The organism is Streptomyces sp. NRRL S-31, assembly GCF_000718775.1.
Classification (GTDB): Bacteria; Actinomycetota; Actinomycetes; order Streptomycetales; family Streptomycetaceae; genus Streptomyces.
The window spans coordinates 1-47,335 of record NZ_JOCB01000066.1 but is presented as its reverse complement, the minus strand read 5'-3'; the positions used below and the strand labels follow the sequence as shown (position 1 = coordinate 47,335).

The window sequence follows — 47,335 nt, the reverse complement described above, 5'->3', positions numbered from 1 at the left end:
GGCCCGGCCGGCCCCACCGGCGGCCCGGTCACCGGCGACGGCACTCTCGTCCCGCCCGCCGCGGGCGGTCCCGGCAGCGGAGCGGGCGAGCCCTTCGACGGCCCCGCGGGCACCGGCTTCGCCGCCCAGGGCACCCCGCCGCGCAGCGCCCTGACCGACCTCGCCGGCCTCGACGCGCCCGGCGGCCCCGCCGGACGCGGCCCCGGCGGCGGGCTCAGCGACGACACCGCGATCCTCACCCCGCAGAAGCCCGCCCCCGAGGGCACGCCCGGCTACCGCCCGCCGGCCGCAGGCAACGTCTCCGGGCAGACCGTCACCAGCGGCATGCCGGTCGTCCCCGGCGCGGGCAAGTCCCCGTTCGACGCCCCCGGCTCCGGACCGGCGGCGCCCGCGGCGGCCAAGCCCGCGGCCCCCGCGCCCAAGGCGGCGGCCAAGCCGAAGAAGAAGGGCCGCAGCAAACTGGTGTTGCTCGTCGCCGGTGTGATCGTCATCGCGGGCGGTGCCTACGGCGCCGGACTGCTGATGAACCACACCGACGTGCCCAAGGGCACCACCGTGCTCGGTCTCGACATCGGCGGCGGCACCCGCGACGACGCCGTCAAGAAGCTGGACGACGCCTTCGGCAGCCGGGCGAACAAGCCGCTGAAGCTGTCCGTGGGCGGCAAGACCGTCACCCTCACCCCGGAGAACGCGGGCCTGAAGTTCGACTACCAGGCCACGGCGAGCGCAGCCGCCAAGAGCGACTACAACCCGGTCCACGTCGTCGGCTCCCTCTTCGGGCAGAAGCGCGTGGTCGAACCGGTCATGCCGGTGGACGAGGAGAAGCTCCAGGCCGCCCTCCGGCAGGCCGGGGGCGGCTCGGGCGCGGGCGCGGCCACCGACGGCACCATCGAGTTCAAGTCCGGCCGGGCCGTGGCCGTCTACGGCAAGGCGGGCAAGGCCGTCGACGCCGCCCGGTCGACGCAGGCGGTCGAACAGGCCTACCGCACGCTGGTGGAGACGGACAACGCGGCCCCGGTCGCCGTGCCGAGCACCACCAGGCAGCCGACGGTCTCCGACGCCGAGGTCGACCGGATGATGAAGGAGTTCGCGAAGCCCGCGATGTCGGGCCGGGTCACCGTGCAGACGGACCCGGCGCACTCCGTGCCGCTGAGCCCGCAGAACTCGCTGTGGAAGTTCCTCAAGGTCACCGCCGTCGACGGCAAGCTGGTCGACAAGCCCGACCTGAACGCCCTCCAGCAGCTCTACGGCCAGGCGTTCGACGGGGTCCTCATCACCCGCGGCAACGGCAAGAAGACGGCCGTCACCCCGCAGGACGTCTACGCCGCCCTGCGCCCGGCGCTGATGAGCGAGACCAACCGGGTCGGGATCATCGACACCGACCCGAGCTAGACACCGCGCACCGGGGGCGCCTCCACGACGAGGACGCCCGGGCCACGGGGGCGTCCTCGCCAGGGGGCGCCCCCGTCGCCGTACCGTCACCCGGTCCGTATGACATCTGTCATCCGGCACTCGGGACCCCCGACACTGCCCGGCACCCGGCCCGCGCCGCGACCATGGGTGCCATGACGACGACAGCGGCACCGGCCACCACCACCCCGGTGGTCGGGTTCGACCAGGTGACCAAGACATACGGGAGCGTGCGGGCCGTCGACGGCCTCTCGCTCCGGCTGGACCCGGGCGAGACCGTCGCCCTCCTCGGCCCGAACGGAGCCGGCAAGTCCACCACCCTGGACCTGCTCCTCGGGCTGAAGCACCCCGACAGCGGCTCGGTGAGCCTGTTCGGCACCGGCCCGCGCGAGGCGATCACGGCCGGCCGAGTCGGCGCCATGCTCCAGAGCGGCGGGCTGATGGACGGGGTCACCGTCGCCGAACTCGTCCGGCTCGCCTGCTCGCTGCACCCGCGGCCGTACCCGGTGCCCGACGTGCTGGCACGCGCGGGCATCGCGCAGATCGCCGACCGCAAGGTCGACAAGCTCTCCGGCGGCCAGGCCCAGCGGGTCCGGTTCGCGCTCGCCACCGCCGGCGACAGCGACCTGATCATCCTGGACGAGCCGACCACCGGCATGGACGTCTCCGCCCGCCAGGCGTTCTGGGCCACCATGCGCGAACAGGCCGACCAGGGCCGCACGGTGCTGTTCGCCACCCACTACCTGGAAGAGGCCGACGCCATCGCCGACCGGGTCCTGGTGCTGCACCGGGGCCGGCTGCTCGCCGACGGCACCGCCGCCGAGATCAAGGCCCGGGCGGGCGCCCGCCGCGTCTCCTTCGACCTGGCGGGCGAGATCGACGAGGCCGCCCTGCGCGGCCTGCCGTTCCTCACCGGGATCGACGTCTCGGGCCAGACCGTCCGCATCCAGTCCGCCGACGCCGACGCGACCGTCCACGCCCTGTACGGCCTCGGCGTCTACCCCCGCAACCTCGAAGTCTCCGGTCTCGGCCTGGAGCAGGCGTTCGTCGCCATCACCGCCGCCGAGGAGGCGAAGCAGCCGTGAACAGCCTGATCAAGCTGGAACTCGTCCGCGCCCTGCGCAACCGCAAGTTCCTGTTCTTCTCGGTGGTCTACCCCTCGGCGCTGTTCCTGCTGATCGCGGGCAACGCCGACACCCACACCGAGGTCGACGGCACGGGCCTGACCCTGCCGACGTACATGATGGTCTCGATGGCGTCCTTCGGCGCCCTGACCGCCGTCCTGATGGGCAACAGCGAGCGCATCGCCAAGGAGCGCGAGAGCGGATGGGTACGGCAGCTGAGGCTGACCACGCTGCCCGGGCGCGGCTACGTCCTCGCCAAGACGGCCGGCGCGGCCGTGGTCAGCCTGCCGTCCATCGTGATCGTGTTCGTGGTCGCCGCCGTGGTGAAGGACGTACGCCTCGACGCCTGGCAGTGGCTCGCGCTGAGCGGCGCGATCTGGGCCGGCAGCCTGGTCTTCGCCGCGCTCGGCGTCGCCATCGGCTACCTCGCCACCGGGGACGCGGTCCGCCCGATCACCATGATCGTCTACTTCGGCCTGTCCCTGCTGGGCGGCCTGTGGATGCCGACCACCACCTTCCCGGGGTGGCTCCAGGACATCGCCGAGTGGCTGCCCACGCACGCGTACGCTTCCCTGGGGCGGGCGATCGAACAGAGCCGGGCACCGCACGCCCGGGACCTCGCCGTCCTCGCCGTCTCCTTCGTCCTCTTCGCGGGTGGCGCGGCCTGGCTGTACCGGAAGGACACGCTGAAGGCGTGAGCACGACGACGGAGGACCGGGAGACCGGCACGCCGCGGCACACCACCGTCGGGTGGCCGCCCCGCAACCGGCGCGAGCTGCTGGTCAAGTCGCTGTGGATCGGGGTCTGGCTGGTCTTCCTCAGCTCCCCGGTCGAGGACCTGGTGAGCGGACGGCACTCCACCGGCGCCACCGTGGCCGGCTCCGCCGGGCTCGCCGTCTTCGTCGGGGTCTACCTGACGCTGGTCTTCCGCAACATCGGCCGGCCGTTCTCCCCGCGCGTCGTGCTCGTCCTCGGCGGCGTCCTCGGGGTGCTCGCGCCGGTCCTGGCCGTCACCCTCGGCAGCGCCTGGCTGGGCCTGTTCGTCTACCTGTCGGTCGCCTGGGGAGCCACCCTGCCGCTGCGCGCGGCCTACTGGGCCATCCCCGCGTCCGCCCTGGTGATGTACCTGATCGGGCTGCGCTCCGACGAGGCGGAGGCGCGCGGCCTGGTCGTGCTCGTCCTGCTCATCGGGTTCGCGATGAGCGGCGTCGGCCAGCTCGTCCGCACCACCATCGAGCTGCGCAAGGCACGGGCCACCGTCGCCCAGCTCGCCGCCAACGAGGAACGCCTGCGCCTCGCCCGCGACCTGCACGACCTGCTCGGCCACTCGCTCTCCCTGATCACGCTGAAGAGCGAGCTGGCCGGCCGGATGCTGCCCGGCCACCCGGACCAGGCGGCCCGGCAGGTCGCCGACATCGAACAGGTCAGCCGGCAGGCCCTGGTCGACGTCCGGGAGGCGGTCACCGGCTACCGGCGGCCCCGGCTCGCCGCCGAACTCGCCGGCGCCCAGGTCGCGCTGACCGCCGCCGGGGTCAGGGCCGAGGTCCCCGCCGAGCCCGACCTGGCCGGCGTCCCCGAGGAGGCCGAGTCCGCCCTCGCCTGGGCGCTGCGCGAGGCGGTCACCAACGTGGTCCGGCACAGCGGCGCCGACCGCTGCGCGGTCGAGCTGTCGCGCCGCCAGACCCTGGACGGACCGATGCTCGAACTCCGCGTGGAGGACGACGGGGCGGGCGGCTCGGGAAAGGGCCCCGGCAACGGTCTGACCGGTCTGACCGAACGGCTCCAGAAGGCCGGCGGCGTGCTGGAGGCGGGCCGGGTCAGGCACGGGTTCCGGCTCGTCGCGCGCGTGCCCACGGCCGACCGGCGGACGTAGGATCCCGGGCATGACGAGCATGATCAAGGTCCTGCTGGCCGAGGACCAGTCGATGGTCCGCGAGGCGCTGGCCGCGCTGCTCGGCCTGGAGGACGACATCGAGGTCGTCGCCCAGGTCGCGCGCGGCGACGAGGTGCTCGCGGCCGTCGGCGCGCACGGTGTGGACGTGGCGCTGCTCGACATCGAGATGCCCGGCTGCACCGGCATCGAGGCCGCCGCGCGGGTGCACCGCGCGTTCCCGCGGGTCAAGCTGGTGGTCCTGACCACCTTCGGCCGGCCCGGCTATCTGCGCAGCGCCATGGAGGCGGGCGCCGACGCCTTCCTCGTCAAGGACGCCCCGGCCGCCCAGCTCGCGGAGGCGATCCGCAAGGTGCTGGCCGGCGAGCGGGTGATCGACCCCACCCTGGCCGCCGCCGCGCTCGCCGAGGGCGCGAACCCGCTCACCGAACGCGAACGCGAGGTGCTGCGCGCGGCGGCCGACGGCTCCACCAACGCCGAGCTGGCCCGCGCCCTGCACCTCTCCCAGGGCACGGTCCGCAACTACCTGTCGACGGCGATCCAGAAGCTGGCCGTGCGCAACCGGGCGGAGGCGGTGCGGACCGCCCGGGACAAGGGCTGGCTGTGACGCACCGGCTCAGTTGAGCTTGGCGCGGGCCGTCCCGGCCTCCTGCCGCACCTGGCGCGCGGCCGGCTCGTCCACCACCTCGATCAGATCCGCGTAGTGCTCCAGCTCCTCGGCGCCCGCGGTGAACTGCCCGCGCTGCACCAGCAGTTGCCCGCGCTCGTAGCGCAGCCGCGCCGGGTGCGAGGGGATGAGCAGCGCCAGCTCCACGGCCCTGAGCGCCACGTCCGACCGCTCCGGCCGCGCCGCCGCCCACGCCCGTATGTTGTTCAGGACGCGCTGCACGACCTCCAGCGGGGGTGCCGGCTCCAGCATCGAGGGGCGCAGCGGCGCGCCCGTGGCCCCCGCCACCAGCAGCTCGGCGTCCGTCCCGGTCAGCACCCGGCCGCCCTCGAAGGGGTCGGCCAGCACCTGCTCGGCCGCCGTCCCGAACCCGACCGTGAAGTGTCCCGGCAGCGCGATCCCGTACACCGGGGCGCCGGCCCGGCGGGCCACCTCCAGCCACACCACCGACAGCAGGATCGGCAGCCCGCGCCGCCGCCGGAGCACCTCGTGCAGCAGGGAGGACTCCAGCCGCTGGTAGTCGCCCGGCGTGCCGTGGAACCCGTGGCGGTCGCCGAGCAGCCGCCGTATCGCCTCCGCCCACGCGCGCGGGCCGCCCGGCCGGTACGGCAGCTCGCCCGCCAGCCGGTCCAGCTCCGCCTGCGCGGCGTCGATGCCGGCCTCGTCCAGCGAGCCGTCCGTCTCCGCGCCGATCAGCAGGCACAGCGCGGACAGGTCCGGCCGGTCGTTCCGGCACTCCTCGGCGAACCGCCGTCGCAGCTCGGCGGAGCGCTCGGGGCCGGGCGGGTACGGGGGCGGCAGATACGGGTGACGCATGGCAGGCTCATGCCCTTCCACGGGAGTTCCACGGGCGTCCGGGCCGGGCGGAACCGGAGGGCGTCCCCGGCTCCCCGGGCGCCCGGTAGTGGTGGTAGGCGTGGTGCGGCAGGAAACCGAGCGCGCGGTACAGGGCCCGGCCGCCCTCGTTGTCCGCCTCCACCTGGAGCCAGGCCGCCGAGGCGCCCTCGTCCAGTGCGCGCCGGGCCAGCGCGGCCATCACCTCGGTGGCCAGCCCCTGCCGGCGCCTGTCGGGGTCCACCTCGACGGCGGCGAACCCGGCCCAGCGGCCGTCCACGGCGCACCGCCCGATCGCCGCCGGGGGCTCGCCCGGCCCGGCACCGGGCACGGCGGCGAACCACACCGACGGCTCCGCCCCGCCGCCCGAGCCTCCCTGGAGGACCCGCAGGGCCACCTCGCTCACCCCCTTGCGCTGGTACCGGGCGAGCCACGCCTCGTCCGCCGTCCGGGACAGCACGACGCCCGCGCCCGGGGCCCGGTCCGCGACCGGAGCCAGGGCACCGGTCCACAGCTCGGCGCTCACCTCCCGCACCCAGCCGCGCCGCTCCAGCTCCGCGCAGAGCAGCTCCTGGGTGCCCTCGGCGCCGGTCGCGGTCTGCACGTAGGCGGGCAGGCCGCGCTCGCCGTACCAGCGCCGCACGGCGTCCAGGGCCGCGTCGAGCCCGGTTCCGGGATCGCCCAGCGGCAGCACGCTGTTGGCCCGCCGGGTGAATCCGCCGGCCGCCCGCAGCTCCCACTCGCCGAGCCGCTCGCTCTCCACCGGCCGCCAGGCGCGCGCGGCGGCCCGGGCGAGTTCCGGGTAGGTGGCGGCGGGACCGCGGCGACGCGCCGGGGCGGGCGGCACCACTTTCCCCGCCACCAGCACGGATTCGGGGATTCCGACACTTTCCCCGTCGCGCCGTGTGATCATGAGCACGCCACCGTCCCATGATGTGAGAACACCCACCGTGTCAGTGAACTTCTCCGGCCCGGAACCGGGTTCGCCCAACCGCCGTACAGAGACCCTTTTCCCCACGTCAGCCGGGGTGATTCGGACTTCCGGACGTCCTGTCGCCGAGATTTCCACCGGTGAGTTCACCCCTCCTGTTCGGATCATGCTCCGGAACGGAGATACTAGGGGCGGGCATCGACGACGCCGCGCTCCCGCGCGCCAGGCGGCGGAGCCTGAGGAGGCCCGCCAGCGCCCTATCGAGGAGGAACGACAGCGTGACCTACGTCATCGCGCAGCCTTGTGTCGACGTCAAGGACAAGGCGTGCATCGAGGAGTGCCCGGTCGACTGCATCTACGAGGGCCAGCGGTCCTTGTACATCCACCCGGACGAATGCGTCGACTGTGGTGCCTGTGAGCCGGTCTGCCCGGTCGAGGCGATCTTCTACGAGGACGACACTCCCGAGGAGTGGAAGGACTACTACAAGGCGAACGTCGAGTTCTTCGACGAGCTGGGCTCGCCCGGCGGCGCCAGCAAGCTGGGGCTGATCGAGCGTGACCACCCCTTCGTCGCCGCGCTGCCGCCGCAGGGCGAGTGACGGTCTGAGCGCCAAGCGGCCGCGACCGCGCCGCCTCGGTCCCGTACGGCCCGATCACCCGATCACGGCCGGACGGGACCGAGGCGTTCGCCGCACCGTACGAAAGTGAGCCTGATACCCGTGTCCGCAGTCTCCGACCGGCTCCCCACCTTCCCCTGGGACAAGCTGGAGCCGTACAAGAAGACGGCCGCGGCCCACCCGGACGGCATCGTCGACCTCTCCGTCGGCACCCCCGTCGACCCGGTCCCCGAGCTGGTCCAGAAGGCCCTGATCGACGCCGCCGACTCGCCGGGCTACCCGACCGTCTGGGGCACCCCCGCCCTGCGCGACGCGATCACGGGCTGGCTGGAGCGCCGCCTGGGCGCCCGCGGGATCACCCACCGGCACGTCCTGCCGGTCGTCGGCTCCAAGGAGCTGGTGGCCTGGCTGCCGACCCAGCTCGGGCTCGGCCCCGGCGACAAGGTCGCCTACCCGCGCCTGGCCTACCCGACCTACGAGGTCGGCGCCCGCCTCGCCCGCGCCGAGTACGAGGTCTACGACGACCCGCGCGACCTGGACCCGGCGAACCTGAGGCTGCTCTGGCTGAACTCCCCGTCCAACCCGACGGGCAAGGTCCTGTCCCGGCGGGAGCTGACGGACATCGTCGCCTGGGCCCGCGCCCACGACGTCCTGGTCTTCTCCGACGAGTGCTACCTGGAGCTGGGCTGGGAGGCCGACCCCGTCTCGGTCCTGCACCCCGACGTCAACGGCGGCTCCCACGACGGCATCGTCGCCGTCCACTCCCTCTCCAAGCGCTCCAACCTGGCGGGCTACCGCGCGGCCTTCGTCGCCGGCGACCCGGAGGTCCTGCACCCGCTGCTCCAGATCCGCAAGCACGGCGGCATGATGACCTCCGCGCCGACCCAGGCCGCGGTCGTGGCCGCCCTCGGCGACGACGCCCACGTCCAGGAACAGCGCGCCCGCTACGCGGCCCGGCGCGAGGCCCTGCGGTCGGCACTGCTCGCCCGGGGCTTCCGCATCGAGCACAGCGAGGCGAGCCTCTACCTCTGGGCGACCCGCGAGGAGTCCTGCTGGACCACGGTCGCCGACCTGGCCGAGCTGGGCATCCTGGTGGCTCCGGGGGACTTCTACGGCGAGGCGGGCGACCGGCACGTACGCGTGGCGTTCACAGCGACCGACGAGCGCGTACGGGCGGCGGTGTCCCGCCTGACGGCGTAGCCGCGACGGAGCGGACCCGGGCGCTTCGGCGCGGCCAGGGGCGCACGGACGAAGGCCGACGGGGTTCAGGGACGTCCCTGAACCCCGTCGGCCTTCGCGAGCCGGGTCTCAGCCGCCGAGCGGCAGGCCCTTGGTGGGCAGCGAGGACGTCGGCAGGCCGCCCTTGGTGAGCGAGTCGGTCGGCAGTCCGCCCTTGGTGGCGCCCGAGGCGGCGTCCCCGAGGAGACCGCCCGCGGTCCCGGCCGCCTCCCCGGCGGCCTTCTGCGCCACGGGCGCCGCCTTCTTCACGGCGGCGCCGCCGGTCCGGCCCGCGGCCGGCACCGCCTGCCGGACCGCCTTGCCGCCCGCGGTGCCCGCGAGCGAGGTGACGTTCCGCGCGGCACCGTCGGCGGTGTTGCCGACGTGCGCCCCGTCCAGCGCGGTCAGACCGCCCAGGTCCGGGGTGGACGCCGGCAGGTTCGTGGCCGCACCGGCGGAGCCGGCCGCACCGACCCCGGCAGCCGCTCCCGCTGCGACGAGCAGCGCGGCACGGGCGATCCGGCGGGTCAGGGGGAGGGACATGATGCTCCATTCGACGGGAGAGAACGGTGTGTGCCCGAGTCCGTGTCCGGCTCGGACGCCGTGACTACCGCTCGAAGCCCGCGAAGGTTGCGGACGCCCCAGGTAAAGAATGGATAACGCATCGCATTATCAGGTGTGGATAAAAACGGGCAAAGAACATCTGTCCGGCGGCGCGCAGAATCCTTACGGCCCTTGACGCACAAGGGATTCCCCGCCCGGTCCGCCGCTCACCCGCCCGGCCCGGCCGCCGGGCGGCGGACAACCCGCCGGAGTGATCCGCCGTACTACTGTCCGGCCACGATCCGCACCGCGCCCACGGACGACTCCGCCCCGCCGGCCCCCGCCGGGCCGGCCGGCCGCCACTCGTCGCTGTCGCTGCCCACGGTCCACTCCCGCCCCGCGTACGACACCCGCTCGATGTGCAGGGCCGAGGAGTTGGCGACCGCCCACTGGGCCAGCTGCCAGCCCCGCGTCCGCTCGTCGCGCCCGGTCGCGTCCGACCCCGCGCCCCCGGTCACCGGCACGGTCACCGTCCGCCCGCGCGCGGTCGCGGTCACGCTCGGAGAGGGGGACGGCGACGGCACGGGCGTACCGCCCACCACGGCGCCGGTCTCCTGGAGCGCGTCCCGCCCGAAGTCCCGCACCAGCGCGGCCCGCACCGCGGCCGGGCCGGTCGCCGACGCCGTGCGCTGCGGACGCCCGTCGCAGGTCAGCGTGGCCGCCGCCCGGCCGGTCAGGGCCGCCGCCAGCAGCGTGGCGTCCGGCTCGTGCTTGGCGTACGCCTCCGGGTAGCCGCTGCGCTGCACCCGCTGCGCGGCCACCGTCAGCGGCAGGCCCGAGTAGTCCGGCACCTTCGCCAGGTGCGCGTAGAAGATGCCCGCCGCGTACGCCGGGTCCATGATCTGCCGCGCGGTGCCCCAGCCCTGCGAGGGCCGCTGCTGGAACAGGCCCAGCGAGTCCCGGTCGCCGTGCTCGATGTTGCGCAGCTCCGACTCCTGGAGGGCGGTGGCGAGCGCGATCGTCACGGCCCGCTCGGGCATCCCGCGCCCGGTGCCGACGGCGGCGATGGTGGCCGCGTTCGCCGCCTGCTCGGGCGTGAAATCGTACGAGGCCCCGTCGCCGGAGGCCGACACCACCTGGCAGCCGTGCGCTCCGCCGCCTCCGGTGACGTACTGCACCACGAGGTAGGCGGCGACACCGCACAGCACCAACAGGGCCGCGGCGTAACGGAAGAGGCGACCGCGTCGCCGGGTACGGGAAGGGGACGGCTCTGGCACGCGTACAAGGTACTGGAGCCCCGCCGGACCCCCGGCGGCGGACCGCGCCGCAGGTCCGGGCCGCCCCCCGCGCGCGGCGCGCTAGGGTCGGTGGCATGGCCGACACCTCGCTTGACCTCACGCTGGACGCCGCCACGCTCACCGCGCGGCTCGTGGACTTCCCGTCCGTGAGCGGCACCGAGAAGCCGCTCGCGGACGCGATCGAGACCGCCCTGCGCGCCCTGCCGCACCTGACCGTGGAGCGGTACGGCAACAACGTGATCGCCCGTACGGACCTGGGCCGCGCCGAGCGGGTCATCCTGGCCGGCCACATCGACACCGTCCCGATCGCGGACAACGTCCCCTCCCGGCTCGACGAGGACGGCGTGCTGTGGGGCTGCGGCACCTGTGACATGAAGTCGGGCGTGGCGGTGCAGCTGCGCATCGCCGCCACGGTCCCCGCCCCCAACCGCGACCTGACCTTCGTCTTCTACGACAACGAGGAGGTCGAGGCGGAGCGCAACGGGCTGCGGCACATCGCCGAGGCCCACCCGGAGTGGCTGGAGGGCGACTTCGCCATCCTGCTGGAGCCCTCCGACGGCGAGGTCGAGGGCGGCTGCCAGGGCACGCTGCGGATGCTGCTGAGGACGGAGGGCGAGCGGGCCCACTCGGCGCGCGGCTGGATGGGCTCCAACGCCATCCACGCGGCGGCGCCGATACTGGCCCGGCTGGCCTCCTACGAGGCGCGCCGGCCGGTCATCGACGGCCTGGAGTACCGCGAGGGCCTGAACGCGGTGGCCGTCGGCGGCGGCGTGGCCGGCAACGTCATCCCCGACGAGTGCGTGGTGACGGTCAACTTCCGGTACGCCCCCGACCGCACCGAGGAGGAGGCGGTCGCGCACGTCCGCGAGGTGTTCGCGGACTGCGGCGTGGCGGAGTTCGTGATCGACGACCACAGCGGCGGCGCGCTGCCCGGCCTCTCCCACCCGGCCGCCGCGGCCTTCATCGAGGCGGTGGGCGGCACCCCGCGGCCGAAGTACGGCTGGACCGACGTGTCCCGCTTCTCCGCGCTCGGTGTCCCCGCGGTCAACTACGGCCCCGGCAACCCGCACTTGGCCCACAAGCGCGACGAGCGCGTGGAGACCGCGAAGATCCTGGCGGGCGAGGAGCGCCTGCGGAACTGGCTCACCGCGTAAGCGGCCGGCCGGGCCCGCGGGACGCACGCGCGGCGGACACGCGCGGGTCCCCGCTCCGCGACCCGGCCGGCCCTAGGCTGAGACCGAACTACCGGCGAGCGGAGGGAGCGCACATGGCTACCGGGAACCCCGAGGGGAAGAAGCAGCCGCCGGACGAGCAGCGGCTCGGACCGGTCCTCCGGCGGCGCGGCCAGGTCACCGCCAGCACCACCGACCAGCGGCTGCTGGACGAGCGCGCCCCCACCGACTGGGTGCACACCGACCCCTGGCGGGTGCTGCGCATCCAGTCCGAGTTCATCGAGGGTTTCGGCACGCTCGCCGAACTCCCGCCCGCCATCAGCGTGTTCGGCTCGGCGCGGACGCCGGTGGACTCGCCCGAGTACGACGCGGGCGTGCGGCTCGGCCGGGGACTGGTGGAGGCCGGCTGGGCGGTCATCACGGGCGGCGGCCCGGGTGCCATGGAGGCGGCCAACAAGGGGGCGTGCGAGGCGGGCGGCGTCTCGGTCGGCCTCGGCATCGAGCTCCCCTTCGAGCAGGGGCTCAACCCCTACGTCGACATCGGCCTGAACTTCCGGTACTTCTTCGTCCGCAAGATGATGTTCGTGAAGTACGCGCAGGGTTTCGTGGTCCTCCCCGGCGGCCTCGGCACCCTCGACGAACTCTTCGAGGCCCTGACCCTGGTCCAGACCCAGAAGGTCACTCGCTTCCCGATCGTGCTGTTCGGCAGCGAGTACTGGGGCGGCCTGGTGGACTGGCTCCGCAGCACGGTGGTCGCCCAGGGCAAGGCGGCGGAGAAGGACCTGCTCCTGTTCCACGTCACGGACGACGTGCAGGAGGCGGTGGCCCTGGTCTCCAAGGAGGCGGGCCGCTAGGTTCCGTCGGGCTACCGGTCCGCGCAGGTGCCTGGCCGGTCCTCGCCGGTTCCCGCCGGTCCCGGCCCGGGGCGGGCAGGGGCCGGCGAGGGCGGCGGGGGCGGATGGTGCCCCGGTGGGTCAGGCCAGGCCCCGGCGGGCCACCGCGGGTGCCCGGTGCCCCGCGATGGACGCCACCATCTCCAGCACCTGACGGGTCTCCGCCACCTCGTGCACCCGGTACACCTGCGCCCCGAGCCACGCGGAGACCGCGGTCGTCGCCAGCGTGCCGATCAGCCGCTCCTTCACCGGCCGGTCCAGCGTCTCGCCCACGAAGTCCTTGTTGGACAGCGACACCAGCACCGGCCACCCCGTGGCGACCATCTCGTCCAGCCGCCGCGTCGCCTCCAGGCTGTGCCGCGTGTTCTTCCCGAAGTCGTGCCCCGGGTCGATCAGCACCGACTCCCGCGGCACACCGAGCGCGACCGCCCGCTCGGCCAGCCCCACGGTCACGTCCAGGATGTCGGCCATCACGTCGTCGTACGTCACCCGGTGCGGACGGGTCCGCGGCTGCGCCCCGCCCGCGTGCGTGCACACCAGACCGACCCCATGGCGTGCCGCGACCTCAGCGAGCCCCGGGTCGACCCCGCCCCACGCGTCGTTCAGCAGGTCCGCGCCCGCCTCGCAGACGGCCTCGCCGACCTCGGCCCGCCAGGTGTCCACGCTGATGATCACATCGGGGAAGCGGCGCCGTACCTCCGCGACGAAGCCGACCGTCCGGCGTGCCTCCTCCCGCGCCGTGACCTCCTCGCCGGGACCCGCCTTGACCCCGCCGATGTCGATGATCGCGGCGCCCTCGGCCACCGCCCGCGCCACCCGGTCCAGGGCCGGCTCGTCGCGGAAGGTGGCTCCTTGGTCGTAGAAGGAGTCCGGCGTCCGGTTGACGATCGCCATGATCACCGGTTCCCGCGGCCCGAATTCCCGCCTGCCCAGCCTGAGCATCCGCTGTGACCTCTCGTAGTGCGTCCCGCTGTGCGGCCGCCTGTGACCCTAACCGCCCCACTCGCATGGCACGATCGGAGCCTGACAGTTTCCGCTGCCGGCCCGGCGGCCGGTACGAGCGTGGGGACCCTGAGGCGATGATGATGTTCCTGTTCCTGGTCGTCGCGCTGGCCGTCGTGGTCGCCGCGGTGACGCTGGGCGTGATCGGCGGCGGGGAGAGCGGCCCGCTGCCCGAGGCGGCGCCCGAGCGGCTCCAGGACCCGCTGCCCGCGGACCGCCCGGTGGACAGCGCGGACGTGGAGAGCCTGCGCTTCCCGGTCGCGCCCCGCGGCTACCGGATGGCCGACGTCGACGACGCGCTCGGCCGGCTCGCCGCCGAACTGGCCGAGCGGGACGCCCGCATCACCGGCCTGGAGTCCGCGCTGGCCGGCGCCCGGGCCGCCGCGGCGCACGACCGGCACATCCGGCCGGACCAGGGCGAGGGCCGGGAGGACGGGCGATGACGAGCACGGCCGCCGTCCCCGGGCCGGACGGCGCCCTGCGCTGCCCGTGGGCCCTGTCCACCGACGACTACGTGGCGTACCACGACGAGGAGTGGGGCCGCCCGGTCCACGGCGACGACGCCCTGTTCGAACGGCTCAGCCTGGAGGCGTTCCAGTCGGGCCTGTCCTGGATCACGATCCTGCGCCGCCGCCCGGGGTTCCGCGCGGCCTTCGCCGGCTTCCGCGTCGAGAAGGTCGCCGCGTTCACCGAAGCCGACCGCGACCGCCTGCTGGCCGACCCCGGCATCATCCGCAACCGGGCCAAGATCGACGCCACGCTCGCCAACGCGCGGCTGCTGGCCGACTGGCCCGAGGGCGCTCTGGACGAGCTGATCTGGTCCCACGCCCCCGACCCGGCCACCCGTCCGGTCCCGCGGACCCTGACCGACGTCCCCGCCGTGACCCCGGAGTCGACGGCCCTGTCGAAGGCGCTGAAGAAGCGGGGGCTGAGGTTCGTCGGCCCGACGACCGCCTATGCGCTCATGCAGGCGTGCGGCCTGGTCGACGACCACCTGGAGACCTGCGTGGCGAGGGGCGCCGCCTGAGAGCACCGCCCGGGGGAGCCGTGTGAGGGGCTTGGGGCCGCGGCGGGGTGCGGGGCCGCACGGGGGCGCGGCCCCGGCGGGGCGTCACCGCCCCAGGTACTCCGGCTTCCGCTTCTCCACGAACGCCCGCACGGCGATGGCGTGGTCCTCCGAGCGCCCCGCCCGGGTCTGGAGCTCGTCCTCCTTCTCCAGCGTCTCGTCGAGCGAGTGCGTCAGCCCGTACGCCATCGACTCCTTCAGCGCCGCGTACGCCACCGTCGGCCCCTCGGCCAGCTTCCGCGCCACCTTCGCGGCCTCGGCGCGCAGCTCGGCGGCGGGCACGAGCCGGTTGGCGATGCCCAGCTCCAGCGCGTCCGGGGCGCTGATGCTGCGCGGGAACAGCAGCAGGTCGGCGGCGCGGCTCGGGCCGATCACCCGGGGCAGGGTCCAGGAGATGCCGGAGTCGGCGGTCAGGGCCACGCCCGCGAACGAGGTGTTGAAGGAGGCGGTGTCGGCGACCAGCCGGTAGTCCGCGGCGAGCGCGAAGCCGAACCCGGCCCCGGCCGCGACGCCGTTGACCGCGGCGACCACGGGCTTGGGCGCCCCGGCGAGCGCCCGCACGATCGGGTTGTAGTGCTCCCTGACCGTGCTCATCGTCTGCCCGGCCCCGGTCTCCCGGTCACGGGCCAGCAGCCCGATGTGCTCCTTGAGGTCCTGGCCCACGCAGAACGCCCGGTCCCCGGCGGCGGTCAGCAGGATCGCCCGTACGGCCGTGTCGCCGGCCGCCGATTCCGCCGCCTCCCGGAGGGCGACCTTGGTCGCGATGTCCAGCGCGTTCATCGCCTCGGGGCGGTTCAGCGTGATCGTCGCGAGTCCGTCGCCCACCTCGTAGAGCACGGTGTCGGCCATGGCGTATCCCCTCCGGTGTCGCGGCTGGTGACGTACCGCTCGGTACGTCCACGTCTGAGGACAGCATGACGGAGATCACCGCCCGCCGACCGGACCGGACGTGTGACCTGCGTCAAAGAAAAGCAGGTGGCGGCGGGGCGGCGAATCCTCGCGGGGCGGCGAAGTATCGCAGGCAGATCCCCGAATTGGGTGGTTTTGCTCGCGCGCGTTGCCCAAGCGATGCCGACTGATGTTGGTCTTCGGGTCCTGCGATGCGGGATAATGGCTGGGAAGCAATGTGTTCGATGCCGTGTCGCGTGTCCGTTCCGGATGGCGGGGTGCCCTCGTGGGCTGTCGGCAGACGATGAGCTGGTTTCAGGAAGGGGAACGAGCATGGCGGCCATGAAGCCGCGGACGGGCGACGGCCCGCTCGAGGTGACCAAGGAGGGGCGGGGCATCGTCATGCGCGTTCCGCTCGAAGGCGGCGGTCGACTCGTCGTCGAGCTGACCCCTGATGAGGCCGAGGCGCTCGGCGACGCCCTCAAGAAGGTCGTCGTCTGAGGTCCCAGAGATCCTGTCCTTGCGACTGTCCCGGCATCGTACGCGGTGCCGGGACAGCCGCGTTCCGGGGGTCGCCGGGGCCCCCGGTCACCGTCTGACGGCGCACAGCAGCCCGTCGCCCACCGGCAGCAGCGACGGCACCATCTCCTGGCTCTCCCGCACGGTGCGCAGCAGCTCCCGCAGCCGCAGCACCTCGGTCGGCTGCGGCCCGGAGTCGACCGTGCGGCCGCTCGCGAAGACCCCCTCGAAGACCACCAGGCCGCCGGGCCGCAGCAGACGCAACGATTCAGCGAGGTAGTCCGGGTACTCCAGCCGGTCACCGTCGCAGAAGACCAGGTCGTAGCCGGCGTCGGCGAGGCGCGGGAGCACGTCCAGGGCGCGGCCGGGGATGAAGCGGGCCCGGTTGCTGGCGAAGCCGCAGCCGCGGAAGGCCTGCCGGGCGAACTGCTGGTGCTCCGGCTCCGGATCGACCGTGGTGAGCACTCCGTCCGGCCGCATCCCGTGCAGCAGGTGGATGCCGGACACCCCGCAGCCGGTGCCGATCTCCGCGACCGCCTTCGCGTCCACGGAGGCGGCGAGCAGTCGCAGCGCGGCGCCCGTGCTGGGCGACACCGAGCGCAGCCCCGCCTCCCGGGCGCGGTCGCGGGCCCAGTGCAGCGCGTCGTCCTCGGCGACAAAGGCGTCGGCGAACGCCCAGCTCGTCTGCCGGTTGCCGGTAATGACCCTCTCCTGTCCCCGCGGTTGCCTCGGCGTGACTGTATCCGTTGGCGCCGGGAACCCGCAGATGAGCCCGGGCGTTTAGAGGGATGAGCCGGTGACCGCGGATGCGACGGGGGGCGAGAGGTGGAGCAGCGCGCCGAGCAACTGCTGACGCAGCCGCATGAGCCGTATCAGCATGTATCAAATTCTCGTAAAACCGCTTATCCGGAGCTAACGGGCGAGGTGGCTATGGTAGGGGCTCCACTGGACACCACCAGAGCCGACAGGGGAGGTGCGGCTGCGCCCGGGGACCGGGGCGGAGTGCTGCGGCGCTTCCTCGGGTCGGCGGGCAGGCCGAAATCCGTGACCGACACCGCAGCTGACAGCCACGCCTCCGGGTTCGCCGCGGGCGAGACCCAGACCGCGACCTTCGCCACCGACGCGGACGGGCAGGCGTGGACTCCGCCCACGTGGGACGAGATCGTCAGCACGCACAGCGGCCGGGTCTACCGCCTCGCCTACCGCCTGACGGGCAATCAGCATGACGCCGAGGACCTCACCCAGGAGGTCTTCGTCCGCGTCTTCCGCTCCCTGTCGACGTACTCGCCGGGCACCTTCGAGGGCTGGCTGCACCGCATCACCACCAACCTCTTCCTGGACATGGTCCGGCGCAAGCAGCGCATCCGCTTCGACGCCCTCGGCGAGGACGCGGCCGAGCGCCTGGCCAGCCGTGAGCCCACCCCGCAGCAGCTCTTCAACGACGCGCACTTCGACGCCGACGTCCAGCAGGCCCTCGACACCCTGGCGCCCGAGTTCCGCGCCGCCGTCGTCCTGTGCGACATCGAGGGACTGTCGTACGAGGAGATCGCCGCCACCCTCGGCGTGAAGCTCGGCACGGTCCGCTCCCGCATCCACCGCGGCCGGTCCCAGCTCCGCAAGGCGCTCGCGCACCGTTCCCCGGAGGCACGCGCGGCCGAGCGGCGCTCCTTCCTGTCCCGGGTCCCCGCTCTGGGGGGAGGGGGCGCGACCGCGTGAGTGGATCACGACCGAAATCCGCCGGGGAGGCGCACCTCGCGGAGCAGCACCTGGGAGACCGGCTCTCCGCCCTGGTGGACGGGGAGCTCGGTCATGAGACGCGTGAGCGGGTCCTCGCGCACCTGGCCACCTGCGCCCGGTGCAAGGCCGAGGCGGACGCCCAGCGCGCACTGAAGAACGTCTTCGCGGAGGCGGCCCCGCCCCCGCCCTCGGCGAGCTTCCTGGCCCGCCTCCAGGGCCTCTCCGAGGGAGGTGACCCGGACGGCGGCGGCACGCCACCGCTAGGGGGCGACGGCCCGGGACCCTTCGGAGTGAGACGCGACGAGCGCCTCCCGTTCGGGTACGTCCCCGCCCGCACGCCCGGCGGCCCGGAGGACGGCGGCTTCCGCATCCATCCCGTCGCCCGCCCGGACGACGGCCGCTCCGCCTCGCGCGGACGGCGGTTCGCGTTCGCCGCCGCCGGCGCGGTGTCGCTGGCCGCGGTCGCCCTCGGCGGCGTCACCACCGTCCTCCCCGGCGACCTGGCCGCGGACGCCCGCGGTGGCTCCGGGGCCGGCAGCAACGTCATCCCGGCACGCTCGGCGGGCGGGGGAGCGGCCACGCCGGACAGCCAGCGCCGCCGCCCGGTGGGGCCGCTGCTCGCCCAGGGCGGCGCGCTGCTCGGCCCCGCCCCCGTGGTCCCGACCACGCTGTCCGCGCCGCTGCTGCCCGGGGTGCCCGCCCCGGCCGACGGACAGTCCCGCACCGAGGCGGTGCGCGGGCTGACCACGCCGGTGTTCGCCGGTGCGGCCGCCCTCTCGCCGCTGATACGCCCGGTCGACGAGGCCATGGCCCTCCCCCTCGCCGACTGGTCCGCCTCCCTGCCCGACGGCACCGTCTCCCCCTCGTCGCCCTGACCGGTCGCCGCGCCGCCCCTCGCGAACCTGGTTAGATCCTGTGAGACCGTGCCCGCGGCGCCGACCCGGGGCGGCAGACGATGTCCCGTGACCGTGGCAGCACCCGGTCACGGCCCGGCCCTGGGGAGAGCATGAACGAGGGGAACCGCGTCCCGCCGGCACGCGAACCGGAGGGAGCGGCGGGGACGACACCGGCCGACCGCACCGAGAGCGCCGCACGGGAGGCCACCGGGACGGCCGGCGACTTCGAACTCGCCGCACCGACCCCACCACGGCCCCGCGCCCACTCCGTGACGCCGCAGGGGAACGGGAACCCGAGCACGGGGGGCAGCGACGCCGGACCCCATACGACGGCAGCCGCGGGTGCGGGTGTTGACGGGGAGAGGCTCACCGCGACGGCGGAGACCCCCACAGGGGTCCGGGACGCGGTCGTGACGCCCGGGGAGAACGTCGTTGCGGGCAGCGGTGTGGCTCAGGGGGCTGGAGAGGCCGCCGCCGGGGTCCCGGGCGCGGCCAGGCCCTCCGGGGAGAGCGTGGTCGAGGGCCGGGAGGTGGCTCAGGGGGCCGGAGAGGTTGTCGCCGGGGTCCGGGACGCGGTCGTGACGTCCGGGGCGAGTGCCGACGGGGGTCGGGACGTGGCTCCGGCGGCCGGCGCAGCCGTCGTGGTGGCCAGGGACCCCGTCGCCGTCGACGGCGTGGCGCACACGGCCTCCGGGACCGCCGGGGCGGAGCGCGGCGAGCGGCCCAGGCCGCTGCACGACCCCGATCCGTACAGCACCCCGCCCTACGGCCGGCCCGGCCCCTGGGCGCCCGCGCCGCCGGTGCAGCACCCGGCGGTCGCCTCCGCCGCCGCCCCCGCGCACGGCACGGCCGTACCCGCGCCCGTCACCCTGCCGCCGCCCTCCGCCGTACCCCCTGCCGTCGCCCCGCCGGTGCCCCTGTCCGCGCCCCAGACCCCGGCCGACACGTCCGCGTCCCACGCGCAGGCGCCCGCGCCGGTGGCCGCCGGGCCCCTGCCTCCCGGTGCCGTGTCCGCCCCGGTGGTTCCCGGGCCCGCGCCCCACGCGCCCGCGCCGGTGGCCGCCGGGTCCGCGGCGGTGCCGCCCGGCGGTTCCGGGGCGCAGGGGGGTGATCCCTGGGGCCGGTACGACCCCTGGGCCGCCGGGACCGCCGAGGAGCAGGCGTCGGCCCGGGGGCCGTTGCAGCAGACCGGGGCCAAGGTGCCGACGCGCGCGCAGCGCAGGCGCCGGGCCTGGCGGCACCTGGCCGGCTGGACCCTCGCCGTCGCCGTCGTCTCCGCGGGCGTCGGCGGCATCGCCGGCGCCTACGTCGCACGCGACGGCCTCGGCGACGGCGTACGGCTGCCGCGGGCCGCCGGCGTGCCCGCCGGCCGGGCGCCGGACAGCGTGGCCGGGATCGCCGCCCGCGCCCTGCCCAGCGTGGTCACGCTGCACGTCCGGGGGGCCGACCAGGCGGGCACCGGCACCGGCTTCGTCCTCGACGACCGGGGCCACATCCTCACCAACAACCACGTCGTCCAGCCCGCCGGGCCGGACGGCGAGATATCCGTGACGTTCAGCAGCGGCGACACCGTGAAGGCCGAGGTCGTCGGCCGGGACAGCGGCTACGACCTCGCCGTCGTCCGGGTGCGCGGCGTCCACGGACTCACCCCGCTGCCCCTCGGTGACTCCGACACCGTCCAGGTCGGCGACCCCGTCGTCGCCATCGGCGCCCCCTTCGACCTCGCCAACACGGTCACCGCCGGCATCATCAGCGCCAAGGAGCGGCCGATCACGGCCGGCGGGGAGAAGAGCGACGGCAGCGACGTCGCCTACGTCGACGCGCTCCAGACCGACGCCCCCATCAACCCGGGCAACTCAGGCGGTCCGCTGCTCGACTCCCGCGCCCAGGTCATCGGCATCAACTCCGCCATCCGCTCCGCGGGCAGCGGCTCCGACGCCGGTGGCGGTGAGGCCGGCTCCATCGGTCTCGGCTTCGCCATACCGGTCAACCAGGCCTGGCGGGTCGCCCGGGAGCTGATCAGCGACGGCCGTGCCACGCACCCGGTGATCGGCGTCACCCTCGACATGGGCTACGGCGGCGACGGCGCCCGGATCGACGACGAAAGCGCGCGCGGCGGCCCCGCCGTGGCCGTCGGCGGCGCCGGCGAGCGGGCCGGACTGAAGGCGGGTGACGTCGTCACCGACGTCGACGGGGAACGCGTGCACACCGGCGAGGAGCTGATCGTCAAGATCCGCGCCCACCGCCCCGGCGACCGGCTGCGGCTGACGGTGGCACGCGGCGGTACGGAGCGGGAGGTGTCGCTCGTGCTGGGCGAGTCGGAGCAGAACTGACAGAAGTCTCACCTCGGGGCGGTACCGGTCGGACGGGAACGCCGGGTACGGTTGAGCGACCGAGGACATCGCACTGGGAGCATCAGGTGTTCAATGACATAGGGCCACTGGAGCTGGTGACCATCATCGTGCTCGCCGTGCTCGTCTTCGGCCCGGACAAGCTCCCCAAGGTCATCCAGGACGTCATGCGCACGATCCGGAAGATCCGCGAGTTCTCGGAGAGCGCCAAGCAGGACATCCGCACCGAGCTGGGTCCGGAGTTCAAGGACTTCGAGTTCGAGGACCTCAACCCCAAGACGTTCCTCCGCAAGCAGCTGGACAACGAGGACCTGGGGCTGAAGGAGATCCGCAACGGGTTCGACCTGAAGAAGGAGATGGCCGAGGTCACGGACGCGGTCAACAGCCGCGACGGCGACGCGTCCCCCTCGGCCTCCGCCTCGGGGTCCTCTTCCCCCGCCTCCTCCGGCGGGCGCGTCGACATGACCAAGAAGCCCCAGGCGCCCGACGACACCGACCGCCCGCCCTTCGACGCGGACGCCACGTAAGCACCGCTCCTCCCCGGCGACACGCGCACACGGGCGTACTCCGCGCACGTGACGCGCGTCATAGCGCACCCCCTCCGCACCCGGCCTGAACAGGCCGTTCACGCGACCCACGCATGCAGTGCCTGCCCTGCCGCCGTCAGCGGTGTGGATATGCTGCCGAGTTGTTGTGCGGTCCGGACGCGTACGCCCGAAGGGGGGCGGGCCACCCGGTCCGACGAGAGCGAGGAGGCGTCCGGGCAGATGGAGACGACGAGTCGGGTGGGCGCGCAGGCGCCGGCCGCGGAGGGTGGACAACAGCTCCCCTCTGCCCGGCGCACGATCGACGGTTATCTGAGGGCGCCCTTCCCGTGGTACGGGCTGGACGAGGCGTTCACGGGACCCCGCTGGCTGATGCAGGTGGGCACGGCCGCCGACGGAGCCGTCGAGCACGGCTCGATCGGGCACGGCGACGAGCCCTCGGTGCGCGGTGAGACCGGCTCCGCCGGGGAGCAGCGGGACAGGTTCGCGGTCGTGGTGACCGTCGCCGCGCAGCCGTCCCGGCGCAGCGCCGACGGAACGGGGCTGCTGGAGGCCACGTCGGTGTCCTCGGCGGCCTGGCTGGCCGGGGTGGGGCTGCTGTCGTTCACCTGGCCCGGGCAGATGGACCACAGCCTGCGCGACGACTGGCTGGACCAGCAGACCGAGACGGCGTGGGCCCTCGCCGACGACCTCGACGGACCGGAGTGGTCCCGGCTCTCGCTGCCGGTGGACGGGGCCGCGGCCTCGTTCCACTACCGGGAGTCGGAGTACGGCTGGGTGCTCGCCGGTACGACGGAGTCCGGGGTGCACCTGGGGGCGTACGGGCGCGGGATGAGCGCGTACGGCCTCGGCTTCGCCGTGGTCAAGGACATCACCGCCTACGCCTAGCGCAGTGACCGGGGGGCCACCGCGACCACGCGGCGGCCCCTTTCCGCTTCCGTTCCCCCCGTCCGTCGGCCGTCAGCTGCCGGCCAGCGTGTGGAAGATGGCCACCGCCGCCGCGACCTGGGCGACGATCCAGGCGACGTGGGTCGACACGCCCCGCAGTTGGTAGACGGAGAGCAGCAGCGCGAACCGGCTCGGCCAGTACTGCCGGTCCTCCCTGAGCGTGAACGTGTCCATCCAGATGCTGGTGAGCGTCAGGATGGTGAGCATGATCAGCGAGTAGAGGAGCAGGTTGCGGAAGTTCACGTCGGTGAACAGGCTGAGCAGCACGGTCAGCCCGGCGGGAACCGCGTAGGAGAAGGTCAGGCTCCACGCGCGGGCGGGGCTGTGGTGGCCGGGGAGCAGCCGCCACAGCGCGCCCAGGGTGAAACCGGCGCCCGCCCACGCCAACTGGTAGGTGATGACCGTGGCGACGAGTTGCGGGATCGCGGTCGGCTCGAAGGTGAGCTGTATCAGGTTCCAGGACTCCTTCACGTCCAGGTAGGGCAGCGCGATGCTGGCCGGAATCCCGAAGCAGAAGGCCCATCGCGCGGCGCGCACGGCATTGGCCCACCAGTGGCCTTCCGGCCCGAAGGCCAGCGCGGTGTCCAGCACGGAGATGTGGGCGGGCGGCATCTGGCCGGAGCACCCGCTCACCAGCCAGGTCCGCAGCGCGGCCAGTTGGCTCTCCACCTCCTCGCGCGTCGGGGTCGTGGCGCGTCCCTGGTCCAGCAGGTGGAGTTGCTGGTTGAGGTGGCGGTACTCGCGGGACTTGAGCAGCAGTTCGGCGTGGCGCTTCTTGTTCTTCAGCCGCTTGGCGCAGAGGTCGTCGCCCAGCCGGCTCAGCACCGACCATCGCCGCCCCACGGCGAGGACCGCGAACAGCGAGCAGATGTTGAGGACGAGCCAGAAGCTGAACTGGGCCTGGCTGCCCGCGAATCCGGCCCCCTCCAGACCCGCCGTGAGGGCGAACACCGTGGCGGTGAGCAGCAGATCGGGTCCCTCCGGGCCCAGTGACGCGTGTCTGCGCTTGGTCCGTTGCGTCATGACGCGGAAGTGCAGCAGGGCGCACAGCGCGACGACCGTCAGGATCCAGCTGTAGGAGAAGATCCAGGTGAGGTCGGTGAAGGCGAAGTTGGCCATGACTCCGCTGGTGTGCGCACGGTGTTTCACCGGGTCCGGGTCGGTGAGCCAGGTGACCCTCTTCCACTGGTTCTCGCTCGTCCACCGGGCGCACCAGAGCAGGCTCCCGGCGACCACGCCGAGCAGCACGGAAACGGCGGTGACGCACCGCGCCGGGGACGTGTCCCACGCCCGGGTCCAGGAGTCGGGCAGCAAGGCTCCCTCGCGGGCGAAGCGCCACGCCCACGCAACCATGGCGGCCAGCCACAGCCAGACGGTCGCCAGGCCCATGAGGGCGTAGCCCACCTGGCCGGGGAAACCCACGCCCCGCTCGGAGACCAGGCTCTCCGGCAGGCCGAACAACCGGTGTGCCGGCACCACGAACAGACCGAGCACCGCCACCGCCGCCGCCGTGCCGACGACGGCACGGGCCTGACGGCGCCGCCGGTCCGCGAAGTCGGCGGGCGGTTCGGAGGTGTGGCCCCGCGCCGTGCGGTGCGGGCCGCCGTACCAGGGCCGGGCGACCAACAGCAGCGTGAGGCCGGCGGCGATGCTCAGGGGGATGCCCCACTGCGGGTGCGGTGGCTTCTGGGCGAAGAGCAGGATGACCATCAGGGCGACCGCGGCGCTGACCAGCGCCCACTGCACGACGGCCGTCGCCGGGTTGTCGTCGTCCCCCGGACCGGAAGCGCGGCCGGGACCGAAGGCGGCGTTCGGAGTGGAGGCGGTGTCCGGTGCCGAGGCGGTGTCCGGACCGGGATTGCCGTCCGGACCGGAGGCCGTGTGCGGACCAGGATTGCCGCCCCGACCGGAGACGGCCGCCGCACCGGAAGCGCGGCCCGGACCGGACGCGGCCTTCGGACCGGACGCGGCCTTCGGACCGGGCGTGGCCTTCGGACCGGAGGCGCCGCCCGGTCTCGGCGGGTCCGGTGCCGTGGCCGGGGTGGTGGAGGACGCCCGTTGCGCGCGCCGCGCGGCCAGGACGATCAGGGCCGAGGCGCACACCCACCAGGCGGCGATCCCGAGTTGGCCCCAGAAGGAGTTGCCGTAGGACAGGAGCCAGTAACGGCGCCATGGGAGATCGATCTCGAAGGCGATACGGCCGGGCGGCCAGTCCGTCCACATCAGGGTGTCCGCGTCCGAGGACGACGCCCGTTGGGAGAGGTCGCTGAACCGGAGTCCGCCGGTGTCCACCTCGACCTGCCGCCAGTGGGCCTTCCGGAGGGTGGGCGACCGGAGGCGGACCGTCCAGGTGTCGTCCCGCAGCCTCTCGATGAGCCAGGGACCGAGCTGGATCGGCTGGTAGTTCTTGATCCAGGCGAAGGAGTCGTACTCGACCGTGACTTTGTTCCCGGTTTCCGTCACCGCCGGATCATGGGTGCGCCATTCCGCGTTGTGCTGGGTGTTGTCCGGCCCGCGGAGCAGGCAGTGCATTGCCACCCGGTAATCGGCGGAATCCTTGCTGAGGGTCAGCTTCCGCGCAAGGCTCCATTCCTCCAGGGGAACCTCGACCCGCAGGTGTGAATCCACTCTGACGAAACTCTCGCCGTGCTGATGGAATTTCAGCTTGGCGTCCACCATGCTGGTCGACAGCTGATTTTCCCAACAGGACTGCTGCCGCGCCTCGGCGGAGGAACACCCCCAGCAGGTCATGGTCGCCGTAAGGAGCAGTAAAAAAAGCCACCACCGCATTCGCCGCATCGCCGCCGCACCTCCTCCCGGGCCAATTTAGAACGTATGTCGTGCGATGCTCTCCGTGACACGCGACGGCGGATCGGCGACCTGCTCCCGGGGTGTACCGGGCAGAATTGCGGGACATCGGCCGGGGGCTGATAATGGGATTCGATGACCGCCAACTATTGACGGAGGGGTCATGACGGACATAAACGTTTCCGCTCGGCGCGCGCCACTTCCCCGCTTCGAGGAAGCCGAGGGACTGGGCCCGCAGGACGCGGAGTTCGTCCGGGACCTGGCGGCGGTGCTGGCCAAGCACGGCAACCTCGGCCGTTTCGGCCTGTGTCTGCTGCACGACCACTTCCCGCTCGCCGCGGACGAGGTGCTGGTGGAGACGAACGACACCAGAGCCCGCACGCTCCACGTGCACGTCGAGAAGGCGGACCGGACGCGGCACGCCAAGGCGTCGCAGTGGCGGTTCGTGCCGCACGCCGGGCGGGAGCCGGGCGAGGGCCCCGAGGCGGGCTACCAGGAGGTCATGCTGTGCACCACGCTCGACCTCTGCCCGGGCCGGACGGACGACGGCGGTGACGGCGGTCGTGACGTCCGGGGCGGTCGTGACGTCCGGAGCGCCAGGGACGACCGGGACGACCGCTGAGCGCACCGGGTACGCCGGGGTACGCCGAAGGGGCGCCGTCCGCACGGACGGCGCCCCTTCGGCACGCGGCTCGCGGAGCCGTCAGAACTTGTTCTTCGGGGTGATCCCCAGGGACAGCCCCGACAGGCCCCGCTGACGGCCGCCGAGCTTGCCGGCGATGGCGCGCAGCGCCGAGCCCGCCGGGGAGCCGGGGTCGGTCAGGACCACGGGCCTGCCCTCGTCGCCGCCCTCGCGCAGACGGACGTCGATCGGAATGCTGCCGAGCACCGGCACGGTCGCACCCGTCGTGCGCGTCAGGCCGTCCGCGACCGTCTGCCCGCCGCCCGTACCGAAGACGTCGACCATCTCGCCGCAGTGCGGGCAGGGCAGGCCGGACATGTTCTCGACCACGCCGACGATCTTCTGGTGGGTCTGCACGGCGATGGAGCCGGCCCGCTCGGCGACCTCGGCCGCCGCCTGCTGCGGGGTCGTCACGACCAGGATCTCGGCGTTCGGGATCAGCTGGGCCACGGAGATCGCGATGTCACCCGTGCCCGGCGGGAGGTCGAGCAGGAGCACGTCCAGGTCGCCCCAGTACACGTCCGCGAGGAACTGCTGGAGCGCGCGGTGCAGCATCGGGCCGCGCCACACGACGGGCGCGTTGCCCGGGGTGAACATGCCGATGGAGATGACCTTCACGCCGTTCGCGGAGGGCGGCATGATCATGTTCTCGACCTGGGTGGGCCGGCCGTCGGCGCCGAGCATGCGCGGCACGCTGTGACCGTAGATGTCGGCGTCCACCACACCGACCTTCAGGCCGTCGGCCGCCATCGCCGCCGCCAGGTTCACCGTCACCGAGGACTTGCCGACACCGCCCTTGCCGGAGGCGACCGCGTACACCCGGGTGAGGTTGCCCGGCTTGGCGAACGGCACCTCGCGCTCGGCCTGGCCGCCGCGCAGCGCCGCCGCCAGCTCCTTGCGCTGCTCGTCGCTCATGACGTCCAGCGTGACGCCGACGCCGGTGACGCCCTCGACCCGGGAGACCGCCTCCGTGACGCGCTGGGTGATGGTGTCGCGCATCGGGCAGCCGGACACCGTCAGGTACACGGTGACCGCGACCGCTCCGTCCGCGCCGATCTCCACCGACTTGACCATCCCGAGTTCGGTGATCGGGCGGTTGATCTCGGGGTCGTTCACCGTCGCCAGTGCCTCGCGCACCGCGTCTTCCGTAGCCATAAGGACGATGGTACGGCGCACCGAGCGACCTCCGGGATGCCCCTCAACGGTCGTCTGTGTCACGTCCCGGCGGGTGTTCCGCCCGTTCCGCCGGAAATACGACCTGGCCCGCGTGCCCGTCGTGGCGGCGGTGCTCCTCCAGCTCCTTCATCAGGTCCTGGAGCTCCGAACGGATCCAGTCGCGGGTGGCCACCTCGCCCAGGCCCATGCGCAGCGCGGCCACCTCCCGGGTCAGGTACTCGGTGTCGGCGATGGACCGCTCGTTCTGCTTGCGGTCCTGCTCCAGGTTGACCCGGTCCCGGTCGTCCTGCCGGTTCTGCGCGAGCAGGATCAGCGGGGCGGCGTAGGACGCCTGGAGGGACAGCATCAGGGTGAGGAAGATGAACGGGTACTGGTCGAAGCGCAGGTGACGCGGGGCGGCCACGTTCCACAGCACCCAGGCGATGATGACGATCGTCATCCAGACGATGAACCGTCCGGTGCCCAGGAACCGGGCGATCCGCTCCGACAGCCGGCCGAAGGCCTCCGGGTCCCACTCGGGCAGCAGCCGGCGCCGGGGCGGGCGCGGCTGGTCCAGCCGGGCCGACCGGGGCCGCCCGGCCGCCGTGGCACCCGCCGGAGGACGCTCGCGTGTCCCGGTCTCGCGCTCAGGAACCATGCGTGGGCGCCTCCTTCCCGTCGTCCAGGTGGAACTCGGTCTCCCGCCAGTCGTCGGGGAGCATGTGGTCGAGCACGTCGTCCACGGTCACCGCGCCGAGCAGCGACCCGGACTCGTCCACCACGGGCGCCGCCACCATGTCGTACGTGGCGAAGAACCCGGCGATGACGGGCAGGGCCGCGTCCGGGGCCAGGGGTTGCAGATCGTCGTCGACCAGCGAGCTGACCAGGGTGTACGGGGGGTCGCGCAGCAGCCGCTGGAAGTGGACGGTGCCCAGGTACTTGCCGGTCGGGGTCTCGTCGGGCGGGCGGCAGACGTAGACCTGAGCGGCGAGGGCGGGGGAGAGGTCCGGGTTGCGGACCCGGGCGAGCGCGTCGGCGACGGTGGCGTCCGGGCGCAGCACGATCGGCTCCGTCGTCATCAGACCGCCGGCCGTGTGCTCCTCGTACGACATCAGACGGCGCATCTCGGCCGCGTCGGCGGGCTTCATCAGGCTCAGCAGCCGTTCCTGGTCCTCCTCGGGCAGTTCGGCGAGCAGGTCGGCCGCGTCGTCCGGGTCCATCGCCTCCAGCACGTCCGCCGCGCGCTCCTCCTTCAGCTTGCCGAGGATCTCGATCTGGTCGTCCTCGGGCAGCTCCTCCAGGACGTCGGCGAGCCGGTCGTCGTCCAGGGCGGCGGCCACCTCGGAGCGCCGCTTGGGGGACAGGTGGTGCAGCACGTTGGCGAGGTCGGCGGGGCGCAGCTGCTCGAAGGTGGCGAGCAGGCTCTCGGCGCCCTGTCCGTGCTCCTCCAGGGAGAACCCGGTGACGGCCGACCACTCGGCGGTCAGCGTCTCGCCCCTCGCCCGCCGGAAGGCGCCCGCCTTCCTCCCCTTGCGCAGGAAGACCCGGTCGACCTCCCAGTCCCGGCGGGCGGGCAGCTGCTGCACCGACACGTCGAGGACGGTGACCTCCTCGCCGGTCTCCACCAGCGTCACCCGCCGGTCCAGCAGCTCGCCGAAGACCAGCCGCTCGGTGGGCCGCTGCTCGAAGCGGCGGACATTCAGCACACCGGTGGTGATGACCTGGCCCGACTCGATGCCGGTCACCCGGGTCATGGGCAGGAAGATACGGCGACGGGTGGACAGCTCGACGACCAGCCCGAGGACGCGCGGGGGCCGTCGTCCGACGCGCAGCATGACGACCAGATCGCGTACGCGGCCCACCTGGTCGCCGGTCGGATCGAAGACGGGGACCCCGGCGAGGTGCGAGACGAAGATCCGGGGGGCACCGGCTGCCATGGCTCTGCTTCCTTTGCCTGGGGATCGTGGGGGACGACTGTGTGGGATTTGCTCGGATTTGCCCGCGCGGGTGCGCTTCAGGCTAGCCCGTGCCGGTCGGCCGCGTCCCGGTGGGGGGTCCGGACGGACCGGCTCCGACGGGTGGCCGGGGCACCGGTACGCTGCGGTACGCCGTTCAGGAACCGTCAGAAAGGCAGCTCCCCCTGTGACTGCGACTCCCCCGGGCCGTACCCGCCGCACCGCGCTGGTGGCCACGACCTGCGCGCTGGCCGTGACGGGAGCGATGGTGCTGTCGGGGTGCGGTGGCGGGGGCGACGATCCGGACGCCGGGACGAACGGGGTGGGCAAGCTGCCCGCCGCCCGGATCCAGGCGAAGACACGGGCGGCGGCGGACGCGGCGGACGCGGTGCGGCTCTCCGGGTCCGTGACCACCAGCGGCCGTACGTACCGGCTGGACATGCGGCTGAAGGCCGACGGCGGCAGCGGGTCCGTCACCTCGCAGGGGACGGCCTTCAAGCTGCTGCGGGTCGGCGAGGAGCTGTACCTCAAGGCCGACGCGGGCTTCTGGAACCACGCCGACGGCAGCGACGGCGCCACGGGCAAGCTGGACGGCAAGTACGTGAAGGTGCCGCAGGGCGACCCCGCGTACAAGAAGTTCAGCGGCTTCACGGACAAGGACGTCCTCCTCGACGGTCTGCTGACCCTGCACGGCACGCTGGCGATCGACGGCCGCCACACCGATCAGTCGGGTACCCGCACGATCCGGATCACCGGCGACAAGGGTTCGGGCGGCACGCTGGACGTCTCCCTCCAGGGGCAGCCGTACCCGCTCCGCCTGGTCCGCGGCGGCGGCGCGGGCTCGCTCCGCTTCTCGGACTGGGGCAAGGACTTCACCGTCGAGGAACCGGCCGCGTCGGACACGGTGGACTACGGCAGGCAACTGCCGACGTCGTGAGCCGTCCGGCGGGCGCTCACGCCCCCGCGCCCGGCCCCCGCGCTCACTTCCTCCCGCGCCGCTTGAGCAGCAGCTTCGGCAGTCCGGCCGGCACCGCTCCGCGCGTGGTGGCCGGTGTCGGCACGGGGCGCTCGGCGAGGTCCCCGTCGGGCAGCGGCGCCACCGTCCCGGCCGGCACCAGGCGCAACACCCGGCACTCGCGGGCCCAGCGGGCCGGCATCTCCTCGGCGTCGGGGGCGTTCAGCCGCTTGCCCTTCAGCTCGGCGACGGCCGCCTCCCACTCCGGCGAACCGGACGCCGGCTCGGTCACGGTCACCGGATACGTCACCAGCCGGCCGCCCTTGTCCTTGCTGCGCACGCTCACCTCGGCCAGGCCCCCGGCGGCCAGCCCCGCCAGTGGCTGCTCACCCGGCCCGTCGCCGACCACGCACACCGCGCCCTCGTGCCACACGTGCCACAGCGCACGCGCGGCCGGCGCCCCGGCGCCCCGGACCCAGATGAGGCCGGACTTCTTCGTGGCCTCCTCGATGAGGGCCCGGTCGAGCAGCTCGCTTGTCATACGGACCAGCCTATCCAGGCCGGACCGGCCCGCTCACAGCCAGCCGTTGCGCTTCAGCGTGCGGTGGATGCCGAGACAGATGGCGGCGGTGATGCCCATGATCACCGGATAACCGAACTTCCAGTGCGTCTCCGGCATGTAGTCGAAGTTCATGCCGTACACCCCGCACACCATCGTCGGCACGGCGATGATGGCCGCCCACGCGGTGATCTTGCGCATGTCCTCGTTCTGCGCGACGGACGCCTGGGCGAGGTTGGCCTGGAGGATGGAGTTGAGCAGCTCGTCGAAGGCCATGACCTGCTCCTGCACCCGGGCCAGGTGGTCGGCGACGTCCCGGAAGTACTTCTGGATGTCCGGGTCGATCAGCCGCATCGGCCGCTCGCTCAGCAGCTGCATGGGCCGCAGCAGGGGCGCCACCGCCCGCTTGAACTCCAGCACCTCGCGCTTGAGTTGGTAGATGCGCGCCGAGTCCACACCACGCGAGACCCCGCCCCGGCGGCCGGGCGAGAAGACCTCGGTCTCCACCTCGTCGATGTCGTCCTGGACCGCGTCGGCGACCGCGATGTAACCGTCCACGACATGGTCGGCGATGGCGTGCAGCACGGCCGAGGGGCCCTTGGCGAGCAGTTCCGGGTCGTCCTGGAGGCGGTGCCGCAGGGCGCGCAGCGAGCCCTGGCCGCCGTGCCGGACGGTGATGAAGAAGTCCCGGCCGGTGAAGCACATGACCTCACCGGTCTCGACGACCTCGCTGTTGGCGGTGAGCCGGTCGTGCTCGACGTAGTGGATGGTCTTGAAGACGGTGAAGAGGGAGTCGTCGTACCGCTCCAGCTTCGGCCGCTGGTGCGCCTGGACCGCGTCCTCCACGGCCAGCGGGTGCAGTCCGAACTCACCGGCGATTCCCGCGAATTCCGACTGGGTCGGCTCGTGCAGGCCGATCCAGACGAACCCGCCGTCGCGGCGCACCTGCCGCATCGCCTCCTGCGGGGTCAGCGGCTTGCCGCTCTGCACCCGGGCGCCGTCGCGGTAGACGGCGCAGTCGACGACGGCCGAGGGCGTCGCCGGGTCCCGCGTGCTGTCGTACGACGACGGACTCGTGTCCTTGCGCAGCGAGACGCGGGACGACGGGCGGACCACGGCGCGCAGGTCGCGGATCATCGACATGGGCAGGCTCCTTCGCGGGCGGGCAGCGAAAGCGCGACGCGGCGACGGGTGGAACTACCCGGAATGGGGACGTTCGGACCGTGCATGTTTGGCACGTCCACAAAGCGGGGAGCACCGCACCGTCGCGGTGGCGACATCGCTGCTGACGCAGAACTGATTCAGGTCAGACAGATCAGGCAAGGCGAAACGAGGTGCTCTTCCGAACGACGATGCGCAAGGGAAGGCGGCGGCCAGCCGGGTAACTACGTCAACAGCCGGAAGAGCGAGTGGTACTGCACGGTCGACTTCGATCCATGACAGCCCCACCTCCTCCGGCCGGTCCCTCGTAAGGGAGTCCTCTCGGCGTCGGGACTCGATAGCGACGCTTCTGCGTGCTGCCCCGAACCACCGGCTCAGAGTACCAGCCGCCCGTACTGTCAAGGTGCCGCTTTGCCCGCTGCTGACGAGTTCTATGCTCGCCGCATGGTTGATGTTCTTCCTCTGGTCGAGGCACGGTTGACCACCGCGCTGGGCGCACCGGACGCGCGCGCCGCCGTCACCTTCCTCGGCACGGACCGCATCGAGGTGCTCCGTTTCCAGGAGGGGGACGTCGTCCGGTACGCCACCCTCGGCATGTCCGCGCACCCCATGACGGACCCCACGGCACTGGTCGCCGATCCGGTCCAGGGACCCCGCGCCGAGCTGGTGCTCTCCGTCCGCGCGGGCCTCGCCGACACCGGCAAGGTGCTCCGACCGCTCGCGGTCCTCGCCGCGTCCCCGCAGGTGGAGGGTCTGGTGGTGACCCCGGGCGCCTCGCTGGACGTGGGCGAACCGCTGTGGCCCGGCGCTCCCTTCACCTCGGTCCTGGTGGGCGAGCCCGGCGGGCTCGTGGAGGACCTGGAACTGGACGCCCCGATGGACCCCGTACGGTTCCTGCCGCTGCTGCCGATGACCCCGAACGAGGCCGCCTGGAAGCGGGTGCACGGCGCCCAGGCCCTCCAGGAGCGGTGGCTGGCGAACGGGACGGACCTGCGGGACCCCGCCCGCCGGTCCGTCACGCTGGAGTGAGCGGGTGAGTGAGCAAGCTCACCGAAGGGCCCCCGGGGGCGGTCAGCCGGCGAAGACGCCGACCCCGTCCTCGGTCGCGTGCCGCGGCTCCAGCTCCGCCGCCCGGTGCGTCAGCGCCCGGCGGCGTACGACGACCACGAGCGCGCCCAGTACCGCCGTGACGGCCGCGACCACGAACGGGACGTGGATGTCGGTCCACTCCTCGATCTTCGGCGCGAAGTAGGGCGCCGCGGCGGCGGCGAACCAGCGGACGAAGTTGTAGCCGGCGCTCGCCACCGGGCGCGGCGCGTCCGACACCCCGAGCGCCAGCTCTGTGTACACGGTGTTGTTCACGCCGATGAAGGCACCGGACAGGATGGTGCAGACGATCGCCGTGGTGTGGTCGCCGTAGCCGAGCACGAGCACGTCCGCCGCGAGCAGCAGCAGCGAGCCGCCGAGCACCTTCAGCGAGCCGAACCGCGCCTGCATGCGCGGAGCCACGATCACCGAGAACACCGCGAGCAGCAGACCCCAGGCGAAGAACACCGCGCCCGACCGGTACGGCGTCATGTCCAGCACGAACGGGGTGAAGGCCAGCACGGTGAAGAACGTGTAGTTGTAGAAGAACGCCGAGACCGCCGCCGAGGCCAGCCCGCCGTGGCCGAGCGCCTTGAGCGGGTCCAGGATCGACGTCTTGCGGGCGGGCTTCGGCTGCTCCTTCAGGAACACCGTGATGCACAGGAAGCCGATCGCCATCAGCGTGGCTGTGCCGAAGAAGGGGTAGCGCCAGCTGACGTTGCCGAGGACCGCGCCGAGCAGCGGGCCGCAGGCCATGCCGAGGCCGAGCGCGGACTCGTACAGCAGGATCGCCGCCGCGCTGCCGCCGGCCGCCGCGCCGACGATGACCGCGAGCGCGGTGGAGACGAAGAGCGCGTTGCCGAGACCCCAGCCGGCCCGGAAGCCGACGAGCTGGCCGACCGAGCCGGAGGTGCCGGCCAGGCCCGCGAAGACGACCACGAAGGCGAGGCCGAGCAGCAGGGTCTTGCGGCCGCCGACGCGGCTGGAGACGAAGCCGGTCAGCAGCATCGCGACGGCGGTGATCAGGAAGTACGAGGTGAAGAGCAGGGACACCTGGCTGGCGGTGGCGTGCAGGCCCTGGGCGATCGACGGCAGGATCGGGTCGACGAGGCCGATGCCCATGAAGGCGACGACGGAGGCGCCGGCCGTGGCCCAGACCGCCTTGGGCTGTCGCAGGATGCCACCGGCTCCCGCGTCGAAGGGGTCCATGTCGCTTCTCCCATCCTCACTAGGTAGTTGGCTTATGCATATAATAAGTTAGTGCGGCTAATTAATGCAAGATGCATCTATCGTGGCCGGTCACCCCGCTGACCGGGGGTTCCGTCCGGACGGGTGATCATCCTTGACGTGGGCGGGCAGGGGTAGGACCGTGGAGCCCTATGAGGGGCGAACCCAGTTGCCCGAAGTGCGGTGGCCGGGTCAGGGCTCCCGGACTCTTCGCCGATGCGTGGCAGTGCGATGTGCACGGCACGGTGTATCCGCTACAGCCCGTGATCCCGCCCAGCGTCGAGGCGCTCAACGTGGTCGTGCGCCGCACGCAGGTACCCGTGTGGATGCCGTGGCCGCTGCCGGTCGGATGGCTGTTCACGGGCGTGGCGCACGCCGGGGACGACCGCAGCGGCGGTCGCGCGACCGCGGTGGCCTGCTCCGGCCCCGGCCCGCTCGGCGGACCCGGCGAGCTGATCCTGATCGCCGAGGAACTGGGCGTCGGCCTCGGCGCGTGGTACGCGGGCATCGACGGCCCCGACCCGGGGTCGTACATGAACGTGGAGAAGCCGCCGCAGGCCAAGGTGCTGGCCGCCGGCCGCCCCACCCCGCTCTGGCACGTCTACCGCACCCCCGACGACCGGGCCGTCTTCGCCGGGGAGGCGCTCGGGATGTGGCTGTGGGCGGTGATGTGGCCCGAGCGGGCCGGCCTGCTGCTGTACGACGAGCTGGTGCTGACCGACCTGCGGGACGCCGGGGCGGAGATAGACCTGGTGCCGTGCGGGGCGTTGTCGCCGCGTCTGCTGCGCCCGTAGAGCCGCGCCCGCAGAGCCCGGGCGGCGGGGTCGTTCCGGGCGTGGAAGTGAAGGGCGGCAGGCGTAGAAGTAAAGGGCGATGAGCGGTTTCGGGTGTGACATCGAGGGCGGAAAACCCGGTTATCCTTAGGTGTCCTCTTCCGTCCGTCCTGCCTGGAGTTCGCGTGCGCATCGATCTGCACTGCCACTCCACGGCCTCCGACGGTACGGACACCCCGGCCGAGCTGGTGCGCAACGCCGCCGCCGCCGGACTGGACGTGGTCGCGCTGACCGACCACGACACCACCCGCGGGCACGCCGAGGCCGTCGCCGCGCTGCCCGGGGGGCTCACGCTGGTCCCCGGCGCCGAGCTGTCCTGCCGGGTCGACGGCGTCTCGATGCACCTGCTGGCCTACCTCTTCGACCCCGACGAGCCGGCCCTGCTCGCCGAGCGCGAGCTGGTCCGGGACGACCGGGTGCCGCGGGCCCAGGGCATGGTCGCCAAGCTGAACGCGCTGGGCGTGCCGGTCACCTGGGAGCAGGTCGAGCGGATCGCCGCCGGCGGCTCCGTCGGGCGCCCGCACGTCGCCTCCGCGCTGGTCGAGCTGGGTGTCGTGCCGACGGTGGGCGACGCGTTCACCGAGGAGTGGCTGGCCGACGGCGGGCGCGCCTTCGTGGCGAAGCACGAGACCGACCCGTTCGAGGCGATCCGGCTGGTCAAGGCAGCGGGCGGGGTCTGCGTGTTCGCGCACCCGGCCGCCGCCAAACGGGGCCGCACCGTGCCGGAGTCCCGCATCGCGGAGATGGCCGAGGCCGGTCTGGACGGTGTCGAGGTGGACCACATGGACCACGACGCAGCCGCGCGCGACCGGCTGCGCGGCCTGGCCAAGGACGTGGGCCTGCTGGTCACGGGCTCCTCCGACTACCACGGCAGCCGCAAGACCGTGGCGCTGGGCGCCTACACGACCGACCCCGAGGTGTACGGGGAGATCACCCGGCGGGCGACGGGCGCGTTCCCGGTGCCGGGCGCCGGCGGAGCCTGAGCCCCGCGGGGCCGGACCGTGCCGGACCGCGACCCCTCACGCCCGTACCACTTCTTCCTCTTCCAGCAAGGCCAGTTAGCACCACCATGTTCGACATCGCTGTCTTCGGTTCCCTGTTCCTGACCCTGTTCGTCATCATGGATCCCCCCGGGATCACCCCGATCTTCCTCGCCCTGACCGCCGGACGGCCGGCCAAGGTGCAGCGCCGGATGGCGTTCCAGGCCGTCTGCGTGGCGGGCGGGGTCATCGCCGTCTTCGGCGTCCTCGGGCACCAGATCCTCGACTACCTGCATGTGTCCGTGCCCGCGCTGATGATCGCGGGCGGACTGCTGCTCCTGCTGATCGCGCTGGACCTGCTCACCGGCAAGACCGACGAGCCGAAGCAGACCAAGGACGTCAATGTGGCGCTCGTGCCGCTGGGCATGCCGCTGCTGGCGGGGCCCGGGGCGATCGTGTCCGTGATCCTGGCCGTGCAGAAGGCCGACAGTGTGACCACGCAGATCTCGGTGTGGTCCGCGATCCTCGCGATCCACGTCGTTCTGTGGCTGGTGATGCGTTACTCGCTGCTGATCATCCGGGTCATCAAGGACGGCGGCGTCGTGCTGGTGACGCGGCTCGCGGGCATGATGCTCTCCGCGATCGCCGTCCAGCAGATCATCAACGGTGTCACTCAGGTGATCCGGGGGAGCTGAGCCGTCGTCGGTTCGGCTCCCCCGGAAAGCTTGAGTGGCGACAGCCCGCGTGCGGGCTACGAAGCCGGTGTGTCGGCCGGGCGGATCCACAGGCGCTGCCCGATGGCGGCGGCCTGCTGAACGATCCGGTTGACGGAGGCGGCGTCCACGACGGTGCTGTCCACGGCGGTGCCGTCGACCTCGTCGAGTCGCATGATTTCGAAGCGCATGGGCTTCTCCCTTCGTCTGGTCATCCTCCTGCGGAGAACTACTGGTGTGGCATCCGGAGTGTCCGGTGTCGTACGAGTCAACGCTCCGTTTGTTACGAACATTCCCTACGCTAAAGAAATTTTTCGAACGACTAATTACTGACCGGTAAGCGGCCGAGGAGGAACCGATCGGGACCGGTTGTGTTCGCACTGTGACCACCGGGACAATAGGGGCGATGAACGACGACCTGGCCGCCCTCGCCGCCCGTATCGACCGCACCAACGAGCTGCTGGTACGCATGCTCGCCGAGGTGGCGAAGACACCCTCGACCCACGCGATCTTCGTCGACGCGGGCTACCTGTACGCGGCCGTCGGCCGGCTCGCCACCGGCACCGAGGACCGCCGCGCCTTCGACCTGGACGCCGAGGGCCTGATCGACGCGCTGATCGACAAGGCGCGCACGATCTTCGCGGACAGCCGGCTGCTGCGCGTCTACTGGTACGACGGCGCCCGGCGCCGCATCCACACCGCCGAGCAGCAGTCCATCGCCGAGCTGCCCGACGTCAAGGTCCGGCTCGGCAACCTCAACGCCAACAACCAGCAGAAGGGCGTGGACTCGCTGATCCGCACCGACCTGGAGTCCCTGGCGAGGCACCGCGCGATCAGCGACGCGGCCCTCCTCGGCGGCGACGAGGACCTGGTCTCGGCGGTCGAGGCGGCCCAGGGCTACGGCGCCCGCGTCCACCTCTGGGGCATCGAGGCGCCCGAGGGCCGCAACCAGGCCGAGCCGCTGCTCTGGGAGGTCGACAGCCAGCGCACCTTCGACCTGGAGTTCTTCAAGCCCTACGTCTCCCGGCGCGCCGCCACCCCCTACGAGCCCACCGGCACCGCCCGCCCCACCCGCGAGGACGTCCGCTTCGTCGGCGCCCAGATCGCGGCGAAGTGGCTCTCCTCCCGAGGCCGGGAAGCCATGCTCGAACTCTTCCCCGGCCATCCCTACCTGCCCGGCTCGGTCGACCAGGACCTGCTGGTCGAGGCCGAGGAACTGCTCCAGTACTCCCTGCGCGGCCAGGCGGAGCTGCGGCGCGCGCTCCGGGACGGCTTCTGGGAGCACCTCCAGGCGCAGTTCTAGGGGGTTTCGTTTGGATCAGGTCGGATCAGGCCGCGGCGTCCGGTGCGGTGCATCGCGAGGCGGAGGATCACCCTCCTACTGGGCGTACTCGGGTGGTCCGACAACGCGGCGTGGGGGTCCCCCCGGCCGGAGGCTGGGGGAGCGCCGTGCCGGGCGTCGCGGACCCGGGCTGATCCAAACGAAACTCCCTAGCCACCGCCCGCCTGACCGCGGCCGGGGAGTACGGGCGCGGCCTACGAACGGGCCGGGGCGCCGTCCCAGAAGTCGGCCAATGCGCGGGCCGTGGCGAGGGGCCGGTCGGTGTTGGGGGAGTGCTCGGCCCACTCGACGACCGTCCGCCGCGCGTCCAGCCGTACGGCCATGTCGTCGAACAGCGGCAGCGGCCAGGTGTCGTCCTTGGCGCCCGACAGCACGTGGAACGGCAGCGGCACGGCCGCCAGCTCGGCCACCCGGTCCGGCTCCGTGCACAACTGCCGTCCGGTCGCGATCAGTTGGGCGGGCCTGGTGCCCAGCCAGCGGCGCCGCAGGTCGTCCCGGCCGTCCAGACCGGCGTCGAGCGCGGGCGTGTCCGTCTCCTCCGGCGGCTCCATCGCCTGGATCGCCTCCCACACCTCCGCCATGCTCAGCGCCGCGAGCGCGTCCCGGAGCAGCTTCACCCGCTCCCGCTGGGACGGCGCGATCCGGGCGGGGCCGGAGGACATCAGGGTCAGCGACAGGAAGGGCGAGTGGTCGAGCAGCACCGCCGCGCGGGCGATCTGCCCGCCGAGGGAGTGCCCCAGCAGATGCACCGGGCCGTCGAGGGCCGCCGCCTGCGCGAGGACGTCCCGGGCCAACTCCTCCTGCGCGTAGGCCGATTCGTCCGTCGCCGGCCCGTCCGACTCGAACTGCCCCCGCCCGTCCACCGCGATGGTCCGGTAACCGCGCTCGGCGAGCGGCACGTGCAGCGGGTTGAAGTCCTCCTTGCTCCCGGTGAACCCCGGCAGCAGCAGCGCGACCCCCCTGGGCTCGACGCCGGCGGCTGCCGGCGCGTCGACCACCGCGAACTCCCCGCGGGCGGTCCGCAGCGGGTAGGCGCGGGCGCCGGGCGGCGGGACGAAGGTGACGGGCCTGCTCATGGGGGAGAGGCTATCGGGCGGCGGGCCGGGCGCGGTCCGGCAGGGGCGCGCCTGACGGGGTTCCGGGCCGACACGCCGATGGCCGGGTCCACGATCGTGGACCCGGCCATCGGACCGGCTTGCACCGCCTGGCACACGGCGCGGGATCAGGCCTCGGGGGCCTCCGTGGCCGCCGCCGTCTTGCGTGTGCGGCGCTGCCTCGGCGTCGCCTCGGCACCCTCACCGGCCGCCTCGGCGGCGGACGCCGCCGTCTTGCGGGTGCGGCGTCGCGGCTTGACCTCCGGCTCCTCGGTGGCCTGCGCCGGAATCTCCGGAGCGGCCGCCTCGGCGACGGCCTTGCGGGTCCGCCGCGCCTTCGGAGCGGCGACCGCCTCACCGTCGACCGCGTCCGCTGCCGCGCTGGCGGCGGTCTTGCGGGTGCGACGGGGCTTGGCCTCGGCTTCGGCCTCGGGAGCCTCCGCCGTGGTGGCCGCGGTCTTGCGGGTGCGGCGCGGCTTGGTCTCCGCCTCGGCCTCGGTGGCCTCCGGCGCGGCTGCGGCGGCCTTGCGGGTGCGGCGCGGCTTGGCCTCCGCCTCCGTCTCGGTCGCTTCCGGTGCGGTGGCGGCCGTCTTGCGGGTGCGGCGCGGCTTGGTCTCCGCCTCGGCCTCGGTCGCTTCCGGCGCGGCTGCGGCGGTCTTGCGGGTGCGGCGCGGCTTGGCTTCCGGGGCTTCCGCGGTGTCCACGACGGCTTCGGCGGTGGCCGCGGCCTTGCGGGTGCGGCGCGGCTTGGCCTCCGCCTCCGTCTCGGTGGCCTCCGGTGCGGTGGCGGCCGTCTTGCGGGTGCGGCGCGGCTTGGCCTCGGTCTCCGCCTCGGGGGCCTCCACGGCCGCGGCGGTCTTGCGGGTGCGGCGCGGCTTGGTCTCCGGGGCTTCCGGGGCCTGCGCCACGGCCTCGGCCGCGGGCGCCTCGGGCGCGGCCGGCTCCGCGGCCTTGCGGGTGCGACGGCGCGGCTTGGTCTCCGCGGCCTCGGCGACCTCCGTGGGGGCCACGGGGGTCTCGGCGGCGGCTGCGGTCTTGCGGGTGCGGCGCGGCTTCGGCTCCACGGTCCCGGTCGTCTCCGGTGCGGCCTCCGCCTCGACGGCCGGCTCGGCCGTCTTCCGCGTGCGACGGCGCGGCTTGGTCTCCGCGGCCGGAGCCGCCTCGGGCTCCGCCACCGGGGCGGCCTCCGCGACCACGGCCTCGGCCGCCGGGGCCACGGTCGGCTCGGGAGCCGTCGCCACCTCGGCCTCCGCTGCCTTGCGGGTACGGCGGCGGCGCGGCTGCTCCGGCGCGTCCGGGACGGCGGGGGCCTCCGTCGCGGTCACCGGCTCCACGGCGGCGGCCTCGGCGGCCGGTGTCGCCACCGCGGCGGCCGTCACCTGCTGCGAGGGCGCTCCACCACGGGTGCGGCGACGACGGCGCGGGGTCCGGGCAGCGGCCTGGGTCTCCTCCGTACCGGCGGTCTCGGTGGTCGCCGGCGCGGTGGCGGAGGCGTCCAGCGGTGCTCCGCCGCGCGTACGGCGGCGCCGGCGCGGCGTGCGGGCCGGACGCTCGCGCTCGGCCGACTCGGCCCGGCCACCGTCACGGCTGCCGTCCCGGCCACCGTTCCGGCCGTCGTCGCGACCACCACGGCCACGGCCGCGCGCACCGCGCCCGCCGGTCTCGCCCAGGTCCTCCAGCTCCTCCGCGTCCAGACCGGCACGGGTCCGCTCCGAGCGGGGCAGTATGCCCTTGGTGCCCGCGGGGATGCCGAGGTCGGAGAAGAGGTGCGGGGAGGTCGAGTAGGTCTCCACCGGGTCGTTGAAGCCCAGGTCCAGCGCCTTGTTGATGAGCTGCCAGCGCGGGATGTCGTCCCAGTCGACGAACGTGATCGCCGTACCCTTGGCGCCCGCGCGGCCGGTGCGGCCGACGCGGTGCAGGTACGTCTTCTCGTCCTCCGGGGACTGGTAGTTGATGACGTGGGTCACGCCCTCGACGTCGATGCCGCGCGCGGCGACGTCGGTGCAGACGAGGACGTCGACCTTGCCGTTGCGGAAGGCGCGCAGCGCCTGCTCGCGGGCGCCCTGGCCGAGGTCGCCGTGGACCGCGCCGGAGGCGAACCCGCGGCGCTGGAGCTGCTCGGCGATGTCGGCGGCCGTGCGCTTGGTCCGGCAGAAGATCATCGCCAGCCCGCGGCCTTCGGCCTGGAGGATGCGGGCGACCATCTCCGGCTTGTCCATGGAGTGACCGCGGTACACGAACTGCTTGATGTTCGCGACCGTCGCGCCCTCGTCGTCCGGCGCGGTGGCGCGGATGTGCGTGGGCCGCGACATGTAGCGGCGCGCGAGGCCGATGACCGCGCCCGGCATGGTCGCCGAGAACAGCATGGTCTGGCGCTTGGCCGGCAGCATGTTGATGATCTTCTCGACGTCGGGCAGGAAGCCCAGGTCGAGCATCTCGTCGGCCTCGTCGAGCACCAGGCACTTGACGTGCTTCAGGTCCAGCTTCTTCTGGCCCGCGAGGTCGAGCAGCCGGCCCGGGGTGCCGACGACCACGTCGACGCCCTTCTTCAGGGCCTCGACCTGGGGCTCGTAGGCCCGGCCGCCGTAGATCGCGACGACCCGCACGTTACGGACCTTGCCCGCCGTCAGCAGGTCGTTCGTGACCTGGGTGCACAGCTCGCGCGTGGGGACGACGACGAGGGCCTGCGGGGCGTCGGTGAGGGCGTCGGGAGTGGCGCGTCCGGCCTCCACGTCGGCGGGGACGGTGACGCGCTCAAGGAGCGGCAGACCGAAGCCCAGGGTCTTGCCGGTGCCGGTCTTGGCCTGGCCGATGACGTCCGTGCCGGAGAGGGCGACGGGGAGTGTCATCTCCTGGATGGGGAAGGGGGTGACGATGCCGACGGCCTCCAGGGCCTCGGCGGTCTCGGGCAGGATTCCGAGTTCTCGAAACGTCGTAGTCAGGGTCATGCCTCTTCTGTGTGCGCGGTGCGAGGCGAGCGCGGGGGGTCATGTGCGACCGTGCCGGGGACGTCGGCTGCCGTACGGGCCAGCCTGTCAAGGCGAGCCGTAAGACACGGGACCTCTGCCGACGCTCTAGCGCTCGTACCGCTGAGGGTGTCCCTCCTGTCGTCGTACGTACTGCTTCGTACGGCCAGGGAGGGCTGTCGGGTCGGAGCCGATCGGGCCACCGACCGGGCATCCTCATGCGTGCGGCCTGTCGGACACGTCGAACACCGTCGACGCACTCAGCAGGCGCATTACCACCATACCCCGGATTCACGCACATGTGATGGCCGAATTGGTCACGTAGCCGTGGCCACGGTGATCGGCCAACGGCTTGAGGGGGCACCGAGCGGGCTATTGTGCGCCTCATGACTAGCTCTGACAAGCCTGAGAACGCGTCCGCCGAACCTGCCGGCCCGACCGGCGTCGCCGCCCAGGACTGGACGCGGGCGTCCGCCGATCCGCAGTACCGCGCCGCCGTCGTGGACCTGCTCGGGGCGCTCGCGTACGGGGAGCTGGCGGCGTTCGAGCGGCTCGCCGAGGACGCCAAGCTCGCGCCGACCCTCTCGGACAAGGCGGAGCTGGCGAAGATGGCCTCGGCCGAGTTCCACCACTTCGAACGGCTGCGGAACCGGCTGACCGAGATCGGCGAGGAGCCGACGGCCGCCATGGACCCGTTCGTGGCCGCGCTCGACGGCTTCCACCGGCAGACCGCGCCGTCGGACTGGCTGGAGGGCCTGGTCAAGGCGTACGTCGGTGACTCGATCGCGAGCGACTTCTACCGGGAGGTCGCGGTCCGCCTCGACTCCGACACGCGCGAGCTGGTGCTCGCCGTGCTCGACGACACCGGGCACGCCGAGTTCGCGGTGGAGAAGGTGCGGGCCGCCATCGACGCCGACCCGCGCGTGGGCGGCCGGCTCGCGCTGTGGGCGCGGCGGCTGATGGGCGAGGCGCTGTCGCAGTCCCAGCGGGTGGTCGCCGACCGGGACGCGTTGTCGACGATGCTCGTGGGCGGCGTGGCCGACGGGTTCGACCTCGCCGAGGTCGGCAGGATGTTCTCGCGGATCACCGAGGCGCACACCAAGCGGATGTCCGCGCTGGGCCTGGCGGCCTGAGCCGGTACGTCTGGCGGGGGCGCGCGGTCACGGGGAGCCGTGGTGCACCGAGTGCCCCCGAAGGCTCGGACGGCTCGAAACGGTCCGGGTGGCCCGGAGCGGTTCGGCGACTCGGAGCGGTTCGGGTGGCTTGGATGATTCGGGTGGCCCGGCCGCGGCTACGCCGTCAGTGACCGGCGGCGGAGGCGGCCCGTCGGGCGCAGGAGCAGGGACAGGGACGCCACCGAGACGACCGCGGCGCCCAGGATGCTCAGCAGGACGGTGCCCGGCCCCAGGGCGGTGCGGGTGACGAAGTCCCCGAAGAGGGCCCCGGCGACGCCCGTCGAGTACACCAGCGGCCGGGCCGGCAGCCGGTGGGCGAGGCCGTGTGCCGCGGCCCAGGCGAGGATCAGACCGAGCACGGCGGAGCCGAGTGCTTCGAGGATCATGTCGGGGTCCCTCCCACGGCCGGTCTGGCTCGACGGTCGTAGCCCGTCTTACCCGTGACCTGCGGATTGCAATCCTTGGCTGTGGAGGAGTTGTGCCCCGAATGTGAGTGCGCCCCACGCGTCCGTACGGGTGTGCGCCTCACGTGTCCGGACGGGCGTGCGCTTCACGTGTCCGGACGGGCGTGGGTCTCACGCGGAAGGCCCGGCGGCACATGGCCGCCGGGCCTTCCCCGCCTGACTTCGGAGCGCGCTCTCAGGGCGTGCTCCCAGGTCGTCCCGAGGCGTGCTCTCAGAGCGTGCCGAAACCCACCTTGCGCACGGTCGGCTCGCCGATCTCCACGTACGCCAGACGGTCCGTCGGCACCAGGACCTTCCGGCCCTTCTCGTCCTGGAGGCTCAGCAGCTGCGTCTTCCCGGACAGCGCGTCGTTGACCACGCGCTCGACCTCCTCGACGCTCTGACCGCTCTCCAGAACGATCTCGCGGGGCGCGTGCTGCACGCCGATCTTGACCTCCACGGCTATGTCCCTCCGACGGTCAGTGATGTGCGCGATCATCGCGCCGTACTCCGCACACATTAGCCCGGTGAGGGGACGTACACGCTGCGGGCCCGCACGCCAGGAGCGAACACCGCGCGGGAACAAATCGGGAGCGGGCCGGAGACGGACCGGGGGCGAACCCGGGACGGACCGGCGCCGACGTCCGTCAGTGGTGCTCGTTGCCGTGCAGCGGAAAACCGGCGATGCCCCGCCAGGCCAGCGAGGCCAGCAGCTGCACCGCCTGGTCGCGCGGGACGCTGCGGTCACTGTGCAGCCAGGAGCGGGCGACCACTTGGGCGAGTCCGCCGAGACCGGAGGCGAGCAGCATCGACTCCGCGCGCGAGAGACCCGTGTCCTCGGCGATGACGTCGCAGATCGCCTCGGCGCACTCGGTGGTGACCTTGTCCACGCGCTCGCGCACCGCGGGCTCGTTCGTCAGGTCGGACTCGAAGACCAGCCGGAAGGCCCCGCCGTCGTCCTCCACGTAGGCGAAGTAGGCGTCCATCGTCGCCCGTACGCGCTGCTTGTTGTCGGTCGTCGAGGCCAGTGCGCCGCGCACCGACTGGATCAGTGCCTCGCAGTGCTGGTCCAGCAGGGCGAGGTAGAGGTCGAGCTTGCCCGGGAAGTGCTGGTAGAGCACCGGCTTGCTCACGCCGGCCCGCTCGGCGATGTCGTCCATCGCCGCCGCGTGGTAGCCCTGCGCGACGAAAACCTCCTGAGCGGCGCCCAGCAGCTGGTTCCGCCGGGCTCGGCGCGGCAGTCGGGTGCCGCGCGGGCGTGCTGCCTCAGTTTGCTCGATGGCTGTCACGCCGCCTCCCAAAGTCGTCCTCATGCGGTGTCGGCCGCGCGGCCATCGTACTTTTCGGTAACCGTGGTGTGCGCGGTGCGAGCGCAGAATTTCACGTACCGGACGGCGGCGAAAGCCGTGCGGTGCCCCCGGGACGGCCGGCCGGGCCCCGTGAGGCCGGCGCCGGTCGTCACACGAGGCCGGCGGTCAGGCCCTCAAGGTCAGCGATCACGGCCCTCAAGATCGGCGGTCTTGGCCGTCGAGGTCGGCGGTGATGGCCCTCAAGGTCAGCGGTAGTCGTCCTCGTCGAGCGAGACCACGCGCGTCTGCTCCAGGAGATCGGCCTCGTTCCCGCGGTCCGGGTCGACGCCGGTCAGCGGGTCGTCGCGGTCCGGGGCGATGTCCGCGTGCTGTTCGGCGGCGTCCACCTCGGGCGCCTCGACATCGATCTCCGGCGCCGTGTCGGCCTCCGCGCCGTCGAAGTCCCGGATCGCGTCGGGCTCGGTGGGGTCATAGGCCATGGTGGGCTCCCTTCCTACGGACGTCCCTGGAAGCAGCAGGGGCCACACGCGGGTGCCCTCTGTACGAGCCTAGGAGACTGCTGATCCGGACGCCATGCCGTCGGGCCTGTTCGCACCCCGGTTCTCCGCCCGCGCGTGGTTCACTCTGTGACGGCGAACACATGAATCCCGACGTGATCACCTCGTAACATTGCCGCATGTCTTCGACCGAGTCGCCGTCCGTGCCGGCCGCCAGTGTGCTTCCCAGAGTGGCGCCCGTCCGGGTCGGCGAGGGCGAGCGGCTGCGGTCGGTGGGCCTTCCCGGTGTCACCCTGTCGGTCCGTTCCCGGCCGCCCGCGCGCGAGAACCTGCCCCGCGCGCTGTACGTCCACGGGCTCGGCGGCTCCTCGCAGAACTGGTCGTCGCTCATGGCCGAGCTGGACGGCGTCGTGGACAGCGAGGCGGTCGACCTGCCGGGCTTCGGCGACTCCCCGCCCCCGGACGACGGCGACTACTCCGTCACGGGCCACGCGCGCGCGGTGCTCCGCTATCTCGACGCGGCCGGCCACGGCCCGGTGCACCTCTTCGGCAACTCGCTGGGCGGCGCGGTCGCCACGCGCGTGGCCGCCGTACGCCCGGACCTGGTGCGTACGCTCACGCTGGTCTCGCCCGCCCTGCCGGAGCTGCGCGTCCAGCGCACCGCGGTGCCGACGGGACTGCTCGGGGTGCCCGGCATCGCCGCCCTCTTCACCCGGCTCACCCGGGAGTGGACCGCCGAGCAGCGGGTCCGCGGGGTCATGGCACTCTGCTACGGCGACCCCGGGCGGGTCTCGCCGGAGGCGTTCCGGCTGGCGGTGGAGGAGCTGGAGCGGCGGCAGCAACTGCCGTACTTCTGGGACGCGATGGCCCGCTCCGCGCGCGGCATCGTCAACGCCTACACCCTGGGTGGACAGCACGGGCTGTGGCGCCAGGCCGAGCGGGTGCTCGCCCCCACCCTGCTGGTCTACGGCGGCCGGGACCAGCTGGTCGGCTTCCGGATGGCCCGCAAGGCCGCCCGCGCCTTCCGGGACTCCCGGCTGCTGACCCTGCCGGACGCCGGGCACGTGGCGATGATGGAGTACCCCGGTGTGGTGGCCGGCGCCTTCCGGGAATTCACGGCACAGACGGCCCGCGACGGCGAGGGCACCGACCGCCCCGCCGCGGGCGCGGGGAGCTGAGGGCCAGGGTGGGACGCCACAGCCGCCGCGGACCGGCCCCGAAGGCCGAGTCGACGGATATAGACGCGAAGCGGGGCGGCCGACGGGGCGCGGGCTCCGACGTCCCCCAGGACGACACCACCCGGCCGCCGGACGGCACACCGCCCCCGGGCGCGCCCCGGCCGCCGGACGGCGTACCCCTTCGGGGCGCGCCCCGGCTGTCGTACGACGCGCCGTTCCAGGGCGCGCCACGGTCGCCGCACGACGCGCCACGGTCGCCGCGCGGCGCATCCGTGCAGGGCTCGGCGCGGCCGTCGGGCGGCACGGCCGCGCAGGGCGCGCCGCGGGCCTCCGGCGGTGGTGTGGGAGCCTCCGGCGGCGGTTCCGCGCGGGGTGGCCCGGAGCTTTCCGGAGCCTCCCCGGCGCCCGGCACGCCGAGGCCGCCCGAGGGCACCCCGGCGCGCGCTGTGCCCGAGCCCCCCGACGGGGCCCGCGGGAGCGGCGGCGCGGGATCGCCCGCGCCCGGCACCTCCGAGCGTTCCGGCCGTACCCCCGCTTCCGGCGCTTCCGGCGCCTCCTCCGGGCTTCCCGGCGGTACGCCCGCGCACGGGACGCCTGGGACCGCCGGTGGTGCTCCCGGGCGCGGGGCGCCCGGGTCGGCCGACGGCGCGCCCGCGCGCGGTGCGC

46 protein-coding genes and 1 pseudogene are annotated in these 47,335 nt (G+C 73.2%); 26 read left to right on the top strand and 21 right to left on the bottom strand.

Annotation, left to right across the window (positions count from 1 at the left end):
• From IF37_RS0124535 to IF37_RS0124515, 5 genes and pseudogenes are all read left to right on the top strand, one after another.
• Positions 1-1,392 (top strand): annotated as a pseudogene (locus tag IF37_RS0124535) (hypothetical protein); the annotation flags it as partial.
• A 173-nt stretch (positions 1,393-1,565) separates the two neighbouring features.
• Positions 1,566-2,495: an ABC transporter ATP-binding protein gene (locus IF37_RS0124530; protein ID WP_030746403.1), complete on the top strand. Its 930-nt coding sequence runs from the start codon at positions 1,566-1,568 to the stop codon at positions 2,493-2,495.
• On the top strand, positions 2,492-3,232 hold the full coding sequence (locus IF37_RS0124525; protein ID WP_030746400.1) for an ABC transporter permease: 741 nt from the start codon (positions 2,492-2,494) through the stop codon (positions 3,230-3,232). Before IF37_RS0124530 ends, IF37_RS0124525 begins: the two co-directional genes overlap by 4 nt.
• Complete coding sequence (locus IF37_RS0124520; RefSeq protein ID WP_030746398.1) at positions 3,229-4,407, top strand: sensor histidine kinase; 1,179 nt, start codon at positions 3,229-3,231, stop codon at positions 4,405-4,407. The genes IF37_RS0124525 and IF37_RS0124520 overlap by 4 nt, the downstream gene beginning before the upstream one ends.
• Positions 4,408-4,417: 10 nt before the next feature.
• The gene (locus IF37_RS0124515; protein ID WP_030746395.1) at positions 4,418-5,032 is read left to right on the top strand and encodes a response regulator transcription factor; all 615 of its coding nucleotides are present in this window, start codon (positions 4,418-4,420) and stop codon (positions 5,030-5,032) included.
• Positions 5,033-5,041: 9 nt separating this feature from the next.
• On the opposite strand, the gene IF37_RS0124510 is transcribed toward IF37_RS0124515, so the two are convergent.
• Together IF37_RS0124510 and IF37_RS0124505 are read right to left on the bottom strand one after the other, a co-directional pair.
• Positions 5,042-5,908: a SirB1 family protein gene (locus IF37_RS0124510; RefSeq protein WP_030746393.1), complete on the bottom strand. Its 867-nt coding sequence runs from the start codon at positions 5,906-5,908 to the stop codon at positions 5,042-5,044.
• Positions 5,909-5,915: 7 nt separating this feature from the next.
• Positions 5,916-6,995, bottom strand: coding sequence for a GNAT family N-acetyltransferase (locus IF37_RS0124505; RefSeq protein ID WP_079165863.1), 1,080 nt, complete (start codon positions 6,993-6,995; stop codon positions 5,916-5,918).
• 140 nt (positions 6,996-7,135) lie between these two features.
• Between IF37_RS0124505 and fdxA the strand changes: the two genes are divergently transcribed.
• Both fdxA and IF37_RS0124495 read left to right on the top strand, forming a co-directional pair.
• The gene (gene fdxA, locus IF37_RS0124500; protein WP_030746389.1) at positions 7,136-7,456 is read left to right on the top strand and encodes a ferredoxin; all 321 of its coding nucleotides are present in this window, start codon (positions 7,136-7,138) and stop codon (positions 7,454-7,456) included.
• 120 nt (positions 7,457-7,576) lie between these two features.
• Positions 7,577-8,674 carry a bifunctional succinyldiaminopimelate transaminase/glutamate-prephenate aminotransferase gene (locus tag IF37_RS0124495; protein ID WP_030746386.1) on the top strand — a complete coding sequence of 366 codons (1,098 nt, stop codon included), beginning with the start codon at positions 7,577-7,579 and terminating at the stop codon, positions 8,672-8,674.
• A gap of 108 nt (positions 8,675-8,782) precedes the next feature.
• Here the strand turns inward: IF37_RS0124495 and IF37_RS0124490 are convergent, their stop codons facing one another.
• Together IF37_RS0124490 and IF37_RS0124485 are read right to left on the bottom strand one after the other, a co-directional pair.
• Entirely contained in the window at positions 8,783-9,235 is a 453-nt protein-coding gene (locus IF37_RS0124490) for a hypothetical protein (RefSeq protein WP_030746384.1), read from the bottom strand.
• A gap of 284 nt (positions 9,236-9,519) precedes the next feature.
• Positions 9,520-10,512 (bottom strand): heavy metal transporter, encoded by a 993-nt coding sequence (locus IF37_RS0124485; RefSeq protein WP_173456978.1) that lies wholly within the window; start codon positions 10,510-10,512, stop codon positions 9,520-9,522.
• 95 nt (positions 10,513-10,607) lie between these two features.
• On the opposite strand from IF37_RS0124485, the gene dapE reads away from it, so the two are divergent.
• Both dapE and IF37_RS0124475 read left to right on the top strand, forming a co-directional pair.
• On the top strand, positions 10,608-11,687 hold the full coding sequence (dapE, locus tag IF37_RS0124480; RefSeq protein WP_030746378.1) for a succinyl-diaminopimelate desuccinylase: 1,080 nt from the start codon (positions 10,608-10,610) through the stop codon (positions 11,685-11,687).
• Between the two features lie 113 nt (positions 11,688-11,800).
• Positions 11,801-12,559, top strand: a complete 759-nt coding sequence (locus IF37_RS0124475; protein ID WP_030746376.1) for a TIGR00730 family Rossman fold protein — start codon at positions 11,801-11,803, stop codon at positions 12,557-12,559.
• 120 nt (positions 12,560-12,679) lie between these two features.
• Here the strand turns inward: IF37_RS0124475 and folP are convergent, their stop codons facing one another.
• Entirely contained in the window at positions 12,680-13,540 is an 861-nt protein-coding gene (gene folP, locus IF37_RS0124470; RefSeq protein ID WP_030746374.1) for a dihydropteroate synthase, read from the bottom strand.
• Between the two features lie 137 nt (positions 13,541-13,677).
• Between folP and IF37_RS0124465 the strand changes: the two genes are divergently transcribed.
• Positions 13,678-14,043: a DivIVA domain-containing protein gene (locus IF37_RS0124465; protein ID WP_030746372.1), complete on the top strand. Its 366-nt coding sequence runs from the start codon at positions 13,678-13,680 to the stop codon at positions 14,041-14,043.
• The gene (locus IF37_RS0124460) at positions 14,040-14,627 is read left to right on the top strand and encodes a DNA-3-methyladenine glycosylase I (RefSeq protein ID WP_030746370.1); all 588 of its coding nucleotides are present in this window, start codon (positions 14,040-14,042) and stop codon (positions 14,625-14,627) included. The genes IF37_RS0124465 and IF37_RS0124460 overlap by 4 nt, the downstream gene beginning before the upstream one ends.
• A gap of 84 nt (positions 14,628-14,711) precedes the next feature.
• Here the strand turns inward: IF37_RS0124460 and IF37_RS0124455 are convergent, their stop codons facing one another.
• Complete coding sequence (locus tag IF37_RS0124455) at positions 14,712-15,515, bottom strand: enoyl-CoA hydratase/isomerase family protein (RefSeq protein ID WP_030746368.1); 804 nt, start codon at positions 15,513-15,515, stop codon at positions 14,712-14,714.
• 372 nt (positions 15,516-15,887) lie between these two features.
• Between IF37_RS0124455 and IF37_RS42430 the strand changes: the two genes are divergently transcribed.
• Complete coding sequence (locus IF37_RS42430; protein ID WP_018544333.1) at positions 15,888-16,055, top strand: DUF3117 domain-containing protein; 168 nt, start codon at positions 15,888-15,890, stop codon at positions 16,053-16,055.
• An 87-nt stretch (positions 16,056-16,142) separates the two neighbouring features.
• On the opposite strand, the gene IF37_RS0124445 is transcribed toward IF37_RS42430, so the two are convergent.
• Positions 16,143-16,841 carry an O-methyltransferase gene (locus IF37_RS0124445; RefSeq protein ID WP_079165861.1) on the bottom strand — a complete coding sequence of 233 codons (699 nt, stop codon included), beginning with the start codon at positions 16,839-16,841 and terminating at the stop codon, positions 16,143-16,145.
• Between the two features lie 234 nt (positions 16,842-17,075).
• Between IF37_RS0124445 and sigE the strand changes: the two genes are divergently transcribed.
• From sigE to IF37_RS0124415, 5 genes are all read left to right on the top strand, one after another.
• Entirely contained in the window at positions 17,076-17,789 is a 714-nt protein-coding gene (gene sigE / locus IF37_RS0124435) for an RNA polymerase sigma factor SigE (protein ID WP_079165860.1), read from the top strand.
• A complete protein-coding gene (locus IF37_RS0124430) occupies positions 17,786-18,685 on the top strand; it encodes a zf-HC2 domain-containing protein (RefSeq protein ID WP_030746362.1) in 900 nt (299 codons plus the stop codon). Before sigE ends, IF37_RS0124430 begins: the two co-directional genes overlap by 4 nt.
• Positions 18,686-19,116: 431 nt before the next feature.
• Entirely contained in the window at positions 19,117-21,039 is a 1,923-nt protein-coding gene (locus tag IF37_RS39645; RefSeq protein ID WP_253915835.1) for a trypsin-like peptidase domain-containing protein, read from the top strand.
• Between the two features lie 86 nt (positions 21,040-21,125).
• Entirely contained in the window at positions 21,126-21,584 is a 459-nt protein-coding gene (locus tag IF37_RS0124420; protein WP_030746359.1) for a sec-independent translocase, read from the top strand.
• Between the two features lie 240 nt (positions 21,585-21,824).
• On the top strand, positions 21,825-22,490 hold the full coding sequence (locus tag IF37_RS0124415) for a hypothetical protein (RefSeq protein WP_030746357.1): 666 nt from the start codon (positions 21,825-21,827) through the stop codon (positions 22,488-22,490).
• A 72-nt stretch (positions 22,491-22,562) separates the two neighbouring features.
• Here the strand turns inward: IF37_RS0124415 and IF37_RS39640 are convergent, their stop codons facing one another.
• Entirely contained in the window at positions 22,563-25,301 is a 2,739-nt protein-coding gene (locus tag IF37_RS39640) for a DUF6185 family protein (RefSeq protein ID WP_301540346.1), read from the bottom strand.
• A 220-nt stretch (positions 25,302-25,521) separates the two neighbouring features.
• On the opposite strand from IF37_RS39640, the gene IF37_RS0124405 reads away from it, so the two are divergent.
• Positions 25,522-25,980: a hypothetical protein gene (locus IF37_RS0124405; protein ID WP_253915833.1), complete on the top strand. Its 459-nt coding sequence runs from the start codon at positions 25,522-25,524 to the stop codon at positions 25,978-25,980.
• A gap of 81 nt (positions 25,981-26,061) precedes the next feature.
• On the opposite strand, the gene IF37_RS0124400 is transcribed toward IF37_RS0124405, so the two are convergent.
• The 3 genes from IF37_RS0124400 to IF37_RS0124390 are packed head-to-tail and all read right to left on the bottom strand — an operon-like array spanning position 26,062 to position 29,132.
• Positions 26,062-27,195, bottom strand: coding sequence for an Mrp/NBP35 family ATP-binding protein (locus tag IF37_RS0124400; RefSeq protein ID WP_030746349.1), 1,134 nt, complete (start codon positions 27,193-27,195; stop codon positions 26,062-26,064).
• Between the two features lie 43 nt (positions 27,196-27,238).
• A complete protein-coding gene (locus IF37_RS0124395) occupies positions 27,239-27,853 on the bottom strand; it encodes a DUF1003 domain-containing protein (protein WP_030746346.1) in 615 nt (204 codons plus the stop codon).
• Positions 27,843-29,132 carry a CBS domain-containing protein gene (locus IF37_RS0124390; protein ID WP_030746343.1) on the bottom strand — a complete coding sequence of 430 codons (1,290 nt, stop codon included), beginning with the start codon at positions 29,130-29,132 and terminating at the stop codon, positions 27,843-27,845. Before IF37_RS0124390 ends, IF37_RS0124395 begins: the two co-directional genes overlap by 11 nt.
• A 205-nt stretch (positions 29,133-29,337) precedes the next feature.
• Between IF37_RS0124390 and IF37_RS0124385 the strand changes: the two genes are divergently transcribed.
• Positions 29,338-30,087, top strand: a complete 750-nt coding sequence (locus IF37_RS0124385) for a hypothetical protein (protein WP_030746340.1) — start codon at positions 29,338-29,340, stop codon at positions 30,085-30,087.
• Between the two features lie 43 nt (positions 30,088-30,130).
• Here the strand turns inward: IF37_RS0124385 and IF37_RS0124380 are convergent, their stop codons facing one another.
• Both IF37_RS0124380 and IF37_RS0124375 read right to left on the bottom strand, forming a co-directional pair.
• Positions 30,131-30,646: a hypothetical protein gene (locus tag IF37_RS0124380; protein ID WP_030746337.1), complete on the bottom strand. Its 516-nt coding sequence runs from the start codon at positions 30,644-30,646 to the stop codon at positions 30,131-30,133.
• A gap of 33 nt (positions 30,647-30,679) precedes the next feature.
• Entirely contained in the window at positions 30,680-31,807 is a 1,128-nt protein-coding gene (locus IF37_RS0124375; protein WP_030746334.1) for a magnesium and cobalt transport protein CorA, read from the bottom strand.
• 462 nt (positions 31,808-32,269) lie between these two features.
• Here IF37_RS0124375 and IF37_RS0124370 point away from each other — a divergent pair, with 462 nt between their 5' ends.
• The gene (locus IF37_RS0124370) at positions 32,270-32,854 is read left to right on the top strand and encodes a suppressor of fused domain protein (RefSeq protein WP_030746332.1); all 585 of its coding nucleotides are present in this window, start codon (positions 32,270-32,272) and stop codon (positions 32,852-32,854) included.
• A 42-nt stretch (positions 32,855-32,896) separates the two neighbouring features.
• Here the strand turns inward: IF37_RS0124370 and IF37_RS0124365 are convergent, their stop codons facing one another.
• Positions 32,897-34,120: an MFS transporter gene (locus IF37_RS0124365; protein ID WP_030746328.1), complete on the bottom strand. Its 1,224-nt coding sequence runs from the start codon at positions 34,118-34,120 to the stop codon at positions 32,897-32,899.
• Positions 34,121-34,290: 170 nt separating this feature from the next.
• Between IF37_RS0124365 and IF37_RS0124360 the strand changes: the two genes are divergently transcribed.
• The 3 genes from IF37_RS0124360 (at position 34,291) to IF37_RS0124350 (ending at position 36,646) form a co-directional block, all read left to right on the top strand.
• The gene (locus IF37_RS0124360) at positions 34,291-34,932 is read left to right on the top strand and encodes a DUF6758 family protein (protein WP_030746320.1); all 642 of its coding nucleotides are present in this window, start codon (positions 34,291-34,293) and stop codon (positions 34,930-34,932) included.
• A gap of 164 nt (positions 34,933-35,096) precedes the next feature.
• Complete coding sequence (locus IF37_RS0124355) at positions 35,097-35,954, top strand: PHP domain-containing protein (protein ID WP_030746317.1); 858 nt, start codon at positions 35,097-35,099, stop codon at positions 35,952-35,954.
• A gap of 86 nt (positions 35,955-36,040) precedes the next feature.
• Entirely contained in the window at positions 36,041-36,646 is a 606-nt protein-coding gene (locus IF37_RS0124350; protein WP_030746314.1) for a MarC family protein, read from the top strand.
• 56 nt (positions 36,647-36,702) lie between these two features.
• Here the strand turns inward: IF37_RS0124350 and IF37_RS45010 are convergent, their stop codons facing one another.
• Entirely contained in the window at positions 36,703-36,855 is a 153-nt protein-coding gene (locus IF37_RS45010) for a hypothetical protein (RefSeq protein ID WP_107054713.1), read from the bottom strand.
• Positions 36,856-37,070: 215 nt separating this feature from the next.
• Here IF37_RS45010 and IF37_RS0124340 point away from each other — a divergent pair, with 215 nt between their 5' ends.
• On the top strand, positions 37,071-37,967 hold the full coding sequence (locus IF37_RS0124340) for an NYN domain-containing protein (RefSeq protein WP_030746310.1): 897 nt from the start codon (positions 37,071-37,073) through the stop codon (positions 37,965-37,967).
• Between the two features lie 233 nt (positions 37,968-38,200).
• Here the strand turns inward: IF37_RS0124340 and IF37_RS0124335 are convergent, their stop codons facing one another.
• Positions 38,201-39,082 carry an alpha/beta fold hydrolase gene (locus IF37_RS0124335; protein ID WP_030746307.1) on the bottom strand — a complete coding sequence of 294 codons (882 nt, stop codon included), beginning with the start codon at positions 39,080-39,082 and terminating at the stop codon, positions 38,201-38,203.
• Positions 39,083-39,228: 146 nt separating this feature from the next.
• Positions 39,229-41,949, bottom strand: coding sequence for a DEAD/DEAH box helicase (locus IF37_RS0124330; protein ID WP_030746299.1), 2,721 nt, complete (start codon positions 41,947-41,949; stop codon positions 39,229-39,231).
• A 494-nt stretch (positions 41,950-42,443) separates the two neighbouring features.
• Here IF37_RS0124330 and IF37_RS0124325 point away from each other — a divergent pair, with 494 nt between their 5' ends.
• Positions 42,444-43,199, top strand: coding sequence for a ferritin-like fold-containing protein (locus IF37_RS0124325; protein WP_063886409.1), 756 nt, complete (start codon positions 42,444-42,446; stop codon positions 43,197-43,199).
• Positions 43,200-43,357: 158 nt separating this feature from the next.
• On the opposite strand, the gene IF37_RS0124320 is transcribed toward IF37_RS0124325, so the two are convergent.
• The 4 genes from IF37_RS0124320 to IF37_RS0124305 form a co-directional block, all read right to left on the bottom strand.
• The gene (locus tag IF37_RS0124320) at positions 43,358-43,627 is read right to left on the bottom strand and encodes a hypothetical protein (protein WP_030746280.1); all 270 of its coding nucleotides are present in this window, start codon (positions 43,625-43,627) and stop codon (positions 43,358-43,360) included.
• 289 nt (positions 43,628-43,916) lie between these two features.
• On the bottom strand, positions 43,917-44,144 hold the full coding sequence (locus tag IF37_RS0124315) for a DUF3107 domain-containing protein (RefSeq protein ID WP_030746276.1): 228 nt from the start codon (positions 44,142-44,144) through the stop codon (positions 43,917-43,919).
• 187 nt (positions 44,145-44,331) lie between these two features.
• Positions 44,332-44,973 (bottom strand): TetR/AcrR family transcriptional regulator, encoded by a 642-nt coding sequence (locus tag IF37_RS0124310; RefSeq protein WP_030746273.1) that lies wholly within the window; start codon positions 44,971-44,973, stop codon positions 44,332-44,334.
• A gap of 266 nt (positions 44,974-45,239) precedes the next feature.
• Positions 45,240-45,473, bottom strand: a complete 234-nt coding sequence (locus IF37_RS0124305; protein WP_030746270.1) for a hypothetical protein — start codon at positions 45,471-45,473, stop codon at positions 45,240-45,242.
• A gap of 197 nt (positions 45,474-45,670) precedes the next feature.
• On the opposite strand from IF37_RS0124305, the gene IF37_RS0124300 reads away from it, so the two are divergent.
• A complete protein-coding gene (locus IF37_RS0124300; protein ID WP_030746269.1) occupies positions 45,671-46,669 on the top strand; it encodes an alpha/beta fold hydrolase in 999 nt (332 codons plus the stop codon).
• Positions 46,670-47,335: the final 666 nt, after the last annotated feature.

Excerpts from the sequence above, each read along its gene's own strand:
- IF37_RS0124530 (WP_030746403.1), top strand. The coding sequence starts at position 1,566 with ATGACGACGACAGCGGCACCGGCCACCACCACCCCGGTGGTCGGGTTC.
- IF37_RS0124515 (WP_030746395.1), top strand. The coding sequence starts at position 4,418 with ATGACGAGCATGATCAAGGTCCTGCTGGCCGAGGACCAGTCGATGGTC.
- IF37_RS0124510 (WP_030746393.1), bottom strand. The coding sequence starts at position 5,908 with ATGCGTCACCCGTATCTGCCGCCCCCGTACCCGCCCGGCCCCGAGCGC.
- IF37_RS0124490 (WP_030746384.1), bottom strand. The coding sequence starts at position 9,235 with ATGTCCCTCCCCCTGACCCGCCGGATCGCCCGTGCCGCGCTGCTCGTC.
- dapE (WP_030746378.1), top strand. The coding sequence starts at position 10,608 with ATGGCCGACACCTCGCTTGACCTCACGCTGGACGCCGCCACGCTCACC.
- IF37_RS0124475 (WP_030746376.1), top strand. The coding sequence starts at position 11,801 with ATGGCTACCGGGAACCCCGAGGGGAAGAAGCAGCCGCCGGACGAGCAG.
- folP (WP_030746374.1), bottom strand. The coding sequence starts at position 13,540 with ATGCTCAGGCTGGGCAGGCGGGAATTCGGGCCGCGGGAACCGGTGATC.
- IF37_RS0124465 (WP_030746372.1), top strand. The coding sequence starts at position 13,678 with ATGATGATGTTCCTGTTCCTGGTCGTCGCGCTGGCCGTCGTGGTCGCC.
- IF37_RS0124460 (WP_030746370.1), top strand. The coding sequence starts at position 14,040 with ATGACGAGCACGGCCGCCGTCCCCGGGCCGGACGGCGCCCTGCGCTGC.
- IF37_RS0124455 (WP_030746368.1), bottom strand. The coding sequence starts at position 15,515 with ATGGCCGACACCGTGCTCTACGAGGTGGGCGACGGACTCGCGACGATC.
- IF37_RS42430 (WP_018544333.1), top strand. The coding sequence starts at position 15,888 with ATGGCGGCCATGAAGCCGCGGACGGGCGACGGCCCGCTCGAGGTGACC.
- IF37_RS0124415 (WP_030746357.1), top strand. The coding sequence starts at position 21,825 with ATGGAGACGACGAGTCGGGTGGGCGCGCAGGCGCCGGCCGCGGAGGGT.
- IF37_RS39640 (WP_301540346.1), bottom strand. The coding sequence starts at position 25,301 with ATGACCTGCTGGGGGTGTTCCTCCGCCGAGGCGCGGCAGCAGTCCTGT.
- IF37_RS0124405 (WP_253915833.1), top strand. The coding sequence starts at position 25,522 with ATGACGGACATAAACGTTTCCGCTCGGCGCGCGCCACTTCCCCGCTTC.
- IF37_RS0124400 (WP_030746349.1), bottom strand. The coding sequence starts at position 27,195 with ATGGCTACGGAAGACGCGGTGCGCGAGGCACTGGCGACGGTGAACGAC.
- IF37_RS0124395 (WP_030746346.1), bottom strand. The coding sequence starts at position 27,853 with ATGGTTCCTGAGCGCGAGACCGGGACACGCGAGCGTCCTCCGGCGGGT.
- IF37_RS0124390 (WP_030746343.1), bottom strand. The coding sequence starts at position 29,132 with ATGGCAGCCGGTGCCCCCCGGATCTTCGTCTCGCACCTCGCCGGGGTC.
- IF37_RS0124380 (WP_030746337.1), bottom strand. The coding sequence starts at position 30,646 with ATGACAAGCGAGCTGCTCGACCGGGCCCTCATCGAGGAGGCCACGAAG.
- IF37_RS0124375 (WP_030746334.1), bottom strand. The coding sequence starts at position 31,807 with ATGTCGATGATCCGCGACCTGCGCGCCGTGGTCCGCCCGTCGTCCCGC.
- IF37_RS0124370 (WP_030746332.1), top strand. The coding sequence starts at position 32,270 with ATGGTTGATGTTCTTCCTCTGGTCGAGGCACGGTTGACCACCGCGCTG.
- IF37_RS0124365 (WP_030746328.1), bottom strand. The coding sequence starts at position 34,120 with ATGGACCCCTTCGACGCGGGAGCCGGTGGCATCCTGCGACAGCCCAAG.
- IF37_RS0124360 (WP_030746320.1), top strand. The coding sequence starts at position 34,291 with ATGAGGGGCGAACCCAGTTGCCCGAAGTGCGGTGGCCGGGTCAGGGCT.
- IF37_RS0124350 (WP_030746314.1), top strand. The coding sequence starts at position 36,041 with ATGTTCGACATCGCTGTCTTCGGTTCCCTGTTCCTGACCCTGTTCGTC.
- IF37_RS45010 (WP_107054713.1), bottom strand. The coding sequence starts at position 36,855 with ATGCGCTTCGAAATCATGCGACTCGACGAGGTCGACGGCACCGCCGTG.
- IF37_RS0124340 (WP_030746310.1), top strand. The coding sequence starts at position 37,071 with ATGAACGACGACCTGGCCGCCCTCGCCGCCCGTATCGACCGCACCAAC.
- IF37_RS0124335 (WP_030746307.1), bottom strand. The coding sequence starts at position 39,082 with ATGAGCAGGCCCGTCACCTTCGTCCCGCCGCCCGGCGCCCGCGCCTAC.
- IF37_RS0124330 (WP_030746299.1), bottom strand. The coding sequence starts at position 41,949 with ATGACACTCCCCGTCGCCCTCTCCGGCACGGACGTCATCGGCCAGGCC.
- IF37_RS0124320 (WP_030746280.1), bottom strand. The coding sequence starts at position 43,627 with ATGATCCTCGAAGCACTCGGCTCCGCCGTGCTCGGTCTGATCCTCGCC.
- IF37_RS0124305 (WP_030746270.1), bottom strand. The coding sequence starts at position 45,473 with ATGGCCTATGACCCCACCGAGCCCGACGCGATCCGGGACTTCGACGGC.
- IF37_RS0124300 (WP_030746269.1), top strand. The coding sequence starts at position 45,671 with ATGTCTTCGACCGAGTCGCCGTCCGTGCCGGCCGCCAGTGTGCTTCCC.